This window comes from Pantoea sp. 22096 (assembly GCF_052045955.1).
In the GTDB taxonomy this organism is placed as follows: domain Bacteria; phylum Pseudomonadota; class Gammaproteobacteria; order Enterobacterales; family Enterobacteriaceae; genus Pantoea; species Pantoea alfalfae.
Map to the genome: position 1 here is coordinate 57672 of NZ_JBQEPW010000007.1, position 57671 is coordinate 115342.

50 protein-coding genes (2 of these 50 cut by a window edge) are annotated in these 57671 nt (G+C 50.3%); 22 read left to right on the forward strand and 28 right to left on the reverse strand.

Features of this window, described 5'->3' with window-relative positions; all coding sequences use genetic code 11:
* The 3 genes from ACTJKZ_RS18660 to ACTJKZ_RS18670 form a co-directional block, all read right to left on the reverse strand.
* Window positions 1-650, reverse strand: partial view of an aminoimidazole riboside kinase gene (locus tag ACTJKZ_RS18660; RefSeq protein ID WP_253418524.1) — the 5' portion only. Its footprint begins 277 nt before the window's first position; only the first 650 of its 927 coding nucleotides appear in the window; the start codon lies at window positions 648-650; its stop codon lies off the left edge, out of view.
* A 220-nt stretch (window positions 651-870) separates the two neighbouring features.
* Window positions 871-1842, reverse strand: coding sequence for a ParB/RepB/Spo0J family partition protein (locus tag ACTJKZ_RS18665; protein ID WP_253418521.1), 972 nt, complete (start codon window positions 1840-1842; stop codon window positions 871-873).
* Window positions 1839-3041, reverse strand: coding sequence for an AAA family ATPase (locus ACTJKZ_RS18670; protein WP_161736566.1), 1203 nt, complete (start codon window positions 3039-3041; stop codon window positions 1839-1841). The genes ACTJKZ_RS18665 and ACTJKZ_RS18670 overlap by 4 nt, the downstream gene beginning before the upstream one ends.
* Before the next feature lie 1991 nt (window positions 3042-5032).
* Here ACTJKZ_RS18670 and ACTJKZ_RS18675 point away from each other — a divergent pair.
* Entirely contained in the window at window positions 5033-6106 is a 1074-nt protein-coding gene (locus ACTJKZ_RS18675) for a RepB family plasmid replication initiator protein (protein WP_222925685.1), read from the forward strand.
* Between the two features lie 1437 nt (window positions 6107-7543).
* Here the strand turns inward: ACTJKZ_RS18675 and ACTJKZ_RS18680 are convergent.
* The 3 genes from ACTJKZ_RS18680 to ACTJKZ_RS18690 all read right to left on the reverse strand — a co-directional run bounded on the left by ACTJKZ_RS18680 (window position 7544) and on the right by ACTJKZ_RS18690 (window position 11571).
* Window positions 7544-8731 carry a diguanylate phosphodiesterase gene (locus ACTJKZ_RS18680; RefSeq protein WP_161736650.1) on the reverse strand — a complete coding sequence of 396 codons (1188 nt, stop codon included), beginning with the start codon at window positions 8729-8731 and terminating at the stop codon, window positions 7544-7546.
* Window positions 8732-9049: 318 nt separating this feature from the next.
* Window positions 9050-10834: a putative bifunctional diguanylate cyclase/phosphodiesterase gene (locus ACTJKZ_RS18685; RefSeq protein WP_161736649.1), complete on the reverse strand. Its 1785-nt coding sequence runs from the start codon at window positions 10832-10834 to the stop codon at window positions 9050-9052.
* 512 nt (window positions 10835-11346) lie between these two features.
* Window positions 11347-11571 carry a DUF3606 domain-containing protein gene (locus tag ACTJKZ_RS18690; protein ID WP_013356498.1) on the reverse strand — a complete coding sequence of 75 codons (225 nt, stop codon included), beginning with the start codon at window positions 11569-11571 and terminating at the stop codon, window positions 11347-11349.
* 371 nt (window positions 11572-11942) lie between these two features.
* Between ACTJKZ_RS18690 and ACTJKZ_RS18695 the strand changes: the two genes are divergently transcribed.
* A complete protein-coding gene (locus ACTJKZ_RS18695; protein ID WP_161736648.1) occupies window positions 11943-12182 on the forward strand; it encodes a transcriptional regulator in 240 nt (79 codons plus the stop codon).
* A gap of 173 nt (window positions 12183-12355) precedes the next feature.
* Complete coding sequence (locus ACTJKZ_RS18700; protein WP_222925687.1) at window positions 12356-12844, forward strand: Hsp20 family protein; 489 nt, start codon at window positions 12356-12358, stop codon at window positions 12842-12844.
* Window positions 12845-12918: 74 nt separating this feature from the next.
* Here the strand turns inward: ACTJKZ_RS18700 and ACTJKZ_RS18705 are convergent, their stop codons facing one another.
* The 3 genes from ACTJKZ_RS18705 to ACTJKZ_RS18715 form a co-directional block, all read right to left on the reverse strand.
* Window positions 12919-13683, reverse strand: a complete 765-nt coding sequence (locus ACTJKZ_RS18705) for a MerR family transcriptional regulator (RefSeq protein WP_440829925.1) — start codon at window positions 13681-13683, stop codon at window positions 12919-12921.
* Window positions 13684-13883: 200 nt separating this feature from the next.
* Entirely contained in the window at window positions 13884-14093 is a 210-nt protein-coding gene (locus ACTJKZ_RS18710) for a CsbD family protein (RefSeq protein ID WP_010256969.1), read from the reverse strand.
* A gap of 172 nt (window positions 14094-14265) precedes the next feature.
* Window positions 14266-15480, reverse strand: coding sequence for a diguanylate phosphodiesterase (locus tag ACTJKZ_RS18715; RefSeq protein WP_285088893.1), 1215 nt, complete (start codon window positions 15478-15480; stop codon window positions 14266-14268).
* A gap of 944 nt (window positions 15481-16424) precedes the next feature.
* Between ACTJKZ_RS18715 and ACTJKZ_RS18720 the strand changes: the two genes are divergently transcribed.
* Complete coding sequence (locus tag ACTJKZ_RS18720) at window positions 16425-16658, forward strand: DNA polymerase V subunit (RefSeq protein WP_161736644.1); 234 nt, start codon at window positions 16425-16427, stop codon at window positions 16656-16658.
* Window positions 16659-16738: 80 nt separating this feature from the next.
* Here ACTJKZ_RS18720 and ACTJKZ_RS18725 read toward each other — a convergent pair whose 3' ends face one another.
* Window positions 16739-17068, reverse strand: a complete 330-nt coding sequence (locus ACTJKZ_RS18725) for a hypothetical protein (RefSeq protein ID WP_260059729.1) — start codon at window positions 17066-17068, stop codon at window positions 16739-16741.
* A 620-nt stretch (window positions 17069-17688) separates the two neighbouring features.
* Here ACTJKZ_RS18725 and ACTJKZ_RS18730 point away from each other — a divergent pair.
* On the forward strand, window positions 17689-19347 hold the full coding sequence (locus ACTJKZ_RS18730; RefSeq protein ID WP_161736642.1) for a methyl-accepting chemotaxis protein: 1659 nt from the start codon (window positions 17689-17691) through the stop codon (window positions 19345-19347).
* A 614-nt stretch (window positions 19348-19961) separates the two neighbouring features.
* Entirely contained in the window at window positions 19962-21887 is a 1926-nt protein-coding gene (locus ACTJKZ_RS18735; RefSeq protein WP_253418509.1) for a methyl-accepting chemotaxis protein, read from the forward strand.
* A gap of 51 nt (window positions 21888-21938) precedes the next feature.
* Here the strand turns inward: ACTJKZ_RS18735 and ACTJKZ_RS18740 are convergent, their stop codons facing one another.
* From ACTJKZ_RS18740 to ACTJKZ_RS18755, 4 genes are all read right to left on the reverse strand, one after another.
* Complete coding sequence (locus tag ACTJKZ_RS18740; RefSeq protein WP_161736677.1) at window positions 21939-22739, reverse strand: MBL fold metallo-hydrolase; 801 nt, start codon at window positions 22737-22739, stop codon at window positions 21939-21941.
* A gap of 77 nt (window positions 22740-22816) precedes the next feature.
* Complete coding sequence (locus tag ACTJKZ_RS18745) at window positions 22817-23932, reverse strand: metallophosphoesterase (protein ID WP_285088897.1); 1116 nt, start codon at window positions 23930-23932, stop codon at window positions 22817-22819.
* 219 nt (window positions 23933-24151) lie between these two features.
* Window positions 24152-26479, reverse strand: a complete 2328-nt coding sequence (locus ACTJKZ_RS18750; RefSeq protein WP_285088899.1) for an FdhF/YdeP family oxidoreductase — start codon at window positions 26477-26479, stop codon at window positions 24152-24154.
* 526 nt (window positions 26480-27005) lie between these two features.
* A complete protein-coding gene (locus ACTJKZ_RS18755; protein WP_285088901.1) occupies window positions 27006-27344 on the reverse strand; it encodes a cupin domain-containing protein in 339 nt (112 codons plus the stop codon).
* A gap of 202 nt (window positions 27345-27546) precedes the next feature.
* Here ACTJKZ_RS18755 and ACTJKZ_RS18760 point away from each other — a divergent pair, with 202 nt between their 5' ends.
* Window positions 27547-28275 (forward strand): 2-phosphosulfolactate phosphatase, encoded by a 729-nt coding sequence (locus ACTJKZ_RS18760; RefSeq protein ID WP_285088903.1) that lies wholly within the window; start codon window positions 27547-27549, stop codon window positions 28273-28275.
* Window positions 28276-28328: 53 nt separating this feature from the next.
* Here the strand turns inward: ACTJKZ_RS18760 and yajD are convergent, their stop codons facing one another.
* Both yajD and ACTJKZ_RS18770 read right to left on the reverse strand, forming a co-directional pair.
* Window positions 28329-28676, reverse strand: a complete 348-nt coding sequence (gene yajD / locus ACTJKZ_RS18765) for an HNH nuclease YajD (RefSeq protein WP_013356513.1) — start codon at window positions 28674-28676, stop codon at window positions 28329-28331.
* A gap of 232 nt (window positions 28677-28908) precedes the next feature.
* A complete protein-coding gene (locus ACTJKZ_RS18770) occupies window positions 28909-29076 on the reverse strand; it encodes a hypothetical protein (protein ID WP_190285975.1) in 168 nt (55 codons plus the stop codon).
* Between the two features lie 284 nt (window positions 29077-29360).
* Between ACTJKZ_RS18770 and ACTJKZ_RS18775 the strand changes: the two genes are divergently transcribed.
* Window positions 29361-32465 (forward strand): efflux RND transporter permease subunit, encoded by a 3105-nt coding sequence (locus ACTJKZ_RS18775; protein ID WP_161736672.1) that lies wholly within the window; start codon window positions 29361-29363, stop codon window positions 32463-32465.
* Window positions 32466-32687: 222 nt separating this feature from the next.
* Here the strand turns inward: ACTJKZ_RS18775 and ACTJKZ_RS18780 are convergent, their stop codons facing one another.
* Window positions 32688-32864 (reverse strand): general stress protein, encoded by a 177-nt coding sequence (locus tag ACTJKZ_RS18780; RefSeq protein ID WP_009093122.1) that lies wholly within the window; start codon window positions 32862-32864, stop codon window positions 32688-32690.
* 201 nt (window positions 32865-33065) lie between these two features.
* Between ACTJKZ_RS18780 and ACTJKZ_RS18785 the strand changes: the two genes are divergently transcribed.
* Window positions 33066-33359, forward strand: coding sequence for a hypothetical protein (locus tag ACTJKZ_RS18785; protein ID WP_161736671.1), 294 nt, complete (start codon window positions 33066-33068; stop codon window positions 33357-33359).
* Window positions 33360-33483: 124 nt separating this feature from the next.
* On the opposite strand, the gene ACTJKZ_RS18790 is transcribed toward ACTJKZ_RS18785, so the two are convergent.
* On the reverse strand, window positions 33484-33723 hold the full coding sequence (locus ACTJKZ_RS18790; protein ID WP_161736679.1) for a type II toxin-antitoxin system RelB/DinJ family antitoxin: 240 nt from the start codon (window positions 33721-33723) through the stop codon (window positions 33484-33486).
* Between the two features lie 358 nt (window positions 33724-34081).
* On the opposite strand from ACTJKZ_RS18790, the gene ACTJKZ_RS18795 reads away from it, so the two are divergent.
* From ACTJKZ_RS18795 to ACTJKZ_RS18810, 4 genes are all read left to right on the forward strand, one after another.
* Complete coding sequence (locus ACTJKZ_RS18795; RefSeq protein ID WP_222925694.1) at window positions 34082-36055, forward strand: methyl-accepting chemotaxis protein; 1974 nt, start codon at window positions 34082-34084, stop codon at window positions 36053-36055.
* 104 nt (window positions 36056-36159) lie between these two features.
* Complete coding sequence (gene ahr / locus ACTJKZ_RS18800; RefSeq protein ID WP_107320469.1) at window positions 36160-37176, forward strand: NADPH-dependent aldehyde reductase Ahr; 1017 nt, start codon at window positions 36160-36162, stop codon at window positions 37174-37176.
* Window positions 37177-37450: 274 nt separating this feature from the next.
* Window positions 37451-38230: an MBL fold metallo-hydrolase gene (locus ACTJKZ_RS18805; RefSeq protein ID WP_161736734.1), complete on the forward strand. Its 780-nt coding sequence runs from the start codon at window positions 37451-37453 to the stop codon at window positions 38228-38230.
* Between the two features lie 75 nt (window positions 38231-38305).
* Window positions 38306-39298 (forward strand): GlxA family transcriptional regulator, encoded by a 993-nt coding sequence (locus ACTJKZ_RS18810; RefSeq protein WP_440829926.1) that lies wholly within the window; start codon window positions 38306-38308, stop codon window positions 39296-39298.
* 90 nt (window positions 39299-39388) lie between these two features.
* Here ACTJKZ_RS18810 and ACTJKZ_RS18815 read toward each other — a convergent pair whose 3' ends face one another.
* Window positions 39389-39790, reverse strand: a complete 402-nt coding sequence (locus ACTJKZ_RS18815; RefSeq protein ID WP_161736736.1) for an H-NS family histone-like protein — start codon at window positions 39788-39790, stop codon at window positions 39389-39391.
* Window positions 39791-40064: 274 nt separating this feature from the next.
* Between ACTJKZ_RS18815 and ACTJKZ_RS18820 the strand changes: the two genes are divergently transcribed.
* Both ACTJKZ_RS18820 and ACTJKZ_RS18825 read left to right on the forward strand, forming a co-directional pair.
* Window positions 40065-41636, forward strand: coding sequence for a sensor domain-containing diguanylate cyclase (locus ACTJKZ_RS18820; RefSeq protein WP_161736737.1), 1572 nt, complete (start codon window positions 40065-40067; stop codon window positions 41634-41636).
* 55 nt (window positions 41637-41691) lie between these two features.
* Window positions 41692-42144: a VOC family protein gene (locus ACTJKZ_RS18825; RefSeq protein ID WP_262390935.1), complete on the forward strand. Its 453-nt coding sequence runs from the start codon at window positions 41692-41694 to the stop codon at window positions 42142-42144.
* Window positions 42145-42368: 224 nt separating this feature from the next.
* Here ACTJKZ_RS18825 and ACTJKZ_RS18830 read toward each other — a convergent pair whose 3' ends face one another.
* Window positions 42369-42770 carry an H-NS family histone-like protein gene (locus ACTJKZ_RS18830; RefSeq protein WP_098049800.1) on the reverse strand — a complete coding sequence of 134 codons (402 nt, stop codon included), beginning with the start codon at window positions 42768-42770 and terminating at the stop codon, window positions 42369-42371.
* A gap of 1208 nt (window positions 42771-43978) precedes the next feature.
* Between ACTJKZ_RS18830 and ACTJKZ_RS18835 the strand changes: the two genes are divergently transcribed.
* Window positions 43979-44164, forward strand: a complete 186-nt coding sequence (locus tag ACTJKZ_RS18835) for a DUF2256 domain-containing protein (RefSeq protein WP_135911148.1) — start codon at window positions 43979-43981, stop codon at window positions 44162-44164.
* A 44-nt stretch (window positions 44165-44208) separates the two neighbouring features.
* Here the strand turns inward: ACTJKZ_RS18835 and ACTJKZ_RS18840 are convergent, their stop codons facing one another.
* The 3 genes from ACTJKZ_RS18840 to ACTJKZ_RS18850 all read right to left on the reverse strand — a co-directional run bounded on the left by ACTJKZ_RS18840 (window position 44209) and on the right by ACTJKZ_RS18850 (window position 45465).
* On the reverse strand, window positions 44209-44514 hold the full coding sequence (locus ACTJKZ_RS18840) for a hypothetical protein (protein ID WP_371876259.1): 306 nt from the start codon (window positions 44512-44514) through the stop codon (window positions 44209-44211).
* 109 nt (window positions 44515-44623) lie between these two features.
* Window positions 44624-45166 (reverse strand): YfaZ family outer membrane protein, encoded by a 543-nt coding sequence (locus tag ACTJKZ_RS18845; RefSeq protein WP_222925698.1) that lies wholly within the window; start codon window positions 45164-45166, stop codon window positions 44624-44626.
* Window positions 45167-45228: 62 nt separating this feature from the next.
* Window positions 45229-45465, reverse strand: coding sequence for a YgdI/YgdR family lipoprotein (locus tag ACTJKZ_RS18850; protein ID WP_161736740.1), 237 nt, complete (start codon window positions 45463-45465; stop codon window positions 45229-45231).
* Between the two features lie 384 nt (window positions 45466-45849).
* On the opposite strand from ACTJKZ_RS18850, the gene ACTJKZ_RS18855 reads away from it, so the two are divergent.
* Both ACTJKZ_RS18855 and ACTJKZ_RS18860 read left to right on the forward strand, forming a co-directional pair.
* Complete coding sequence (locus ACTJKZ_RS18855; RefSeq protein ID WP_253418486.1) at window positions 45850-46269, forward strand: DUF1090 family protein; 420 nt, start codon at window positions 45850-45852, stop codon at window positions 46267-46269.
* A 657-nt stretch (window positions 46270-46926) separates the two neighbouring features.
* The gene (locus ACTJKZ_RS18860; RefSeq protein ID WP_222925699.1) at window positions 46927-47307 is read left to right on the forward strand and encodes a YgiW/YdeI family stress tolerance OB fold protein; all 381 of its coding nucleotides are present in this window, start codon (window positions 46927-46929) and stop codon (window positions 47305-47307) included.
* 713 nt (window positions 47308-48020) lie between these two features.
* On the opposite strand, the gene ACTJKZ_RS18865 is transcribed toward ACTJKZ_RS18860, so the two are convergent.
* Window positions 48021-48302 carry a hypothetical protein gene (locus tag ACTJKZ_RS18865; RefSeq protein WP_440829927.1) on the reverse strand — a complete coding sequence of 94 codons (282 nt, stop codon included), beginning with the start codon at window positions 48300-48302 and terminating at the stop codon, window positions 48021-48023.
* 670 nt (window positions 48303-48972) lie between these two features.
* Entirely contained in the window at window positions 48973-49446 is a 474-nt protein-coding gene (locus tag ACTJKZ_RS18870; protein WP_222925700.1) for a WbuC family cupin fold metalloprotein, read from the reverse strand.
* Window positions 49447-49769: 323 nt separating this feature from the next.
* Between ACTJKZ_RS18870 and ACTJKZ_RS18875 the strand changes: the two genes are divergently transcribed.
* Window positions 49770-49994, forward strand: coding sequence for a FeoA domain-containing protein (locus tag ACTJKZ_RS18875; protein WP_222925701.1), 225 nt, complete (start codon window positions 49770-49772; stop codon window positions 49992-49994).
* Entirely contained in the window at window positions 49994-52321 is a 2328-nt protein-coding gene (gene feoB / locus ACTJKZ_RS18880) for a Fe(2+) transporter permease subunit FeoB (protein WP_161736461.1), read from the forward strand. The genes ACTJKZ_RS18875 and feoB overlap by 1 nt, the downstream gene beginning before the upstream one ends.
* Window positions 52322-52435: 114 nt before the next feature.
* Here the strand turns inward: feoB and ACTJKZ_RS18885 are convergent, their stop codons facing one another.
* Window positions 52436-53467: an alpha/beta hydrolase gene (locus ACTJKZ_RS18885; protein WP_161736460.1), complete on the reverse strand. Its 1032-nt coding sequence runs from the start codon at window positions 53465-53467 to the stop codon at window positions 52436-52438.
* 321 nt (window positions 53468-53788) lie between these two features.
* Here ACTJKZ_RS18885 and ACTJKZ_RS18890 point away from each other — a divergent pair, with 321 nt between their 5' ends.
* Window positions 53789-54169, forward strand: a complete 381-nt coding sequence (locus tag ACTJKZ_RS18890) for a hypothetical protein (RefSeq protein ID WP_222925703.1) — start codon at window positions 53789-53791, stop codon at window positions 54167-54169.
* A gap of 464 nt (window positions 54170-54633) precedes the next feature.
* Here ACTJKZ_RS18890 and ACTJKZ_RS18895 read toward each other — a convergent pair whose 3' ends face one another.
* Window positions 54634-55674 (reverse strand): tyrosine-type recombinase/integrase, encoded by a 1041-nt coding sequence (locus ACTJKZ_RS18895; protein ID WP_222925704.1) that lies wholly within the window; start codon window positions 55672-55674, stop codon window positions 54634-54636.
* Window positions 55675-56610: 936 nt separating this feature from the next.
* Here ACTJKZ_RS18895 and ACTJKZ_RS18900 point away from each other — a divergent pair.
* Entirely contained in the window at window positions 56611-57081 is a 471-nt protein-coding gene (locus tag ACTJKZ_RS18900) for an SgcJ/EcaC family oxidoreductase (protein ID WP_161736457.1), read from the forward strand.
* 304 nt (window positions 57082-57385) lie between these two features.
* On the opposite strand, the gene ACTJKZ_RS18905 is transcribed toward ACTJKZ_RS18900, so the two are convergent.
* Window positions 57386-57671: the end of a monooxygenase gene (locus ACTJKZ_RS18905; RefSeq protein WP_253418475.1), read on the reverse strand. Its footprint extends 926 nt past the window's final position; 286 of the gene's 1212 nt are visible here — the last part of the coding sequence; the start codon falls outside the window, past its right edge — the gene reads right to left on this strand; its stop codon occupies window positions 57386-57388.

Below are 57671 nucleotides of genomic sequence, written 5' to 3' on the forward strand. Positions count from 1 at the left end.
AGTAACAAGCGAATGCTGAATTTTGCGGCCAGCTGCGGCATGCTGACAGCCGCTTCCTGACCCGGGCTGAGAAAATCGAGTTCTTCGTCGGAGAGTTTCACCACGTCTGTATGATTGAGGGCCTCGTTCACCACCGTATGCAGCAGCGCCGGGTCGGGCCAGAGATCTTCCCGCAGATTTAAATCGAAACTGACATGGCCGCCTGCCGCCCGAATCTGTTTCATAGCGGTCAGCGTCGCGGTGCGTGAAGGTTCCGCCGCTAAGGCAATTGAACAGCAATGCAGCCACTCCCCTCGATTAAATTCGGGCAGATCGGACGTTTCAAGAAACAGGTCGGCACTGGGCCGCACCATAAAGGTAAAGGTGCGCTCGCCCTGCTCATCCAGACCGACCACCACGGTTGACGTGCGATGCTGTGAATCAGCGATCATATAGCGGGTATCAACATTCTCCTCATTTAGCGTCTGCCGCATAAACTCACCAAAAGGATCGGCACCCACCCGTCCGATAAAACCGCTGTTTCCCTGCAGTCGGGCAATGCCAACGGCAACATTGGCAGGTGCTCCGCCAGGACATTGCATCAGGCGCCCCGGTATTTCGGGTAGCAAATCGACCACGGCATCCCCGAGGCACCATACGCGAACAGACATAAAAAACTCCTATGATTAAACCTGAAAGCTAAACCGTTTTAGCTATAGCGCTAAATGGCGTAAGGTTCAAGCATTAACATGCTGAAGTGATATGTGATTAACATAAGACGTTTATGGTAGAGAGCCGAACAGGCACATGCCCGATAATTACGGGCAGAGGTCAGGTATAAAAAAAACCGGCACAGCGGCCGGTTTGATTGTCAGTGATGTGTGATGAAGATTATTTAAGCGTAGAGAGTATCTGTCTGATCGACGCATCAATCTGTTCAGCAATCTCTTTTGGCAAACGACTGAATTCATACTGCACGGTGCGCTTCTCATCGTTGGTTTTACGACGCGCATAGGTATTGGCTGTAGTAAACGTTGCCAGCTTTTCCGTCACCATTTTGCTGACCGGTGCAGGTTTTTTTAACTGACGACGGGCGCTTTTGAAACCATTCAGGATTGCGCTCTTCTTCTCATCTGAATTAGCGTTTTGCAGTGAATCATCTGCCTCCAGCTTTTGCTGGATTTCGCTGGCCAGTCCGGCGGCATCCATCGCTTCCGCTTTCGCCTCCTCCCAGACATCAAGCAGTAACTGATAATCCTGAAGGGTCAGCTCAGAAACGACCGGGAAGAGTTCGATAAACTCAGCGGGCACGGATGCGGCCTGAAATGCACGTGAGACCTTAGCGTTTGAGATGCCTTCCGCTTTAGCAATTTCTGATTTGCTCATGCCACTTTCGTTCATAAGCATAAAGCGCAGACCTAATTCACGCAGGTTATGCTCTTTAGCCGTCTGAATATCAGCAGCCAGCTGACGCGCATCGCTGAGGCTCAGTTCATCTGCAGTAACCAGCACTTCCAGACTGGCCCCGGAAAGAATGCAGGCAGCACGACGGCGCGAACCATCCATAATCTCAATCCGGTCGCCGTTTACGCGACCAATGGCCGGGAAAAACTGCTGCAGTGTAATCGTACGGGTGATTTCCTGCAGCGATTCCGGCGTCAGCGTGCTCTGATCACGTCCGTTGATCTTCGGGTCAACACTGGTTCGGGTTTCTATATCATCATGCAGGACCAGCTGGCGCACAAAAGTTGCCTTCGCACCTGACTTCAGCGTAAAGGTGCGCGACTGGCTGCTGCTGTCGATCATGTTCGCAATAGCAGAATCGCCGAACTTGCGGCCAATGCGCTGTATAGGTTTGCTCACAGGGTACTCCTGATATATTCGATGCGATCAAACACAGCCCTTGAGAACTGCTCAGCTTCATATTTGGCTTTACGCAGGGCGTCTGCACTGCCGGGATAGGAAGCGGGATTAGCACTGATTACCGTGTCAAAGGATTCGCCACAACGCTCGAATCCATCAAGACGAGGTAAGCCACAGTCCAGCATCGATTTAGTAAACACCTCACGTGCATAACTTTGCGACGTCAGGTGGTCATGCTTGGATGTCATCTTAGACATAAAGCCGATATTAGCTTTGAGCCGCGGTTCGATACCTTCGGACTCGATACGCTCCAGCATTTCTGGCAGGCGCGTCAGATACTTCATGGTGGAATGGAAATCGACCTGTGCCGGTGGCGTCGGTGTCAACAGCACATCGCTGGCCGCGATGGCATTCAGCATAAAGGAATCAAGATGAGGACCGGTATCAAGGAAGATAAAATCATAGTCACCTGCCAGACGATCGATCACATTACGGCGAAGGACCTCTGAAGGCGCAACACCGGGCAGATGTTCAGCAACCAGCTCTTCCCAGTCGCTGGCAACGAAGCCATCATCGATTGAGGCCGGAATAACGTCAACGCCGGGCATAACGGTAGGCTTAATAAACTGCTCACGAAGCTGATCTGCATCCAGATCGTTGAGCATAGCCTGCGCTGCTGTTTCCAGTACGGAACCGACACTGTTGGTATGGCTCAGGAACATCGTGCTCGATGCCTGTGGATCCAGATCGATAACCAGTATACGCAGGTCATTGTGCAGCATAGAAGGATGGGCGCGCATACCGTGAGCCAGCGTCACGGTGCTGACGGTTTTAGAGACGCCGCCTTTAAGACTGACAACAAACACGACAAAGGGGCCAGCATGCCGATCGCGATATTTAGGCACTTTACGATGCTGATAAATGTCGACGACGTTCTGAATGGTCAGGGCATATTGCGATGTACTGCCGGTTTGCTTTTTACCAAACTGGTATCCTGCTGCTTCCATATCACTAATCGCTGCGACGACAGCGTGCTTACTCAGCAGTGGCATATTTGCTACAGCATTGCGAGAGAAAGTCTGGTAAAACCCTGTCTGGTTAAATTCCTGACGCTGCTGCTCAATGTGGTCACTAAGTCCATGTAACATGGAGTTGGCACGTGTTGCCATCTCCAGCACTCCACCATAATCACGCTTCATAAGCCCCTCTGCGTTAATGTTTTTTGCATACTACACAAAAAGCGAATATCTGCCAATTTTTTAGGAAAATGCCAAAAACCTGGATTTTTTGTCTCAGGTAGTGGAATGATGATCTGAGATTTATGGTTGGCTGTAAAAGAGGTTTGCTTAAGCTCTATGACTTTTGTTCATTCAGTTTGAGTATGTTGAACAGACATCAGAGTTAAGTTTGATAATGGATGGCGGATGTCAGCACTCGATATCTGTTTTTTGGTAAGGCAGAAATGATCGGCCAGCAACGCTGACCCATATTACAGACGCTCCACATGGTGTTTTCATCATGAAAATATCAGATATCTCTATTAAAATCATAAACTTAAATGAATATAAGCTTGGTGAAAATGCGTATTGAAAACGTGTTTTTATCAAGCTTACTATTATTTGTAAATTTGTTTCATCAGACATTACCAGAGCATGGGTTCTGATCAACCATAGTGAATTAAACGTTGATGAAATTGATAAGTAGCCATACTGTCAGTAAACCCTTGTTAGCCCTGCCAGTAGTTCATACCTTTACATTACTCGATTACGATTTGTTTAGAGTCTGCATGAGTGTTTTCCAGCCTGGTTCAGCAGCATTTTTCATTACATCTGATAGAGATTCTTTTGTTATTTCTGACTAATTATTTTTCTCATAAAAAAGCGGTCTTTCAATCAATCGGTTTAGTCGCGTTATGAATTACTACCATGACATATTGATACCTTTGAACGGAGCAGGGGATTGAGAGCGTCACGCGAGATAATAATAAGCAATAAAACCTCGCATAAGCAGCAAAAAGAAATCTGCATAATTTAATCTTTTAAATCATTTGCGCACCAGTAGGCCCATCCACTTTCTTTCCCCCTCCTTATCAAGGATTACTTGCTTTCAGATAATAATGTGATTATGCATAACGAGTTCCTTTATGAGCCGTGTTGATTATGCCGGGTAAAAGAGTACCTTATTTCAAACTAATTTATGGCTACTTTAATGCAGTAAGGAGAGAGCTCATCGGACATAATAAAACGATGTTTAAGCCTCAGAAAAGCTGAATCTGGCGTTATACTGCTGGTGTTTTCACAGTGAAAATTTAAAAAAATATCTTTACTATCAGATACATAAGTAATTTAATTCATGGTGAAAATTGCGCTCCCCTCCCGGATTATTATCTGAATAGCGCCAAATTATTACCTCAGGGCTAAAAACCTTTACACCTACAAGGTTATCAGCGGATGTCTGGTTTCATGTTTTGTCTTGCCAGTAACCGGTTGCGTTAACAGGTAATAACCTGCTTATAGCGATTCTCTATTTCATATCCGCAACTGAAAATCTGTCTGATGTCAGCCTCGATGATTTCTGAATCAGGTATGTTTTATCCCCGTTATTCACAGGCCAGATCCAATTGGTCGATCCTCAATAGATCAAATTGAGATCCTTAACAGATCCCTGCAGGCTCTGAAGCCACGTAGCACAAGGTCTGAAAGGGTGTTGGTAACCACTGTAGCGAGAAGAATAACCACTGGAGAGAGCACAATAACCACTATAGCGAGTAAACCAACCGCGCTGGCGAGTACGCAATAACCACTGTAGCGAGTAGAGCGTGCTTTATGATGTGTATAAGCCTGGTCGCTGTCATTTTTCTTATCCTGGGTAATAAAACAGTACGTTATCTGAGAAGGCTAAGGTGTTAACTGACGGACCTGCTGGTTTTTTTGGGCAAGTTTTCCACTGAATAGATCCCATAACAGATCCACATTAGATCCCTTTAAAGGTCCTGAAAGATCCCCATGCCGCCTTAGCCCTTGGTATCACTGCGATAAAGAAGGATGGCTAACCACTATAGCGAGTAAAACAACCACTGTATCGAGATAAATAACCACTATGGCAAGTAGATTAACCGCTATAGTGAGTGCTAGTATCCACTGTATTGAGTAACAGCGGCTCTCGCCTGTTCACATCACGGATCTTCCTAATGCCAAGAAAAGAACCAGATATCCTGAACATAGCTGATGCGTTTAGCGAAACAGACAAGCGTACAGGCGAAGTTGTTACTCTGACGCCCAACAGTAATAACACCGTGCAGCCGGTCGCGTTAATGCGACTCGGCTTGTTTGTTCCAACGCTGAAATCCACAGCGCGCAGTCAGAAAAACCAGATGAATGCGATGGATGTGACTCAGGATCTGAAACAGTTATCCCTGGTCAGATCGGAAGGGTATGACAACATCAAGATTTTGGGTGCCCGACTGGATATGGATAATGATTTTAAGACCTGGGTTGGGATCATTCGCGCATTCGCCACGCATGAGTGTCTGGGAGACACGGTAACGCTCTCGTTCGTAGAATTTGCAAAACTCTGCGGCATACCTTCTGCGCGCCTCTCATCGAAGCTCAGGAGCCGTCTGGACGCTTCGCTGACGCGGATTGCGTCTAACACCCTGACTTTTACCAGCAAGGGCGGAGAGAACTACACAACGCATCTGGTGCAGTCCGCCAAATACAGCGTTAAAAAGGACACGGTGACCTTACAGGCCGATCCTAAGATCTTTGAGCTTTATCAGTTCGACAGAAAGGTTCTGCTGCAGCTTAAGGCTATTAATGAGCTGGCACGCAAAGAGTCCGCTCAGGCACTTTATACGTTTATTGAAAGCCTTCCGCCCAAACCTGCGCCAATATCTATGGCGCGCCTGCGTGCACGGCTCAACCTTACGTCGCGCGTGATCACCCAGAATGCGACGGTCAGAAAGGCGATGGAGCAGCTAAAAGAGATTGGTTATCTCGACTATACCGAGACCCGCCGCGGCTCTTCTGTGTACTTCTGGGTCCATTATCGTCATCCCAAGCTGCGCCCTGCCGAACTGCCGCTCAGTAAGGCAGGCTTAATCGATGATGAGATGGACGAGTTTGACGATCTGGACAGCGACTCCACTATGATTGATGTCAATCTGCCCGAACCGGTGAGTGAGGATGATAGCAGTGAGCTTGTCATGGTATCGCGTGAGGAAAAAGAGTTACTTAATAAAATCAGGAAACAGAAAAACCGTTAGTTACCTGTTCACCACACCGCTCATGGCTGATGGATCCTGCTAACCACTATAGCGAGTAAGATTACTCGCTATAGTGGTTAATCTTTTCCCGACGGAGCATCTACATCCTGAATCGCCTGCCTGAAAAACATCCTGCTATTTGCTCTGGTTTTCCATTGCGCCTCTCTGATCAGGAGGGTGCATTAAGCTTCGCAAAAGATCGACTTCCTGCAGTAGTTAGCCAGTTCGTCCCGCGGTATCTCTGCAAACGTTGCGTTAACGCTTTAGCGTGTCAGCACTCGCTATAGTGGTTAGTCTGGTCTGGTTAACAGCATACGGATTTACCTCCCGACGCCATATGTCGTGTTTCGCTGGCGATATTCAGCTCTTTGGCCTTACTCGCTACAGTGGTTATGGCCATTCTGAAATGACCATCTCATCTTTGTTTACCTCATTCTGCCCATAAGATTTACACGCTATAGTGGTTTTCTGATGATTTATTGGCTAATACTTTCAGATAATGATCAGATGACAGACCTGGCTGTTACAACATTCTCGCTACAGTGGTTATTTTTTGGGATAGAAGGGAGGAGATCACTCGCTATAGTGGTTAGCGGTATCGTTTTATACTGTTTGTTACTAATATTCAGTAATGTAAAGTGAGTGCTTACTATCATTATATGTCTCTCACCGTATCATGAGGATAAAAAACCAGCGCGACAGGAGAGATCAGGCAGGCACTCGCTACAGTGGTTGCGTTACAGGATGAGCAGAATGGTTTCGCTAACAAAACAAAGTTATTTTACTGAATAACAGCATAGAGCAGGGCAGGGCTATGATTCTGTTCCTGCTACATGCACATCTTCACACGACCTTTTTACTCGCTATAGTGGTTACCCCGCAGGTGAATCGTGCGAGGTGCCCTGCTAAGCACGGATATTTTCAGGCTCCTCTGTCTGAATGACTTACTCGATATAGTGGTTATCCTCTTAGGAGAGAGGTGAGCAGGCACTCGCTACAGTGGTTATCTTTGCGCTTATTCTCTGCGCGAGTTAGTTATCGTTATGATTCGGATGATTATTGCGCAACTTACTGGCTACAGTGGTTAACAGTAACGCTTCTGGCGCACGTTTACTCGCTATAGTGGATATTTGTCACATTCCCTGGCCGGATAGCGCAGTTCGGTCTCCGATTTACTTCCTATAGTGGTTAACCTGTCAGAGTTACTCGCTATAGTGGTTATCCGGAAATGCATGCCGGATACGCGTCATCAGCTCATTCAAAAGTGTCAGTATCGCGTTCAGAATGATTGCAAAAGAAGTGCTGAATGCGTGGATAAATACGGGGACGCAGGGGATGCCTGTCAATGACACCTGTTCCTGAGAGCTGGCAGGGCCATAAATGAAGAAAGCGGCCGCTCGCTGGCGCACCGCTTTAGGATTATTAGGACTGCGTACGTTACATGGCCTCGCGATATTCCGGCCAGGCGACAGCTTGCGCCTCATATCGGCCCGCAGCGGCGAACAGCGTACCCTGGAAATTGATTACACCTGCTGCTTCCAGCCACATCCACTCTTCTGCCTGTACGATCCCTGCCGCGATGACGGTGATCTCCAGCGCTGAGCAGCACTTGATGATCGCCAGCACAACCGCCTGCTTTGGCCCACTGCGATGAACGTCGCGGGTAATACCGGCATCAATACGGATACGGTCGGGCTGAATATGAGTCAGCAATGATAATCCTGCGGAGCCGTCTCCAAAATTGTCGATAGACAGGCTGATCCCGAACGCTTTCAGTGCGCGTACGGCTTCAGAGAACGCGTCCAGTTGTGAAATCACGCCGGTTTCACTCACACCAATAACGACCTGCTCCGGTACCAGCCCCGCCTGCTGAATTGCTGCCACAATGTGCTCGACGGCGTCGGGTATGACAACCAGCGTCATTGGCAGCAGACTCACGTAGAGCGTCATACCATCGGGACAAACCAGACCAGCCTGGGAAAAGGTTTTCTTCACGGTTTCCAGGTCGTCAACATAAAGCCTGTCGCCGGAAATTTCATCGGTAAGCGCCGGACGAAGGGTAACAGCTTCAATGGCGGTCACCTGACGCGCCAGCGGATCGACCACCGGACGGAAGCTCACGCCTTCTGTCTCCGGGCGGGAGTCCGGCACATGAGTGTGCTCTGAAATAAACTCCCAGTAACCTGGCGGAAGAACCTCGTAGTAGTTTTCTTTCTCACGTGACTCTACAAAAGTACGCAGGAATTGCAGTGCCCGATCATCATAGGTCAGGCGATATTTAGACGTACCTTTGTCCAGCACCGCCTGTAGCAGTGATGAGCGATCGTGTTCGCGCAGGTCAAACAGCGACATGCCCGCATTACCAAAACGTCGGGAAGGCGCATAGTCACGCATCAGTTCGACGACATTATGATGCCGCCGATCGGCACAGATTCGCTGATAAACTGCCTGAATGCCCGCTTCAGGACCTTCGAGTAACTGGAAGAAATGGGTGCCGTTGAATAACAGGATACCGGTTACATCGTGCGTGCTGTTGATTTTGCTGGCGTTATCGACCATCTCCGGAAGGGTTCTGACCGGAAAGTCATCTGAAATATGGCTGCGATAGATTATGGTAGTTAGCATGTGCAGCTCCGTTTTACGTAATTGTTGCGGACACGCTAACACTGATCAAAAAATGTTTCATCTATACTTGATTGCTGTCGCACGGACTGCAACAGAGCAGGTGGCACTAAGCGAAACGGCAAATCGGCAGATCTGCATTCAGTTAACGTAACCGTAATGACGCTGCTGGATCTGTGCCGATGAAATCATGTCATTGCATCATAAATAAGGCAGCCATCGGGGCGGCCTTGTGGTTCTCGCGGAAACGTAATCATCGGCTCAGCAGTGACATAAGCGTAATGTTCAACACAGGCATCGATGATTTTTTAGCGCGCAGGTTTAATGGCACTCACCACGCAGTTTCCAGTGAAGCCAGTGATCCAGCGCTTCTTCGTTTAATGGCTTCGAATAGAAATAGCCCTGGGCCTGATCGCAGCCATATTCTGTCAGGGATGTCACGGCGTCAGGACACTCAACGCCCTCTGCCACCACCGTATAGTCCAGCTCTTTGAGCATGGCGATGATGCTACGGGCAATAATGCGTGAAGCCGTATCTGAAGAGAGCTCACTGATCAGAGAGCGATCCAGCTTGATAACATCCAGCGGCATACGACGCAGATAGCTGATATTGCTGTAGCCTGTGCCAAAATCATCGAGTGAAATCGTGAATCCCCGTTCTCTGAGCATCTCCAGTCCGCGAAGAGCGGTGGGGCTTTCAAGGATGCGCTCTGTCTCCAGACATTCGATGCCCAGCAGCGAGGTCGGAAGCTTAGACTTCAGCATTTTGCTTTCCAGCGCGGAAGCAAATCCCTCGCATGCAAAATCGCGCACGCTGACGTTTATGGTTAATGGCAATTGAATACAGTTATTACGCAGTCGTCTGAGACGTTCAACGGCCTGGTCGATAATCCAGGCGGTCAGCACCGAGAGCAGATCGGTCTGCTCGGCCAGCGGAATAAAGGCAGCCGGTGAAAGTTCCCCTCTGCTGGGATGTCGCCAGCGGATGAGCGCTTCCAGGCCCACCGGTTTACCACTCTGCAGGCAAATTTTAGGCTGATAGACCATATAGAGCCCGATGTTATCGCGCAGAGCTGTTTTCAGATCGGTCATCAGCAGGAAATCTTCTGAGCGCTGTGTCTCCGCCTCAATATCAAAACGCTGAGAAGGCAGCCCGCGCCCGACCGCTTCATTCAGCGCGCTCACCGCGCGGCGCAACACTTCCGACGCTGACATGCTGCCGGCAACAAAGCCGGCCTCACCGGTATGAGGCGTCAGTGCAACTGACAGCCCCTCATCCATGTCTGCACTGATACCCTCCAGGCGATCGGCGACCCAGGCTGCACTTAGCCGGCTATCGGCACGAGTCAAGATGGCAAACCGCCCTGTGGCCACAGTGTAGATCATTTCACCTACCGCCGGACGCAGGCGCAGCGGCAGCAGGGTAGCCATATCCTTCAGCAGGCTTTCAACCGGATTCATTCCCATGGTGCGGGCCAGTTCATAAGCACGTGACATGTCGATGCAATCAATCAGCACCAGACGGCGTGGCGTGGTGTCGCCGGCCACAGCCAGATATTGCAAATCACGTATCAGGCGCTGGCGATTAGGCAATCCGGTCACCGGATCGCAAAAACCAGCCGAATGCCAGGCTTCAAGAAAGGACATGACCAGTGTGGAGAGCAGCGTTAATGTCGTCACCTGCTCAACGGCAAATGCATGCGGCTCGGTGTCGGTAACACAGAGCGTGCCCAGAATAATGCCGTCGCGGGTTTTCAGGGGCACACCGGCATAAAAACGAATAAAAGGTGAGCCAGTGATCAGCGGATGCGTGACAAAGCGCGCATCGTGATAGGTATCCGGCACGATCACTGCGCTGTCGCTGTCTACCACATGACGGCAGAGTGAATCCCCACGCGTCGAGCGTTGCAGATCAAAGTTATGTGACGCGCGTACGGTCTGGAATTCGTCATCCAGCACCGAGATAAAGCTTCCCGGGATACCCAGGGCCTGACTGGCTAACCGGACAAATTTTCGCAGAACGTCATCGCGACTTTCGTCAGGGTTGCGCAGTGCCTGCAAAGCACGACTTCGGCGCTCATTGTCGCCGTCTAGATTCTTGAGCATGTGTGTGTAACCTCCGCACCGGCTGATTACGGAGCGAAAAAAGAAAACTGTCCGGAGCGAAATCTGATTCGGGCGGCAGGAAATATAGCGTATTTTTTATTGTCAGCCTGATAATAAGGGAGTATGCGGCGGGTGTCTCTTAATATTTTCTTTAACGCATAAAGGGAATATTAACGATTCGAAAATTTAATCGAAGCGGTGTCTGATTATTTACCTTTTATATTTTCAGCCAGCCACTTCAGCACGTTTAAGCTTCATTTACGGGCAGAAAATCAACAAGCATTCAGGATGGTTAATATTATTTCTAAGTCGGTTTTCATGGAAAACAGCCCAGATGACGGAGGCAGGATCGTTATGCACAGGCTACTCTGCGGGATAACCTCTTCAAACACAACGTAAAAGCCGGGAAGGAACCCAGACCGGCAGAGGTGACCTGTCAGCGTGCTCCCGGCTGATGCAGGCCAATCCACCGTAATGCCGGCGTTAACACAGCGTTTCTGACAGCAATCAGCTTAACGTTTGATGCCATTCAGAGATTGAGCCGGGCGACGTGGGGGTGGGTTCTGTTCCAGCCAGTCACGAACCTGTTCGGTTCGTGCGCCGCTTTCACGAATCGCGCGTGTCAGTCTTTCCTGGGTTGTCCTCAGCTCCTGAGTCCAGTAGGTGATTTGCCACTGTTCACGAATTTCCACATGCGACAGATCGTCGGGTGAGCGACGCTGGATGGGATTTTTCATTCATTATCCTCCTCTGGTTTCAATGATGCAGCCTGAACAGGGACCTCAGGCTAAACATCCATCCTGATGAAGAAAGGGGCATTGAGGTAGCGGATTAATCCCTGAATGCTCCTTAAGTCAAATAACAGGATAATTCCTGGCGGAAGAAATAAAGCATTCTAAGGAAATAGGAAAAGCGCTGTCAGGACGAAATATGCCGTTTCGCTTACAGAAAAATTTCGCTTAATTGTTGATTCTGAAATTTGACATTTAAGCAAAATAGTCAATTATTCTCTGGTCTTTTCGCTCTGAGCGCTTTCGGGTCGCTTCGCTTTAATTGCTGGCGAAGCGCTGTGCTTTAGCGGTTTTTATCATGTTTAAGGAGTCTTTGTTTGGTTAATCGTCCCCCCAAGCCGCCTGTGGTTGTCCAGAGTAATGTGCGTGAACTTCGTCTTGCCGCTGGCCTCTCACAGCAGAGCGCCGCTGAGCGTTTTGACCTGAGCCTGAGAGTCTGGCAAACCAAAGAAGCTGCAGGTAATCCGACGCTACTTAGCCAGGGCGAATATGAACTACTGTTGTTACTGGCGGGTTGTCATCCCCATTTTGTTCTTGCGCCTCAGAGCAAAAAGTAACGGCTCAGTTAATATCCTTAAATTTGTTTCTGTGATAACAGGCCGTACCGTCACGTAAAAAAATTCTATTTAGCCACTTGAAAGCTGACAACCGATCCCTATTTTAACGGTGATCGGAAATATGATACCGGTCAGATGAACTTTTGGATGAACCTGTTCAGGAGATTATCACCATGTCAGTGCAACAGTTTTCTGTTTTCCCTTCGCTGGCTGATTCTGTCTTTTCAGACCGTTTTAGCCGTATCGATAAATTGTTCAGCCAGCTGACTGGCGACAATCCGGTGACGTCAGTTCCCGCTTATGATCTGCAGCGGGTTGAGGATAACCGTTACGCGCTGACCGTCAGCGTACCCGGCTGGAAAGAGCATGAGCTGGAAATAGAACTGCGTGGCGGACGGCTTTCCGTAGCAGGTCACCGGAATGATGCATCAGAGGAATCGTCTGGCGAGACCCGGCAGGAGAACAGCAGCTGGATCCATCGCGGCATTTCCCGGCATGATTTCCAGATGAGCTTTACTATTCCGGAGCACATGAAGGTGACCGGCGCCAGTCTGGCGGACGGTTTACTCAGCATTGATTTGATCCAGGAGATACCGGAGAGCGAGAAACCGCGCCGCATCCCGATTGCAATCGGCGGACCACGAACGCTGGAACATCAGTAATGTGAACAGGGCGGAAGCGGCTCAGGCTGTTTCCGCCTTTTTTTAACTGCCGGCAGGGCAGAAGATCAACGGCGTCAGGCGCTGGCAGACATCGGGCAAACGGATGAGTGCACGCCAGTATTTGTTCCGGTCAGCATAATGGGCGCACCCGCCTCAAGACGGGAGTGAAATGCCGCCTTCATCGATACACTGATACCATCGCCACACCACATCAGATGATGCTCAAAACGGCGATGCGCCACGGCGGGAACACCGCGTGTGGCCGCGGCGACTTCAACCCGAAAGCCCTGTCCGTTGAGCCGTATCGCTTCCATCCAGATCTCGGTTTCATCCGTCACGCTGACCGCTTCAAGAAACAGCGGTATGGTGTTGCGTCGCCGTGCGGCCAGCGACAGGCTCTCCCACTGGCGGATTACGGCAGTATGAAAGCGCTGCTGACGCTGGGCTGCTCCTTTACTGAGGTCAGAACGCAGCCAGAGGTTGAGCGGCCGCAGATAGCGGTTAACATAATCATCGCCACAGTAGTCGGTATTCATCATCTGTAGTTCACGTTCAACATCTGCGTCCGGATTGTTCGCCAGCAGGTGCAACATATCCTCTTCCCGGCAGGCCCAGCCGCCAGGCAGCGTGACGTTGGGACAGTTAAGGGCAGCATGGATATCAAACAGCGTATGGCCTCCTGATGTCATTTCACGAACGCAGAGGGCGCGCGTAAGCTGCTGATCTGAGTAGCCAGCAGGGCCAGGCGGTGTGAGCAGCCCGGCACGGCGCCAGCGACGCAGAGTTTCAGGAAGAACACCGACGAGACCACATACGGTGTCGGTAGAGTGCTGAGGCATAGTTGATATCCGTGAAGCGTAACGCCCCCCGATCGGGGAAGATGGCCGCAGTATGCACGCCAGAAATAAATAAAGAAACAATCATTTCCATAATCTATGCCCGCGACTGGTGCGGAGATGGCGTGGAGTAAACGCACATACGGAGAAGAGCGCTGATGGGCAGGTGCCGGGCGCAGAGACGCCCGGCGATGAAGAACGCTTTACCAGTGGTACTTGTTGGAATCTTCCCACTCTTTCACTTCTTTTTCGGCACGGTCTTTCTCGTAGCCGTAGCGTTCCTGAATTTTACCGACCAGCTGATCGCGCTTCCCTTCTACAACGGTCATATCATCATCCGTAAGATCACCCCATTTTTCCTTGACCTTACCTTTGAACTGCTTCCAGTTACCGCCAATGCGATCTTCGTTCATGGTGAATCTCCCAATTCCGGTTGTTATCCAGGGACCTGATGAATATCTGTCTTGCCAGAAGGCTGTCAGATGAATTAAGCATGGCACAGCTTTTGCTTTTTGCAGCGAAGCGGTGTGAGCCGCTTCAAACTATGAGCAAAAGCGCAGGCAGGGGAATATTTTGCCGGTAAAATTACGGACGTCGTGCAGGCCAGCTCACGGCAGGCAGGGCATTAAGGGCAGGGCGGGCAAACAGAAAGCCCTGGTAATAGCGGACCCCGGCACCTTCCAGCCAGAGCCACTCTTCCATTTTCTCGACGCCTTCCGCAATGACCGTGATTTCCAGCGCATGGCAGCATTTAAGGATGGCCAGCACAATCGCCTGACGCGGGCCGCTGCGGTGAATATCGGTAATGAGCTTGCGATCGATCTTAACTTTGTCGGGCTGGAAATCGGCCAGCAGCGACAGGCCTGCGAAACCGGCACCAAAATCATCAAGGGCCAGGCTGATTCCGGCTGCTTTCAGCTGCCGTACAGCAAACTGAAAGGCATCGAAGCGGGAGATGACCTCATCTTCAGTCACCTCAACCACCACCTGCTCAGGGCGCAATCCCTGTTGCCTGATCTGCTGAATGAGATGGTCAACCGCATCGTCGATCACGACCAGCGACATGGGAAGCAGGTTGACGGAAAGGGTCTGCTCCCGCAAGCCGAGATGTCTGGCCAGCTGAAACGCGTAGGTTTTGGAATGGAGATCCGCCTGGTAACGCTCGCCTTCCGGCAGCTGTAAAAAGTAGTCTGCGGGTGATGCGCCCTGAAGACCGCGTATCAGGGCTTCGCAGGAGACAATCCGGCGATTCGCTACGTCTACGATAGGCTGAAGCGCAAATTCACAGCGCTGATCCGCTGCAGGCTGCAGAGGTGGCTGGGCACTGATGGCAAGGGGCGTAGTCAGTGTCCACTCGCTGGCAGGGGCAATCCCGATAAACGTCTCTTTGTCCCTACCCTCGACAAAAGAACGCAGGAACTTCACTACCCGGTCATGTCTGATTCGCTCATCAGTCAGGGTGACCCGTTTAAGCAGGGCTTCCACGACGGTATGTTTCTGATAGTCACGTAAATCAAATAAGGCCATGCCGGCATGACCAAAGCGACGCGCAGGGGCGTAATCTCGCATCAGTTCAATCAGATTAAAATGCCGATCATCCTGGCTGATACGCTGGAAAACCGTATGGACGTTCTCAACGCTCCCTTCAAGCACCTGAAAAAAGTGCAGCCCGTCATAGAGCAGTATCCCGGTGACTTCAGCTTCAGCGTTTTTGATACTGGCGCGCTCCACCAGCGCTTTGAGCTTCTCTGGCGAGACCAAACCCGCAAGCTGGCTACGGTAAATCAGGGTGGAGAGCATAAGCAGCCTCATATGGCAGGAAGTTACTGATTAACCATATCACAGAAATATTGAGTGTTAAGGGCATAACTGCGGCCAATATATCGTTCTGCTTGCGGCATCAAACCGGGCATAGGGCAGGGCAGCACATCAGGAATTAAGCGTACGCATGTCCGATGGTGTTTCAATAATAAACCGGCGAATAAGCAGAGATAAAAGAATAGCCCCCGCAAAAGCGGGGGCGAAGAGCGGACATAGCATATTATTATCACGCAACGACATCCCTGGTGAGGCGCCGGTCATTCGGTTTGTGCCTGATTATTGCGCGCTTTATGTTCTCCTTACCATGCTGAACTGGCGGAATTATTAAGCGGGTAAAATCAGTTTCTCTGATATGTCAGAAAATTGTCCTGATATTCAATCAACTGGTTTAGGCTTTTGATAACATCAGGGCAACCATTAAATTACCAGATTACAAATTCTCCTTTTTCCAGTCACAGTCTTGACGTCTTCTGCAGGTTTAACCGGTACGCGTAAACATTACCGTTCTGCAGATTTACTCCGTCTCGACATCGGCGGTATCGGAAAAAGTGCCCCCTTTCGAAGGGGGCAAGGGTAGGAGTCAGATCACTCTGAAACAGAAGTGGATTTCGTTGCAGAGCCATTTAAAGATAGGGCAAAACCGCTGTTATTTCCGCTGCGGTTACTATTTTTTTAGTTAGATATCAAATAATTAAAATGCTTACAATGTAAAATAATGAGTATGATCAATCATTTAATCAGGTATGAAAACGATTACTAAGATTAGGATTAAAGTCCTGATCTGCCTGCGGTTACTGCTACAAATGGCCATAATTCAGGCATCGTGCACCAATGTGAGAGCAAACTTGACCGCCTGACGGATTAATTATACTGTTTATGCATACAGCATTATTTCAAACAGAAGCCATTGTGGAGTCAATGTGATGTCACAGGATGATGAGATTTGGTATGCATTCAGAGAGGCGATTAGACAGGATGATGCCGGTCAGTTTACCGTCAGCACCCAGGATTTTGTGGCGGAGCTGCAACAGCGCAACGCACCTCATACACTGCGAGCCGCAAATACCTGGATAGAGATGCATATCACGACCTTCAGTGATATCTCTGTTGAGCCTGGAGAGTGCCGGCTGTTTCAGATGCCTGCGGCGCACGATTAATACGCGCCGCAGAACTGAAAATAACACGATAGTGCAGGCATCTCAGCCACTCTGCTCTGGCAGATGCTGACTGAATAGCTTCAGAGCCTGGACGAATGACGACGCCTATCCGGCCGATCCTGGAAGTTAGGATTTGCAGGATAGCTCTTGTCGCAGGCCATACGTGCCAGGTTGAGCGCAACTTTACGTTTTTTAAGCTTTAACTTTGGCAGCCACTCTTTGAACTGTGCCGTCAGCGACGCTGCCTGCTGTTCAGTTGCGACGCGACAGATAAACAGCTTGCTCTTCGTCTGGCGGCTGACATCAATGGCGTAGATTTCAAAGCCAGCACTGCACTCTTCATATTCAACATCCGTAAACTGCATGTGTGGCCAAAGACCGGTTCTGGTTTCAAATGTGGCTAAATCCATGAGAACTACCTTTTTTATTGTAAGCGTTATTGCTGCGCGACAGGCTTAAGCCTGGTCGGGCCAGTGAGCATAGACCAGAATCAGCATTCCGCCAGTGAATTCCCTGATTTAATCTGGCCCTGACACAAATGGTTAAAAACTCAGAGTAGTACCCCCAGCGTATATCCCGCCATGTTTACACGTATCAGTTAATCTGATGTCACGCCCACACTTCGAATTTTCGTCCCCGGTAACGCCTGCTATTCGCAACACTGATGTTGCAGGATCTGTAGCCCTCTGCCATGGTGTTAACGTGCCTCTCAACAACCATTATCGTCAGCGATCCTGTTGAATTAGCAGGCTAATCATCAGATTCCAACGGACAGCATCTGAAGCCTGATCCTGATCATCGGATTGTGTAAGCAGGCTGGCAAAACTTTACGTTGGGATACGTTGTTAAAGGGGAAAGATGAAATGGATTATTAACTGAGAACGTCGGGAGATAGTTCACTCTGTTACAGATGCAAGGAAAAATAAAAAAATATATCCTCCACGATTGATTAAAGCCCCGCAGACCAAAGCCGATAAAAATAATCCAGTTCAAACCAGGATCACACTTATTTTCTCTCCAGGGGACGTTTATGACTATTACGCAGCGTCTGGTATTGATTTTCTCACTGCTTGCAATGTCACTGATTGCGTTGGTGATTATTTCCTTATCAGTGATTTCGGGCTTTCAATCCCGTTTTGAATATGTACAGATGAACGCGATACCCAGCATTCGTGACCTTAACAAATCGATTAGTGTCACCAATCAGTTAGGGATCGCTCTCTATCGATACCAGAGCATTACCGATGCGACCAAATTTCCTGCGGCAGAGGAACGTATTGAAAATCTGCTTCAGCAGGTTAAGTCATTGAATGATTATTATATGGCTAACGACATCTCAAACGATGAAGATAAAGCCATGACCGAGCAGGCTTATAAAAATCTGGATGATGTACGCAGCGCATTGCCAGCTTTTCTTGCCGCGTCACGCGCTCAGAATGATGCTGTTACGCTTCCGTTACTGCAAAGTGATAATGGAGTAGGTGCTGCAGCCCGTAAAATGGAAGCAGATTTTACCCGCCAGATTCAGCTGAATATTGATATTGGCGAACAGCTCAGGGTTGAGAACAAGCGCATTTATACACAGACGCTGTGGATGATGTCTGGCGGTTCGCTGCTGCTTGTTCTGCTGCTGGCCGGTTTCTCCGCTAAGGTGATCCTCGGCATTAAAAGGAGCCTGTCAGGCATCGTCAACACCATGACGCAGGTGAGCCATACGCTTGACCTGACCCATACCGCTGAAGTCAGCCGTAAAGATGAGATCGGCAAAACGGCGATGGCGTTTAACCAGTTGCTGTCACGCGTTTCCGGCACGCTGCTTTCGGTCAGTCACGCCGCACAGTCGGTCAGTGCCGGATCCACGCAAATTGCTGCAGGTAACGAAGATCTTTCCGCGCGTACTGAAGAGCAGGCGGCATCTCTTGAGCAGACAGCAGCCAGCATGGCGACCCTGAGCGAAACGGTTCGTCAGAACTCAGAAGGCGCGCATCAGGCCAGCAGCCTGGCGAATAACGCCAATCACATGTCGATCCAGAATGGCACGTCAGTGAAGCAGATGCTCAACACCATGGATGAAATCCGCGCCAGCTCCGCCAAAATTTCTGAAATCACCGGGCTGATTGAAGGCATCGCCTTCCAGACCAATATCCTGGCACTGAATGCGGCAGTCGAAGCAGCACGTGCAGGTGAACATGGTCGCGGCTTTGCTGTGGTCGCGTCTGAAGTGCGTAATCTGGCGCAGCGCTCCTCGTCTGCCGCACGTGAAATCAAAGACCTTATCTCAACGTCGGTTTCACAGGTTGAACACGGTTTAGAGCAGGCCAGCGGCGTGGGATCAAACAGTGAAAATGTCCGTCAGGCGATTCAGCAGGTAGCCGATCTGGTCAACGAAATTGCCGCGGCGACGTCTGAGCAGAGCAAGGGCATTGAGCAGGTTCATCAGGCGATTGGCCAGATGGATGAGGTGACGCAACAGAACGCCTCGCTGGTAGAAGAGGCTTCATCCGCCTCTAAATCCCTGCAGGAGCAGGCAGAGACGCTGTCAGGGCTGGTGGCGACCTTTACGCTGGAGAGTAACCAGCGTGTGGCGTCGTCGCAACAGCCCGCTGGTGTACGTCGTCCGGGATTGCCGGCGAAGCAGCCTGAGCGCCACACTATCGACCTGACTCAGGCGAACTGGGAAAGTTTCTGATAGCTGAGCAGTAAAATGATAGCCTCCATACTGTGGGGGCTTTTTTATATCCTTAATTAGCTAAATGAAACAGTGCTAAGCAAAATAAACTTTTAATGAAATCGATTTCATTATTAAAATAACCTGCTGAGATTAACTCTTTCGAGTGAGGTGAGACTATATCGATATTCATGGGGGAAGGTCTCGCCAGGGTTAATAGGATAATGAAAGTTAATTCGATACAGTGCGGATGACTGTTATCGGCGACAATAACATTAACTTGAGTTTCTTTATTTTCATAACGTTGATGCTGAAGTCAGGCTTACGACTAAAAAGGCAGGTATGTGTATTGTTATTTTATGTTATTGATATTTATAGCTATTTATAGATTTGGCTTAGGTGAATGTTGCAGTAAATATCGTCATTTTATTCACTGTAAAGTAACGTATCACAATCTATACTCCTTTCTGTTGCGATATACATTTCTGATATTTTATACGAAACTCCTTCCTTTATAGCAATATTGTGCTGAATGAGGCGCCTCTGGCTATGCAAAAGAAAGGGTAAAAATAATATTACACGAGCAATTTTGTGCACTACTCACCAGCACGCCTCACACATCAGAGCGGAAAAGAATGAAAAAAATACTCGACCGGATTAATTTGCCAGCAAAATTCCTGTTACTGGGCACCTTTGCACTGGTGTTGTTTATTTTACCTACCTTTCTGTTTATTCAGACAGGTAATCAGCTTATCGATACCAAGAATGTAGAGCTATCTGGCATACCGGTTGAGAAAAAAGTCCTGAAACTCCTTAACCTGTTACAGCGTCATCGTGCAGAGAGCGCTATCGCCATCTCCCTTAACAAGCCTGATAACGCACCACGTCTGGCGCTGGTCTCGCAAATCAATACGTTATCCGGAACGATTGCTGACGATCTGCGCAAGGATGACGAGCAGGCACAACCGCTGAAATCGCTGCAGCGGGTTAATCAGGAGTGGGGTCAGCTGCAGGATGATATCAACGCTGGCAAACTCACGCTGGCAACCAGCCTGACGCGTCACGCCCATCTGATTCAGGTCTTACTGGACACCAATCAGGATGTGCTGGATTTTTATCAGCTTTCGCTGGATGCAGATTTAAATACCTACCAGCTGATCGTCAGCATCTATAGTCGCCTGCCGCTGCTGACTGAAACTCTGGGTCAGATCCGAGCCAATGGTACGTCGCTGATTGCCAGTGGAAATATTTCTGAGGCCGATCGCAGTCGTCTGGCATTCCAGCTTGATAATGGCAGAACCGCGCTGGCACAGTTCAGCAAAAATATGGACAAGGTATTCTTCATTGAGCCGGATCTGAAAACCACGTTCTCTGGTCTGGCAGAGGATGCGAATCAGCAGGCACAAGGCGCACTGCAACTGGCTGATAGTATATTTGTGAGCGGGCACGCCAGTGTGGCGCCGGTTGAATATGTACGGGTGTTTACTCAGGCGATTAACCGCTATGCGGAGCTGGGCGAGCAAACCAGTATCCGCCTGCAACAGCTGATGGAAGTACAGATTGATAAAAGGCGTCAGGCGCAGTATCTGCTGCTGGCAGGTCTGCTGGCCGTCGCTCTGCTGGCCATTTTGGTGGCGGTGATGATCACCCGCTCGGTGACCCGTCCGGTCAAAGAAGCGGTCGAAGTGGCCAGTCGCGTCGCGGCAGGCGATCTGACAGCACAGCTGACGATTTCCGGTAGTAATGAAATGGCTGAACTGCTGAATGCGTTAATGCGGATGCAGCAGCGTCTTGCCCAGCTGGTTTCGGATATCAAAGGTAACGCCGCCACCATTGCTAACTCTTCGGAAGAGATTGCCCGTGGCAATGGCGACCTTTCGTCTCGCACCGAACAGCAGGCGGCTTCATTGGCTGAAACAGCGGCCAGCATGGAACAGCTGGCATCAATTATTCAGCAGAATGCGGATAACACCCGCTTTGCCTCTGATCGCGCAGAATCAGCGACGCAGGCGGCACTGTTAAGCGGCGCGGCGATGGATTCCGTGATGCAGACCATGCACAAAATCCGCGGCAGTTCGGGTCAGATTGAAGAGATCACCTCTGTGATCGACAGCATTGCCTTCCAGACCAATATTCTGGCACTGAACGCCGCGGTTGAAGCGGCGCGCGCCGGCGAGCAGGGCAAAGGTTTTGCGGTTGTCGCATCCGAAGTGCGTGCGCTGGCACAACGCTCCGCCAGTGCAGCAAAAGAGATCAAGAGCCTGATTGAGCAGTCGGTCGGTCATGCGCAGGAAGGGATTGCGATGGCGCAGAACGCAGGCGACAAAGTGAAGCAGAGCGTCAGTGCTATTGAACAGACCTCTCAGCTGATGCGTGATATCTCTTCTTCATCTGAGGAGCAGAGCAGTGGTATTTCGCAGGTCAATATTGCAGTGAACCAGATGGATCAGGTGACGCAGCAGAACGCCGTGCTGGTAGAAGAATCGGCCTCTTCTGCTGATGAGCTTGCCGCACGCGCAGGCCAGTTGCGTACTATGGTTGCGGTGTTCCAGACGGCATAATAGTGTTAAAGCAGCCGCCACCTGTGGGCGGCTGTTTTTTCTCAACGCCTGCTACGCCTGATGATCCCGCAGACAGGCCAGATAGGTCTCTCCCGATCGAATCACTTTCTCTTTCGCCTGCTCACGAATATCCTGACCTTCAAACGCGCCATAAAGCTCCCCGAATGTCACGTCATCAAGCCGATGCAGGATGTCGCCTACTGTGGCGGCTGACAGTGGCAGCATATTCGGGTAGCTCCACATAAATGACACGCCATGCGCACCCGGCGTGACCTGCATGATATCCCCCGCCAGCATTACGCCCCCGCCCTCATCCCAGTGCAGCACGCTGCCACCAGGAAAGTGGCCGCCCAGCCGTAACAGTGTCACCGATGGCATCAGCGCCAGGGATTCACCCTCCCAGAACCGGATATGCGGGCTATCCCGGACAATCCATTGCCGATCGCGGGCGTGCAGATGCAGGGGCGCGTTAAACGCCTCTGCCCACTCCTGCATGGTGGTGTAATAGTGCGGATGTGAAATCGCGATAGCATCAATGCCGCCCAGCGCCGTGATCAGCGTAAAAGTGGCGTCATCGAGGTTAGCAATACAGTCCCAGAGCACGTTGCCGTGTGGCGTACGCAGCAGAAAGGCACGCTGATTAATGGCAAATTCAGGCACGGTTTTAAGGCTTAACAGCGCATCGCTGTGGGCCGTCCACTTATTCGCGTGGCTGGCGCGCAGCGCGTCAAACGCGATCCAGCCCTGACCCGTGGCAGGAACGTACTGACGTTCATCCTCGCAGATTTTGCAATGCTGATGAGAAGACTGGGGCGGATAAGCGGTGCCGCAGGCGGTACATAACATCGTCATGGTGATCTCCTTTGTCTCACTCAAGCTTATGCACACTTGCAAAAACCGCACTTTCCTGACGCAGTTTCGTCACACGATCACCGCTGGCGGCGTAAAGTAATCCGCGTCAGTTCCGATGGACGGCCCAGCCTGACCGCCATGCCGGGCCAGAGTGCCGTGCCGTTGTTCACATAGAGCTGCATTCCGCCAACCTGATAAAGCCCGGACACAAATCCGGCATTGGGTTTAGCAAACAGCCGGTCCAGTCCGATAATCAGACCGCCATGCGTATGTCCTGAAAGCTGCACATCCACGCCCTGCGCCGCGTTCTGGCGGGCATTGCGCGGCTGATGATCCAGCAGGATCACCGGTGCGCTTTCAGGTGCCTGTGCCAGCGCGCGGGCCAGATCGGGGCCGGTCGCATTTCTGCCGGGTGCGGAGGCGTCTGGCAGGCCGGCAATTACCAGCTTTGCGGTTCCGCGCTGAATAACGGTGTGGCTGTTGAGCAGCGGCTGCAGCCCTAGTGAGGCAAGATATGCTGTCCAGATTGCCTGATGGAAGAAATATTCGTGGTTCCCGGTAATCGCCCATACGCCGTCAGGGGCGGTCAGCGCGCGCAGTGGTGCGACGTCATGACGCCTGTGTTCCAGGCTGCCATCGATCACATCGCCCGTTATCACAATCAGATCGGCGTTAAGAGACATCGCTCGCTGAACCATCGCGGCGGTCCAGGCCGCATTAAACAACCGGGTGATATGCAGGTCGGTCAGCTGCAGCAGCTGATAGCCCTCGAACTCAGCCGGAAGATTGGGCAGGACCAGCGTCACTTCTTTGACCGGCGGCACCCGAATCGCCTGCTGCACTCCAACAGCAGCCAGCACCATCGCCAGCACCGCAGCCAGATAGCGAACACCAGGCACCAGCTCCAGCGGATGCCGCAACAGCAGCGCGATCAGCATGACTGCATCCATCAGCATCTGCAGCAGCGCCAGCAGCAGCACGGTGCTGTACGCCCAGTTAAACAGGATGATGATAATGCGGGGCATTTCTGCCGAGAAAATGCCGCCTGACGTAAAGCGGCTTACCAGCAGATATTGTGAGGCCAGCAGCACCAGTGCTGAGAGCAGGACCTTGATGGCCAGTGGCAGGGATAAGGGAATGATCACGCGCGCAATAACATACCAGCTGGGTAAGCTGAAAATCAGGTGAAACATGGCAGTCTTCCGGTAGGGCGCTAAACGTCAGCGCAGGCAAATATGAGACAATCGTTTATAGAACTGTTTTTCGCACATCAGTGTATACGATGCTGCCGTTCGGGTTACTTCGCGCGGGGTGCTTTACCGGTGATAAAAGAAGCTGAGGGCCGAAAATGTAAAAACAGCGTGACCGGAACACTGGCCACGCTGACAACATTCACTGTCTGGCAGGTCAGACTAGCGAAGCATACCTGAGGTGGTGTGCGTCTCGTCGGTTACCCGCGTCATAGCGATCGGAATACTTTTATAGGCGGGAATGCCGCTTTTCGTATCGTGGCTGTCGAGCGGAACCATCACATTGGCTTCCGGGTAGTAAGCGCCGACTGAACCTGGTGCCATATCAATAATCACGATGGTCAGGTTTTTCATCTGACGCGAGGTGGGATTACCCTCCGGATCCAGTGCCATAAGATCGACACGGTCACCCACCCGCAGTCCTCGTTTCTCTGCCTCTTCGGCATTGATAAACAGCACATCGCGGCGGCCTGTCACGCCCCGATAGCGGTCATTTAGTCCGTACAGCGTGGTGTTGTACTGGTCGTGACTGCGCAGGGTGGTGAGGACCAGATCATGGCATTTCAGCGAGCGGGGATCTTCGTTAATGCCCTGCATCACTTTAAACTGCGCACGACCGGAAGGCGTGAGCCAGACCCGTTCTGATGCGGCGTTATGGAGCCTGAAACCTCCCGGATGCTTAATCCGCTCGTTAAAGTTTTCGAACGCCGGGAACACCGCTTCAATGGCATCACGGATGCGGCTGTAATCGGCGACCATGGCTGACCAGTCAACCACGCTGTCTGGCAGGGTTGCCTTAGCCAGTGAGGCGACCAGCGCGGGTTCAGATTTAAGATGAGGTGAAGCCGGGTTCAGCGAACCGCGCGAGGCATGTACCATCGACATGGAATCTTCAACGGTTACGCTCTGCGCGCCGGTAGCCTGAACATCGGTCTCAGTCCGGCCCAGCACCGGCAGCAGATAGTTGTGCCTGCCGAGTAACAGGTGTGAGCGGTTGAGTTTGGTGGCCATATGCACGACCAGATCTAAATTACGCATGGCCGGGAACGTCACCTGGGGATCGGAGATTGCTTCTGCCAGGTTACCCCCCAGACAGAGCAGCGCTTTAGCTTTGCCATCGCGCATGGCCTTAATCGCCTCCACCGCGCCGTGACCATGCTTTTGCGGCGGCCTGAAACCAAACACCTTCTCAATACCATCCAGTAGCGACTGCGGCGGAATCTCAGTGATGCCTACAGTGCGGTCGCCCTGCACATTGGAGTGTCCACGTAACGGACAGATACCTGCGCCCGGCTTACCGATATTGCCGCGCATCAGCAGCAGGTTGGCGATTTGCTGCACGTTCTGGGTGCCATACTGGTGCTGGGTAATCCCCATGCCATAACAGATGATGGTCCGTTCGGCGCTGGCATACAGCCGGGCGATATGCTGGATCTCCTCGCGCGCCATGCCAGAGACTTTCAGGATATGCTCCCAGTCGGTGCTCTCCAGGTCGGCCTTGAGGGCATCAAAACCTTCTGTGTGCTCCCTGATAAATGCGTCATCAATGACGCCGGGTTTGCCCTGGCTCAATGCCTCCTCGTGCATAGTGAGCAGGATCTTCATCACGCCTTTGAGCATTGCCGCGTCGCCGCCAACCCGCACTTTGTAATAGGTCGACGCCAGCTCAGTAGAGCTCATTGACAGCATTTCAATCGGACTTTGCGGCGAGGTAAAGCGTTCCAGCCCGCGCTCACGCAGTGGGTTTATCGCCACGATAGTGGCCCCGCGTTTAGAGACTTCACGCAGCGTGCCGAGCATGCGCGGATGGTTGGTGCCAGGGTTATGACCGATACAGAGCACCAGATCGCAGTGGTCAAAATCCTCCAGCTCTACCGTACCTTTACCAACGCCAATCGACTCTGGTAGCCCGACGCTGGTCGGTTCGTGGCACATGTTTGAACAGTCCGGGAAGTTGTTGGTGCCATATTCGCGGGCGAACAGCTGCCACAGGAACGCCGCTTCATTGGAGGCGCGGCCCGACGTATAGAACTCCACGCTATCGGGATCGTCATAGCTGCGCAGATGCTCACCAATCTCCTGGAACGCCGTTTCCCACTCAATGGGCTGATAGGTGTCGGTAGTGCCGTCGTACTTCATGGGATGGGTCAGCCGTCCTTCTCCCTCCAGATGCAGTGCGCTGCGCTCCCACAATTCAGTCACGGTATGCGCAGCAAAAAACTCTGGCGTGGTGCGCTTGCTGGTGGCTTCCCACGAGACGGCTTTCGCCCCGTTTTCGCAGAATTCAAAAGATGAGGCGTGTTGCGGGTCTGGCCAGGCACAGCCCGGACAGTCAAAGCCCTGCGGCTGGTTGACTTTAAACAGGGCAATCACATCCTGCTTTACTGACATCTGGCCGCGGATAGCATCGGCAACCGCCTTTAGTGCGCCCCAACCACCGGCAGCACCCCCATAAGGGGCGATGCCATTTGTGCGATTTTGCTCTTTCATAATGCTCCACATTGTCTCTATTGTTATCGGCTAAGCCTGGTACATAAAAAGGAACAGCAACGTGGATTGTGGCTATTATTCAGCAAAATTTTTTCTCAAAATGTTTCGGCAGGGATCCTGCACTCTGTTTTTCTGGTATGAAATAAGAGGGAGGGTCAGGTGATAATAAACGAGACGGTACTGCGTTATCATCAGGGTAATTTATCAGAGACTGAAAGATTACTATGACTGGTAATAAAACGATGGCAGGTAAATGGTTGTTATAGAAGGCTGATAATCTGATAGCGAGCCTGAAGTATTTAATTTCTTAGGGGGAAAGTCATTACGGTTAATATTTCTACCTGTACACTAAAGCGGAAAAAATATTCACAACGGCAGTGTTGGTGTAACGGGAACCGGGCACAGGAAAATATAACAGATCGTTATTACCGCACAAATTAACAACCCGCTCTGGTATTTAAAGTATCGTTCTGCAGGTATCTGTTCACATCATGAGACAGCACCGTTGCCGGGCGTTGTTGGCCGATCAGGAGAAGTCTGTACGATCGCCTCGTGTTGTCGGATGAGAAATCACAATAAACTCCACTGGCGCATCGCTGTTATTTCTGGCCTGGTGTTTAGCGTGTGGCGGAATTTCGATTCCCTGTTGCGCACTGATATCATGCACTTCGCCCTCCAGCTCCATCGACAGTACGCCCTGAAGAACAAAGAAAAACTGCCGGGATGAAGCATGATAGTGTCTTTTCTCACGGGTGGCGGGCGGCATTTTTTCATGAATGACTAACATATCTTTGCGGTTTATCAGATACCAGCCATCGCACCCGTCTCCCCAGACATAATGTTCTGCATTCTCTTTTGAAATCATCGTCCTGCGCCCTGATTGTTGTTGTAAGGATTCAAACCCCGGCTAACTATACAAGGCCAGGTTGTTGACGCTCAAATTTTAGTGTTGGTAATAACCTCAATGGATTTTTGGCTGTGGTGGTAACCTAATCGATCATGACCCGCCAATGGCGTGTCATAGATTGAGCGGTGCACGCCTGACAGGCTGTAACGGAGGATGAGATATGCACTGGTTTAATCAGGACAGATTTGATGTTCGCCTTGAGTGGGGGACAGCAGCAGTCCGTTACGCGGCAAAGAATGTGGAGTGTATCGTGATCGTCGATGTGATGTCTTTCTCCACCTGTGTCAGCATAGCGGTCGATAATGGCGCACAGGTTTATCCTTACCCCTGGAAGGATGCATCTGCCATCGGTTTTGCAAACAACATCGGCGCACGGCTCGCCAGCTTCGACAGGTTATCTGACAGGGACGGTTTTAGTCTCTCGCCTGCGTCGATCAGGAAAATAGCAGAGGGCGAGAAACTGGTACTGCCGTCTCCCAATGGATCAGCGATTTCATTCCTGGCCCGGGATGTGGATACGGACGTCACCGTATTCAGCGGTTGCTTCAGGAACCTCTCGCAGACTGCAATGGCCTGCCGGGACTTTAAACGCATTCTGGTTATCCCCTGTGGGGAGCGCTGGCCCGATGGCACGCTTCGGCCGGCCACAGAGGACTATGCTGCAGCCGGTGGCATTATTGCGGCAATCGGGCATGACCGTTGCTCCCCGGAAGCAGCAGGTGCGGTTGCCGCCTGGCAGCAGTTGAATCTATTATCTCTTCGCGAATGCGCTTCAGCGCTGGAACTTCAACAGCGCGGATTTCAGGAGGATGTCGATCTCTGTCTGGATCTGGATAGCGCGCAGTGGGCCTGTCAGTTGCAGGGTGATTTTTATGCGGCAGGTTCATAACGAGGCTGAGCCTGTCAGCGCATTGTTGTCCTGACAGGCTCAAAATTAAGTGGTTACTTCTTCTTATTCAGCATCGACTTCAGATCGGCAAAGGGATTGTAGGTCGCCTCACCAACATCTTTTTGTGCATCCTCGCCTGCGACAACGCGGGTGCCATACTGGTCAGCTTCGGTGTACTTCGAGTGCTCATGGTCGTGACAATAGAGACACAACAACTCCCAGTTGCTGCCATCTTCCGGATTATTGGTGTGGTCATGATCAATATGGTGAACCGTCAGCTCGCGCAGATTTGAATAAACAAATTCGCGTGAGCAGCGCCCACACACCCACGGATAGATTTTAAGTGCTTTCTCACGGTAGCCGCTTTCCAGCCGCGAATAGTTTTTAGGGATCAGAGCCATGGCATTGATTACCTGTTTTGCAGAGGTGTTCACGATAGTGCAGACACTATATCCCACAACGGAACCAGAGGAAAAATCATCCTGTTACGCGGGAAGGCGGGCTGACAAGCTCAAAGCGATAACCGGCAGCTACCCGCTACTAAAAACTTAACCTGTTGCCAGCGCTAGCCCTGCCTATCAACAGGATAACGCCAGAAACATGAAGATTTACCGCTTTGCTTAAAATCCCGCGCTAAATGTAATGCCGGATGCCATAAACTGCCCAGAAAATCGCGTTGGCTCCCAGATAAATCCAGCACCCCCAGTAGGCAATGGGTTCGCGTCGGGTACGGAGTTTGGGCAGAAAGATCAGTAAATAGAGTGCAGAGGCGATAAGCGAAACGAAGTAGAAAAATTTCATTGTTCTCTCCTGATTGATATCCTTTTTTCAGGATAGTCAGGGATGACTATTTTGCTCAGTTCATCATCAGATTCGTTCCACACCGATGTTTTTAGCAATCACACCGGATATGACCCGATCAGGCCGCTACAAAATAAACTGGCGGCACCGCGTCGCGATCAGCCCGGTTGAGGAAAAGATCATGTCAGGATGTTTAACCGGATGTGACAACCTATAATCAACGCAGTTTGTTGACCTGCAGGAATGCAGGTTTTACTCCCGCCCCACAGGATGAGATCCCGCTGATGTTTTCTCGCTTTTTTATTTATCGTCCCGTGTTCGCATGGGTTGTTGCCATTTTAATTATGCTGCTTGGTGCGCTTTCCATCACCCTGTTGCCGGTTGAACAATATCCTGATGTTGCACCGCCCTCGGTAAATATCAGTGCGACTTACACCGGTGCCTCTGCGGAGACGCTGGAGAACAGCGTCACTCAGGTGATTGAGCAGCAGCTGACCGGGCTGGATAATCTGCTCTATTTTACCTCCAGCAGCAGCTCGCAGGGGAATGTGTCGGTCACCGTCACTTTCAGTCAGGGCACCGATCCGGATACCGCGCAGGTGCAGGTGCAGAACAAGGTGCAGCAGGCGCTCTCGCGTCTGCCCAGCGAGGTGCAGCAGCTTGGCGTTACCGTGACCAAATCACAGTCGAACTTCCTGCTGGTGATGGGGCTGTATGATACGACAGGTAAAAGCAACAGCACCGATATCGGCGACTGGCTGGTCAGTAATATGCAGGAGCCGCTGGCCAGGACTGAAGGCGTCGGTGACATCCAGGTGTTTGGCGGCCAGTATGCGATGCGCATCTGGCTCGATCCCTTCAAGCTAAACTCTTATGCGTTGCAGCCCTCCGACGTGTCGGCAGCAATACGCTCGCAGAACATTCAGGTTTCAGCCGGTAAAATCGGCGGCCTTCCATCACCTGACAATCAACAACTCACGGCCACGGTCAGAGCGCAGTCACGGCTGCAGACGCCGGAACAATTTCGCAACATCATTGTTAAAAGTGATAAAAGCGGCGCCATCGTGCGGGTAGGGGATGTGGCGCGGGTAGAGCTGGGCGGCGAATCTTATGACATGACCACCCGACTCAACGGGCATCCTGCGGCGGGTGTCGGCGTAATGCTGGCACCGGGTGCGAATGCGCTGGCCACGGCGACGCTGGTCAAAAACAAAGTTGAAGAGTATCGCCACTCGATGCCGCAGGGCTACGAAGTGGCCTATGCGCTCGACAGCACCGACTTCATCAAAATCTCCGTTGAGGATGTGGTGATCACCCTGATTGAAGCCATCGCGCTGGTGGTGGTGGTGATGTACCTGTTCCTGCAAAACATCCGCGCGACGCTGATCCCGGCGCTGGCGGTGCCGGTCGTGCTGCTCGGCACCTTTGGTGTACTGGCGCTGTGCGGCTATACCATCAATACCCTGACGCTGTTTGCGATGGTACTGGCTATCGGGCTACTGGTGGATGATGCGATCGTGGTTGTGGAAAACGTTGAGCGCATTATGCATGACGAAGGTTTGCCGGCGCGTGAGGCAACGGAAAAGTCGATGAAGGAGATCTCCGGTGCGCTGGTGGCTATCGCGCTGGTGCTTTCCGCTGTCTTTCTGCCTATGGCCTTTTTTGCCGGATCAACCGGCGTGATCTATCGGCAGTTCTCCGTCACTATCATAGCCGCCATGACCTTCTCTGTGGTGGTGGCGCTAACCCTGACGCCTGCGCTGTGTGGCATGCTGCTGCGGCCAACAGCACCCCATCGCAAAGGCTTCTTTGGCGGGTTTAACCGCTTTTATGCTGCCACCGAGCGTCAGTATCGTCATAAAGTGGTGAAAACGTTGCGTCGTCCGCTAATCATGGTGTCACTCTACGCCGCAATGGGCGTGGTGCTGTTTGTGATGTTCACCCGACTGCCAGGCAGCTTCCTGCCGACCGAAGATCAGGGCAGCATTATGCTTCAGGCGACGTTGCCTGCGGGCGCAACCGCCAGCCGCACAGAGGCCGTTAATCAGCAGATTGTTGACTGGTTCCTGACGGAAGAGAAACAGAACATTGATGTGGTCTTCACCATCAACGGCTTTAACTTCAGCGGTGCGGCGCAGAATGCCGGTATGGCGTTTATCAAACTTAAAAACTGGGACCAGCGACCCGGCAGTGAGAACTCTGCCGAAGCGATTGCCGGACGCGCCACCTATGCGCTTGCGTCGATTCGGGATGCGCAGATCTTTGCACTGACACCGCCGTCGGTGCCGGGGCTGGGACAGAATAATGGCTTCACCTATGAGCTGCTGGCCAGCGGTGGCACCACGCGTGAGCAACTGGGTAACCTCCGCGATCAGCTGTTGCAGAGCGCCGCGCAAAGCCCGGAACTGATCGGCGTGCGGGCGAATATCCTGCCACAGACTCCGCAGCTGCAGATTGATATCGATACCAGTAAAGCGGTGGCGCTGGGACTTCAGCTGGATGATGTGACCGACACGCTGACCAGCGCCTGGGGCGGAGCTTACATCAATGACTTTATTGATCGTGGCCGGGTGAAACGCGTTTATCTGCAGGGCGATGGTCAGTATCGCTCCGCGCCGTCGGATCTGGATAAGTGGTACATCCGTAACAGTGAAGGCAGCATGACGCCGTTCTCAGCGTTTGCTTCGACCCGCTGGACCATGGGACCGGAAAGTCTTAACCGCTACAACGGCTCTGCCTCGTATGAAATTCAGGGTCAGAACGCCGAAGGGTTCAGCTCCGGTGATGCCATGAACACCATTGAGCGGCTGGCCAATGAACTACCGGCAGGCACGACGGGCGCGTGGAGCGGACTCTCGCTGCAGGAGAAGCAGGCGGGCGGGCAGTCGACCACGCTTTATGCGATCTCGATTCTGGTGGTTTTCCTCTGCCTGGCTGCGCTGTATGAAAGCTGGTCGGTGCCATTCTCCGTACTGTTAGCGGTGCCACTCGGTGTATTGGGTACGGTGCTTGCCGTGGCGCTGCGCGGATTAAGCAACGATATCTACTTCCAGGTGGCGTTGCTGACTACGGTCGGGCTGACTTCCAAGAACGCGATATTGATTATCGAATTTGCCGAGGATGCAGTGCGTCGGGGCAGTTCGCTGAGTGCTGCAGCGTTACTGGCGGCACGCACCCGTCTGCGACCGATTATGATGACCTCACTGGCCTTTATCGCCGGGGTGATACCGCTGGCGTTGGCGACCGGTGCCGGTGCTAACAGCCGCATCGCCATCGGCACCGGTATCATTGGCGGCACGCTGGCAGGTACCGTGCTGGCATTATTCTTCGTTCCGCTATTCTTTGTGCTGGTGAAGCACTATCTGACCCGGCATCGTGACGCAAAATAATGCTCTCAGCTCGTCTGTCCGACAGGACTGGCGGGCTGAAATCACGGCTCCTCCGGTAAAACGTGCCGTCAGATCCGCTATCCGGGTCGCGCATACCAGAGAGGTGAAAAAGCGTAAAAGTATTTTATGGCAGAGACAGATGAGGGGCGAAAATCGTCGTGGGTTCACTCAGGAGAGATGCCACTCCATGGCGTAAAACGTCCTAAAGCGCTTTATTCAGAATTACTTAGAAGGACGGCGACTAATCTTGCCTCCTTTCCGACCGGCTTCCCTGGCTTTCTCATGATCATTTTTGAAATTGCCCCCACTGACTTTGCCTCCTGCACTGCCAGCTTCACTCGCACGTTCCGGATCGTTGGCAAAATTACCGGCACCACCTCTGTATTTCTGTTGTGTCATAGGAAGACCTCATATCAATGTTCCATTAGATAAAAAGGACTAGCTAGTCACACCAGGAAGCATAGTCGCCCGCTTCGTTTATGCAAATGCACAGCGTCAAGGCCTTGATAAGGCAGAGATTAAATTTCTTCTGCCGGTTAGCCACAGCAGGGCAATGACTGATGAGCTACGCTTAAAGGCCTGACGAAAAAGGAGAATGCTATGAGCGACGCGACATTAATCGACACGCTTGAGTTTGGTTCTGACGAGCAGAAGCAGAAATATGAAATCTACGGCGATGATGCACAGACGCCCACTTTTGCTGTGATCTCACGACAGCAGGGCGATAGCTGGCAGAAACTGGAGGAGAAAATCACTTTTGCTGCGCAGGATGAACAGCAGGAAGCGATGGGATCAATGGGCTACGGCTCCGGCGATACGCTGCCCGATCTACGCGATTTGACTGCCGAAGCGCGGGAGCGTTGCGAACGGCACTGGCAGGAGCAGAGTGCATAATGAGCAGAGAGCTGCTCATTTTTAGCAGTGAAGGCGTCCGATTAAGAGAGACGCCAGGAGGCCGCAGAATAAACCTCTGAGTGCTCTCTTTTTCCGACAGCCACCACATAACCGACCCAGCGCATTAACGATCATCCAGTGTGACCCGTACAGGCTCAGGGTTCCTCAGGCGTTCTTTAACGCTGTCTGCTAACGTTGCATCTTCGTCACTGAGTAACGTCTGCTTAAAGGGAAGACGTTCATTATCTGCGATATATTCAGCCATGAGGCGCAGCGCATCAGATGGCGTTACACCCATTTTTTCGGGCGCAGCATAGGATGGTGTTTTCAGATCATCATCGATTCGAATGTTAATTGTGCCCAGGGTCAGCCCTTTTGTATTTACATTTGACATTACAATTAGCGTATTGGTGAGTCTGCATCGCAAACAGCAGACATCAGTTACCAGCACAGCTTTACATCTGCCCGCCAGACTCTCGTCCTGTATTATTTTATGCTACGAAAATGTAACAAACTCATCCATTAAACCAACTGCAGCAATCGTTAAAGGTTTTCCCGCTGGTGGCGATAACTCAATGGCGTTGAGCGCGCCAGTCAATGATGAATCCGGCACTCAGCGACGAGTTCTGAACGCGAACGGACCTGCATTTAGCCCTCCTTTTATACACATCAGACAATGCGAATTAAGCGCAAGTTACTCACATAAAAGCGAAAATAATAATATGTCGATCATTAAGACGATCAAAAGACGCCTGCCTGTTGCCCGTCTTAGGCGTAGCAGCCAGCCAGCGAATGGCACCTGGGATTGTCGTGCGTTGCCAGATTCACTCTCTTCCATTGGTTTAAGCTCGCGCGCGGGCGGGATCCTGATGACGTTTGTTCCACCAGAAGCCGATTTTCAGCGGGTCAGTCAGGCCTGGCAGCGCTTTAACACCCCCGATCTGACGGTGCTGACGCTCTCTTCCAACGGTGCGCTGAGCAGCAGTCGATCACAAAGTACCTACTGTGAGGGGAATGGCCCGGAAGGAAGCTATCTCTGGCTGCCCGACACGCTGATCGCCAGTCATGAGACACACATTGTCGACCTGCATGTCGCCGACACACAGACCGCCAGCCAGCGTATCACCGCCATCCAGCAGGAGCTGGCACGGTTGCAGGTGCGGATGCCGCTTTCGGCGGATCGTACTTTCGCCATGATTTACTGCGATGGATTGTCAGCGTCAGAAGGCTTTCTGATGCAGGCCTGGTACAACTGTGGGCGTTTTCCCTGCCTGGCGATTGGTGGTTCAGCGGGCGGCAAAATCACCTTTGATGGCACCTGGATTGGTGCGGGTGGGAGGGTACTGCAGGGCAAGGCTGTCATCGTGTTCTGCCAGATGGCAGCAGGAAAATCCTTTGCGCCGTTTAAAAGCCAGAACTTCACGCCACGCGAGCAGAGCTGGCTGATTGCTGAAGCCGATCCGATTGCGCGCACCGTCACTTCTGTATTTAACCGTCAGGGTCAGCAGCAGCCGTTTGTCGCGTCGCTGTGTGAACATCTCAACTGCACCGAAGCGCAGTTGACCGAGCGGCTAAAGGGGTTAACTTTCGGCGTTAAAGTCGGTGGGGAGTACTTCATTCGCTCGATCGCCAAAATTGAATCGGGTGGCGTGCACTTTTTCTGTGACCTTGAGTTTGGCGATCGGCTGTTCCTGATGGAAGAAAAAGACTTTAAACAGGCGACACAGCAGGAGTGGCAGGCTTTTACTGCCCGGCATGGCAAACCGGCCGCAATACTCATGAACGACTGTATCCTGCGTCGTGTAGGTAATGCTGACAAACTGCACAATGCCCACTTCTTCAAAGGGATTGCCGCGGCCGGCTTTTCCAGCTTTGGTGAAATCCTGGGCGTGCCAATCAATCAGACGCTTTCGGCGCTGGTGTTTTTCAATCATGACGTCAAAGCGATGAGCCAGTTTCCGGTGGAGTATGCCGGTTACGCTGCCCATTACGCGCAGCGCGCGTTGCGCCGCTGGGAAGCGCTGAACAGCATTCAGACACGGGTGCTGGATCGGGTGATCAACTATCAGCAGGCGCTGACGCCGCTGATGGAGGCGCTACCGGTACTGGAAACGGCGACTCACAGCCAGGGCGAAACGCTGAGTCTGGCAGAAAGCAGTATCCGTAACATCAGCAACATCGCCACTGAGAGTCAGCAGGCGCAGGGCCGGCTGGATGAAGGGCTTGACGATCTGGAAAAAATATCGAATGGCATCAATGAGATTACGCATGGCATCAGCAATATAGCTTTCCAGACCAACATTCTGGCGCTGAATGCCGCTGTCGAAGCAGCACGTGCAGGCGAGGCTGGCCGCGGCTTCGCCGTAGTAGCAGGCGAAGTTCGTCGTCTGGCACATTCGTCGAAAGAGCAGGCTGAAGCCACGGCGAGTAACATCGGCGAGGCGGTTACCACCATCTCACGGATCCGGCTGGTGGCCAATGACTCGGCACAGACGGCGGCACAGATGGCTGAGCGCAGCATCAGCGCGGCCGATACGCTGGCAGCCATGAATCAGCAGACCCGACATGAGCGCGCCGACATTGCGAAGCATCTCGGCAGCCTGCGTGAACTGACGCAGGGAATGGACGCGATGCAGGAAGCGGTCGCGCAGCTCAAAGTGTTACAAACGCTTTCCGGGGCGCAGGTTAAAGGCTGATTTATCAACATAAAAGACAAAAAAGTGCGGTGTAAGCGTAACGGCCAGGCAAGGCAGGCTTTCAGTTGTTACACTTGTCGGTGATTAACCACGCAGAGGTACTAATGAAAATCAAAAGTTATGCAGCCATGCAGGCTGGCCAGGCCCTTGAACTCTATGAGTACGATGCCGCCGAACTGGCAGCCGAAGAAGTCGAAGTCCAGGTGGAATATTGTGGCGTCTGCCACTCAGATCTGTCGATGATCGATAACGAATGGGGCATCTCTCAGTTCCCGGTGATTGCAGGACATGAAGTGATTGGCCGGGTTTCAGCCCTGGGCGAAGCGGCTAAAAGCAAAGGTCTCTCAATCGGCCAGCGTGTAGGAATTGGCTGGACAGCCAAAAGCTGTCAGCACTGCGATGCCTGTATCAACGGCGAGCAGGTTAACTGTCAGCAGGGCAGCATCCCGACCATCATGAACAAGGGTGGTTTTGCCGAGAAGCTGCGCGCCGACTGGCAATGGGTTATCCCGCTGCCGGAAAAACTGGATGCGGCCAGCGCCGGTCCGCTGCTGTGCGGCGGTATTACCGTATTTAAACCCCTGCTGATGAGCAACATCACTGCGACCAGCCGTGTTGGCGTGATTGGTATTGGCGGTCTGGGCCATATCGCGATTAAACTCCTGCACGCGATGGGTGCCGAAGTCGTGGCCTTCAGCTCAACGCCGGATAAGAAGCAGTCGATTCTGGATATGGGTGCGGATGAAGTGGTTAACAGCCGTGATCCTGAAGCCCTGAAGAAGCAGGCGGGTCGTTTTGATCTGATCCTGAGCACCGTGGCAGTCGACCTGGACTGGAAACCTTATTTCGCCGCGCTGGCACCTCAGGGTAAATTCCACACTGTGGGTGCCGTAATGAAGCCGATTGAAGTCAGTGCTTTTGATCTGATCCTGGGCGACAAAGCGGTAACCGGTTCATCAACCGGCTCACCAGGCCAGCTGCGCTCGCTGTTGCGACTCGCATCGCGTGCGGATATTGCGCCACAGGTTGAATTCTTCCCGATGTCAGACATCAATAAAGCGCTGGATCACGTCCGCGCCGGTAAAGCCAATTACCGCGTGGTTCTTAAAGCCGATTTCTGATGCGAATCTGAAATGAATATGCCGCAGCCTGCTGCGGCATTTTTTTTGTCCTCATGTTGTCAGCCCTGCTCCTGATAATTTGTTTCACAATCAGGTCATGCCCTTTCTTCCATCAAGCTCGGACTCCCGTCAGCGATACATTCAAAACTGGCCCGAATCCATCGAACACTGTCCTGTGAGCCTGTCACGGGCAGGTCAGAGCATGCGGTAAAGTGAACTTATCGCAGCCTGTAAGCCTGGCTGATATCAAAACAGACCGTTTATGGAGCACACAATGAAGCTGACCCAGATTCGTAATGCCACACTGCTGCTGGAGTATGCAGGCAATAAATTCATGATCGATCCGATGCTGGCTGATAAAGAAGCGTGGCCAGGCTTTACCGGTAACGCCCGTCCCCATCTACGCAATCCCATGGTTGAGCTGCCTCTCCCGGTTGAGGCGCTGCTGGAGGTAGATGCAGTGATTGTCACCCACACACATATGGACCATTGGGACGAGGCTGCGCAGCAGCTTATACCGAAGACGATGGTGATCTATAGCCAGAATGAAAGTGATGCAGCGCTGATTCGTTCGCAGGGTTTTGCACACGTTCGGGTGCTGCAGGATGAAAATTCGTTTGTCGACGGCCTGACAATCCACAAAACAGAGGGTCAGCATGGCAGCAATGCGTTGTACGCCGACAAAACAATGGGCGATATTCTGGGTGATGCCTGTGGTCTGGTGTTTACCCATCCGTCAGAAAAAACGCTCTACATTGCCGGGGATACCGTCTGGGTTAAGCCTTATGTCAGAACGCTGCAACGTTTTCAGCCGCAGGTCGTGGTAATCAATGCCGGCAATGCGACTAACGATCTCTATGGCCCGATTATCATGGGAAAAGAGGATACGCTGCGTACGCTCAATATTCTGCCTGAAGCGACACTGGTAACTTCGCACATGGAAGCGATCAACCATTGTCTGCTGACACGCGCTGAACTGCGAGCTTACACCCAGGAACAGGATATTGCTGACCAGGTAGTGATCCCGGAAGATGGTGAAACGATGATGTTCTGAGCATCGTGGCATTAAACCGGCCCAGTTGCGCGGTTCATTCTTAATCATACATTTTCACACAATAAGGGGGGGAAGATGGCTGCTCTGAGAGTTGCTGTGCTGGCAACAGCCGGTTTTAGTCCATTTCATTTTTCAGTTCCCTGCATTCTGTTCGGCTCTGCTCTGCCGCAGCACGATCTGTTTCATATTGATATCTGTGCAGAAAAATCAGGCCCGGTGATCTCAGAGATGGGGCTGTCAATCATGGTGGCGCATGGGCTAACCCTGCTTGATCAGGCAGATATCGTTATCGTGCCATACTGGCACAATCCGGACGAAAAACCGTCACAGGCGCTGCTTGATAAGCTGGTCGCTACCTGGCAGCGTGGCGCGGAGGTCGTCGGACTTTGTCTGGGGACTTACGTACTGGCTTATGCAGGCCTGCTTGATCAGCATCGGGCTGCTACCCACTGGGAATTTGAGCGTGACTTCAGCGAACGCTTTCCGCAGGTTCTGCTCGACAGCAATGCCCTTTATACCCGGGACGATCGTCTTATCACCTCTGCCGGCACTGCGGCGGGTATCGACTGCTGTCTGGACATCATCCGTCAGCACTATGGCAGCGCCGTAGCGAATCGGGTGGCCAGACGTATGGTGGTGCCGCCTTACCGTGAAGGCGGACAGGCGCAATTTATTGAGCGGCCGGTTCCGGCGTCCACGCGAGACGGTAAGATCAATGCACTGCTGGCATCCCTGCGAGAGAATCTGCATCTGCCGCAGGATCTGGACTCACTCGCGCACACACTCAGCATGAGCCGGCGAACGCTGACGCGCCATTTTCATAAGGCGACGGGGATGTCACTGGGCGATTGGCTGACGGCTGAGCGTCTGCAGCGTAGCCAGCAGTTACTGGAAACCACCGGCATCAGCATTGAATGTGTAGCAGCAAAGGCAGGCTTTGATTCACCTGTCTCATTCCGGCAGCGTTTCAAATCCCGGTTTGGCGTCTCTCCCAGCGAGTGGCGCCGGGCGTTTCGTGGTCCACAGAAGAGGGTGAACGACGAGAAAGTGGCAAAAGATAACGCATGATCAAGTCGGGATGGCTATCGGCATTCCGGGATTTTAATGCCGGAATAGTGTCACACAGTAGCGGTCACTATTCCGGCAGAAATGTTGCGATTAAAGCAGGAAATCATCCAGCGACTGACCATTTTCAATCGCCGCTTTAATGACGGAGGGCGTTCGACCCTGACCGGTCCAGTAACGGACCAGGCCATTTTCATCGGTGTAACGGTATTTGGCCGGACGTTTCGCGCGTTTCTTTGTACCGGTTGCGGAAGGCGATGCGCTATTTACCAGCTCCGCTGGGTTAATGCCTTCTTCCAGCAACAGCTCCTGGTAAAACGCCAGTTTCTCCGCTTTTTCACGGGCTTCTGCTGCCCGCGCGTTTTCCTCATCACGACGCTCATTTACTACGGTCTCTAATTTCTGGCGCAACTCTTCGAGCATATCCAGAGCCATATTGCGCGCCTCTGCACGAAGCGTGCGGATATTATTCAGGCTGCTCAGGTTCTTATTCATAAATTTCCTCAAATATCCAGGCTAATCAATAAAGTGCAAATTATTCAGCCAGCAAGGGTAACATTTACGTGCCTGCGAATTGAAGCTTAAATGTGGATTTATTCGCTAGTAATGCTGCACTATGAACACTGATTGAGCCAGTTAAGGTGAGGATTTAAGCGAATTCTGCTGTTTTAATGCAGATTGTCATTATCGAAGCGGGATTGCGGGATTTGCATTTTTGCTTTTGATTAACTGTGCTTAAATCAGTCAACCGGGTTTATTAAGGACAGGCATGAAGTTTCGCCGTAAAAACGATGGTCCTGCGCCAGAAATTTCACCGCTGCTGAGAAGCATAATGCTTTCAGGTGTATTACTCACTGTGGCGGTAATTGGATTAAATGTGTGGACGCTGCGGGAAGACTGGAATGAAACCGTCCGTAAAGCTGAGGATACGGCCGTGAATCTCTCACTTTCGCAGGCGCGGCAGGCTGACGATACGTTTCTGCAAACCGAACTTTCATTGCGCGAAGTACAACGTGAGCTTGAAAAGCAGCTCGCCACCACCGGTGCAGAGGGTAAGGCATTGAGTCAGACGATGCATCTCTTGCAGAGCCATCTGCCGCAACTTCACGGTCTGTTCTACTATGATGAGCGCGGCCGGTGGATAGCGACCTCGATGAGCAGGATACCGCCAGGTGTTGATAATTCCGATCGTGAGTATTTCGATTATCATCGTGCCAGCCCGCGCAATAACCTGCATATCGGCCCGGTCATTCGCAGCCGCACCACGCACGAACTGGTAATTCCGGTTACCCTGCGGGTCAACGATGCTTACAACGGTTTTAAGGGTGTATTGCTCGCCACCGTTAAAGTGGACTACTTTCGCCGTTTCTACAGCTACTACGAACTCAGTGATGGCGATGTGCTGGTGCTGATGCTGGCAGACAGTACGGTGCTTTACGCCCGGCCGATGCCCGATAGCTACATCGGCAAAAATCTTTCAGTGAGTCCGCTGTTCCTGAAGATCCTGGCCAATTCGGATAAAGGAAGCGGTCAATGGACGGCTGCGCTTGATGGTAAAAAGCGCATCTTCGGTTTTGTCCGCTCACAGCGATATCCGCTGGTGGTAGCCGCGGGCTACGATAAGCGTGCCCTCTTTAACTACTGGCTTAAGAGCTGGGTACAGGATCTGATTCTGAGTCTGGCTCTGCTACTTGTTATTCTTTTACTGGGTGCGTTTGTGCTGCGTCAGGTGCGCCATACGCTGCGTTATCAGCGTGAGCTGACACGATTACGCGATGAACTGACAGCAGCGAATCGCTCCCTGGAAAATCAGGCACAGAGTGACGGGCTGACAGGGGTTGCTAACCGTCGCCATTTCGACCACATGCTGACAGAAAGCCTGCTGAATGCGGAGCTGAGTGGCATGCCCGTGTCACTGATTCTGTTTGATATCGACTATTTTAAACGTTACAACGACACTTACGGTCATGTAGCCGGTGACGACTGTCTGAAAAAAGTGGCCACCGTTCTGAAACACGCCGCCCGGCGCAAAAACGAACTCACAGCCCGCTATGGCGGCGAAGAGTTTGCCATCATTTTGTCTGAACAACCGCTGTCCGCTGCGCTGGACCTGGCGGAGTCCATCATCGCAGCCGTCAATCTGCTCACTATTCCGCATATGACCACTGAGCTGCCGCAAAAGCACATTACCCTGAGTGCAGGCTGTGCCATGTATCTGGCTACTGATTCACAGCAGGGGAAACAGGCGCTGATAGAGCGTGCGGATGAGGCCTTGTATCGTGCGAAACGGGCAGGGCGCAACCGGGTGATGTGTGAAAAGCGCCCGGCTCAGCACGCGTGATCAAATTCTGAACTGCACCTGTGGCACGGTAATCGCTCAACCTCAACAGGGAGCGATCATGTCAGACGATACCGGTTTCACTCATCTTGCTTTACAGGTATGTGATTTAGAAAAAAGCGTAGATTTTTATCATCGTTATGCCGGGATGCAGGTAATACATCAGCGAGCACCGGGTATTGCGGAAGCGCAAAAAGTCGCATGGCTGTCTGACCTGACCCGACCTTTTGCTCTGGTACTGGTGCAATCTGATAACAGTAACGATACGCCACTGGGGCCTTTTGGTCATATTGGCGTAGCCTGCGGCAGTCGCGAAGAGATAGATGAAAAAGTGGCAATTGCGCGGCGCGAAGGTGTATTGCGACGCGATGCGCAGCAATCTGAAATACCCGTTGGTTACTGGGCATTTTTTGCCGATCCTGATGGTAATACGCTTGAACTTTCATTTGGTCAGCAGATCGGGTTGGCAATCATCAGGGCCCGTAAGTCCCCGTCGGTTGTGAATAGATAAAACGGCTCAGGTAAGTGAATAAAGCCTTTTATCTGCAACGCGATTACGCAGAGCATTTCGGTTATTACATTCAGGATAGTGTCTGTGCATGATTGTGTATGAAGGAGGATTCGCAGCGCATGAAAGGCAGGAAAAGTAGGTGTTGTTGATTGATATGTTTCTGTCTGTTGATGATAAAAAACCGCCTGGGTAATGCCAGGCGGTTATCATCCAGGCATTCTGAATTAGATCAGAAAATCGTCCAGCGATTTACCTGCATCGATGGCTGATTTAATAGCCGATGGGGTACGGCCCTGACCTGTCCACTGCTTAACGTCACCATTCTCGTCGGTATACTGATATTTAGCCGGACGAGGCGCACGTTTTTTCTTCTCAGCAGGCGCAGTGGGCATACCATTTAACAGTTCGTTAGGATCGATACCTTCCTGCAACAATAATTCACGATATTTTGCCAGTTTCTCAGCTTTTTCACGATTAGCCGCTTCAGAAGCCTGAGCTTCTTCACGTCGCTCACTGACCACAACAGACAGTTTTTCCAGCATTTCTTCCAGGGCAGCAAGGTCAAGCTCGCGAGCATTTGCGCGGAGGGTACGGATATTATTCAAGCTGTTGAGAGTGTCACTCATCAAAGTCACCATAGTCATGTTCAGATAATAAAAATACAGAGCGGGTTCACGCTGATGCTTTTCGTCAGACCTGCTTTTTTAAAATGCTTGCCTTCGAAGAATCATAATACAGAACCAATAGTTCAACTTTAACATATTAATCTGTTTCTGAGAGAGTTGAAACTCTATTGAACGCATGCTCGTTAAACAAAAGTAAATTTACGCCATTTTTTTACTTACTTCACTCAAAATGGCTAAAACCCGTATCATCTGAGAAGCAGAGTAATTTAGCGGGGCTATGGATTAATCGTGCTGATTTTTCTGTAGTGGCAGCGGAGTCGCTTCGCTATTCGCATGCTCGTCCTGATAAAGAGGATAACGTTAGCTGCAAAGCTCACACGAAGTTACCGTACAGGGCAATGCTGCTGTGCATAATTTCGCTGTAAAGATCCCGCTATAAATTATTTCACTCGTTTATTTACTGAAAAGCTGATTCAGCCTCACACTGGTAAGTTCATGATAATAATTTAATTTTCCTATGAATTTCTCTGTTTTCAGAAACGTAACATAACGCATAACAGCGCTGCAAAATTGTCTGCCGGTTGGTTTAAATATGCGTGAAATGTGCTGTGCACTCAAACTGCTGGGTAGCGGTTGAGCAGAATCATTGCCTGTCCCTTACCATTAAACTGATTATTTACGGTAATAATTACCCTTTGTTCATTCAGAGTCTGCAACTAATAACCTCATGGCATACTGTGGATTCAGGCCTGTGTGCCATTTTATCCAGGATTATTGCTTAAGACGCATTAAACTCAGCGCCTGGTTGAACAACTTCGACCAGGATTGATAAGTGGTTTGACAACGTGTTCTCGTCTCAAGTCCACCACGTAACGTATAGCAGAACAGAGTAATAATCGGCCCGGTGAGTGCGTGTATGAACGACGCTGTACTGTTGCCTGGTGTAATTAACCCTGTGGATTCTCATTTAAGCAGGGTTCATTCTTAGGTTACAGAGAGTAACGCAAGTTTAAATAGTTGCTAATGATAAGTTCGCACTATCAATCCGTTCTGGGGCTGAGCGGGTAAGGTCAGGCATCAGCATCATCTGATCTGAACGCGGTATACATGTTGCTAATGCAAACATGGGGAGGAATAACCTCAGTAAGCTACACTGAACAACACATGCGTTAACGTCAGCGCGATGATTACTTCTGCAGAGGTCTGAAGTGTTTAAGGGCAATAAAAAATCATTACCGGTTCGTTACTGTAAAACGTGTAACAAACCGATGTCATGGCGTAAAAAGTGGGAGAAGTGCTGGAATGAGGTTTTGTATTGCTCAGAGCGTTGCCGGCGTCAGCGTTCTGCGCAGCATAAAGATGATGCAGAAATAAACGCTGAGCGGAACAAGTAAAACTCAAAGGAACAGGCCAGGTTTTGACCTGGCCTCACAGACCTCTATTGCTGAACCTCAATCTGTTGCCAGCCTTTTTTAAACATGCAATCTTTCACCAGTATCTCGCGCTGACTTTCATTGGCGTCACTGGTGGAGTAGTCGGTATCAGTCGTCTTATCTTTACTGTCTTTCGAGGTGTATTTACCACTGACGATATTATCAGGCGGTAAATCCCGCAGCGCCTGAGCCTGACAGGCTGTTTCTGCGATGGTTTCCTGCTGCTCAGATGCATCGGGTTTGACCCATTTATATTGCACACATCCGGTCAGACAAAGAGTGAACAACATCAGCATCAAAGGTTTCATCATCTGTTCCTCAGCGACACCCGCCAGCCTTGAGGCGAGTTATTCAGTAAGGAAGCCAGTCTGGTCAACTGAACGTGCTTCCTCACCTGCAAAAATAAATTTTCAGCCGACATTAAAATGTCAGACCGCCACCAATGTACGGTCCATCGATCAGCGTATGACCTGGACGTCCATCTTTGCCATCGACACCCGCGTAGCGGTAGCCCACTTTTAAGACCAGTGGGCCTAAAGGTGACCAGCTGACGCCAGCGTTTGCTTCCACAAAATTCTTAACGCTGTTGGTCAGCTGTTCCGGCGCGGAATACCCCTCACCATAAATCGCAAAATCGGCAGGCAGATTGATTTTCACACCGCCGCCGACAGGAAATGCGACGCCGTTATCCCCTTTTTTGCCACCGATGTAGGTAGCTTTAACGCCAGCGGTCAGCATCACCGGACCCATTTCCAGGTTATAGCCGGTACCCGCCTGACCAATCTGCACACCATCTGCCGTATTTTTGATCCACTGGCTGTCCAGATAGAGTCCGCCGGAAGAACGGCCAATTTCAGCATCCAGCGCAGAGGTGTTTTTACCTTGTTCAGCATTCAGGCCAATGGCCATTGCAGATGAAGAAACACACAGCAGCAAACCAAGGCTAATTAGGGAAATTTTCATTGCTCATTTTTTCCACATCAGGAGTTTTCAGGGAATCAATCAATATCGTTGTTTAAAGCGATTTACTTTTGCACCATTTCTTTAACGTCATGCTGCTGCAACTGATGCATGTTTCCGTCCGCATCTTTATAGGAGAGCATGCCCGTTTCTTTATCTCTGACGGGTTTACCATGGGTGGTTATCATGTGGCCGTCATTGGTGGAGATGACATAATTGCCTGAGCAGGCGGAAATGGACATAACTGAAACCATCATCACGAAAGCGAAGGCAAATTTTCTGCCATAATTGAAAGATGTCATTTTACTTTCCACTCGTTGTTCTTTAAGAAGATGCGGCATTATTAGCTGTGTTTGTTAAACGACATGATAACAATCAAAGAGTACCGACCCGAATGCTCAAAAAAATGATCTGGATCATTTCCATAGTTTGCTCAGAAGAGGATTAATTATTGCACATTGTTTAAAAACTAAGGTGTTTAAATAAACGCATTGCACTTTTCTGGTTCCCAAAAGTGATATGCATGAAGAATCCTATCAAGTGCTAACCAATAATTTAACAATAGCGCCTTAATGACATGATGATTTAATGTTTCAAATTTTATGTTGTGGCTATTTTCCTTTTCGCTATATTGAACCGGCAATATCATTCTGATTAGTGTAATTTAACAAGGATTTAATATAGCTATGAAAAAAACAATTATCGCTTTTGTTCTGGTTGCTTCACCATTAACCGTGTTCGCTGCAACTGATTCCTGCAAAGATCAACTCGCAGATATTTCAGCTAAAAGCGAAATCGCTAAAATACATGGAAATAGTGCAGAAATTGCACGGCTCAATATTGCGCGTAACAAAATTGAAACCTATTGTACTGATGAGCGTCAGGCAACGCGTGCCTCTCATGATGTCAGTAAACGTGAGATGAAAGTCAAAAAAGCGGAACTTGAACTTCAGGAAGCACAGCAGGAACTGGCTGAGGCCAGAGTCGATGGACGTAGTGATAAAATCAGAAAAAAAATGACAAAGGTAGAAGAGAAGAAGCTGAAGCTTGAATCTGCAAAAATGGATTTAAAAGAAGCTGAGGCAGATGCTCAGAGACTGAACTGATATCCCACTATTTTCAGGCTCACTATGTGAGCCTGAAAACGTTTTGATGATCTCTGCCTCTTTCGTTATTAGTCACAACACCGTTTTTATAAGTGTCGCAATGCTATAAAAGACAGTTAGCTGTTTGTTCAGATGAGCAGTCAGTACCTGTCGCCACTCCCTATCTCCGTGGCACCAGAAAATCCCTCCCTGCAATCGGGGCGTGTATAATCAGCGTTACAGGTTTAAGTTAACTAGCTGAAATAAGACATAAAAAAAACCACTCAATCGAGTGGTTATAAACATTACAAAATACTTCATGAGCAAAGCTGCGATACAGAATAATTTAATACCGGGATATATCTATGCCAGAAAATGATAACTATCAACCTGCAGGCGAGCTAAGTAATTTGTGCGGAAATAGGTAGATATTAATTATCAGTATTGCCATATTGAAAACAGTGTTAAAGAGGTTATTTCCAACAAGAGGGTTTTAATTTATTGTTATACTTTGTTGATTGTTAACATAGATTCAACTTTGATTATTTTTTTAATGGTTTTATGGTGCGAGCGCCTTACTGATGACATTTTCAAAACACGTGCAGACAATAAAACTTCTTAAGATCCCGTTAAGATCTGGGATGTAAATTACCCTGGAAATTTAACGGAGATAAAAATATGAAAAAGATTATGTTGGCGGTGTTATTAGCAGGAATGAGTCTGGGTGTTTCTGCGCAGGAAGGATTTATTAATCCGGCAGGGCAGGGGTCTTCACAGGGCGGCTTTAAAGGCCCGACACCGGGTGTCGCTTCAGTGGCACAGGCTAAAACACTACGTGACGACGCATGGGTCGTTCTTGAAGGCAATATCATCCGACAGGTTGGTCATGAACTTTATGAATTTAAAGATGCCACTGGAACGATTTACGTCGATATCGACGACAAGCGCTGGATGGGACAATCATTGTCACCCGCTGACAAAGTCCGCATAGAAGGCGAAGTCGATAAAGACTGGAACAGCGTTGAAATTGATGTGAAAACGGTCCGTGTTCTGAAGTAACCTGTATTTACCACTGATATGGCAGTGACCTGAAGCCGGGCCACTGTCATTTTTATATGCACGTTCCCGGTTGGGTATTCCAGAGTAAGCAATAAATATTCACGAAGCCTGTCCGGCAGGATAGCGATGACAAAAACGTCAAGGTTTAACATCGGATGAGACGGTGCATTCACAACTTATAAAAATGGTACTGAATCAGTCCTGAAGCAGATATAGATTAGTTACAACACACTTGTTTGCGGATATCTGAACAGGCGATCTTCCTATGAAATGTGCATGTTTTTGGCCAAATCTAAGCGAGCCGTTCTGAAAATCCGAGTGCTCATTGACAAGCCGTCGGGCACGGCCCGAAGGGCCGTAATTGTTCTTTATAGTAAACCTGAATGATGTAACTAAAATTCTTCGTTATCTTCTTTTCGGAATTTCAAAATGGGGGACCATAGCGCCTGGATGAAATGAGAGGCAGATACTTTACACCCGGATTCGCTCAGGCAGGTACTATTGTACACAATGTCGTTATGATATGTTTGTCATACCTGAACTCTGAAGCCGCTCTGTAAACTGAGACATGTTTTACATGACAACCAGCTGGTCTGATAGTCCCTCACAGGTGAGTATTAAAGATAAAAAAGGTTTCTGAATCAGGATAGTTTCAGAAACCTTTTATCGATCACCGTTACGTCCGGCGAAGTAACCGTGTTAGCTGCTTCACATCAGCCGATCTGGAAAGCCATAAAGAGACCGTTGTTGAACCATGTTACTTTTTCACCCGCGCCATTAAGCATCCAACCAGCCTCACCAATGGATGAGTTATTCCAGTCTTTATTCTCTGTTGCACTGGCAAACCCCAGAGCATTGATACTTTTAGCGGCACGGTCATAGTTAAAGTAGCCCTGCGAATTCAGACCCGCATCATTCCACAAGCCAAGAAGTTTCGAGTGACCGATGTCAGCGCCACTTACGGTGATCACTTCTGAGATATACAATTCACGCATTTTAACATCCTTTTATGTCTGTATAATTTAACTGGTAACGCAGGGGAATTTTAGCAAGAAAGTACTGAGATTGTAGCTGACCTGAATGTCAATTATCATTATCAAAAGAAATTTAAAATAAATCGTAAATGGACTTTTTTTGATTGATTTGATAAGAGAAAGCATGCCTTTATGCAAGACCCGTCAGAATTGACATGTAATAATTTTATTTTTTCATCTTATGAAAACAAGATTTTTTGCGTACACAATTGCTGATTTAGTAAAATAAACTATATTGCGCGTCGTGATTTTTCCATTATTGCTTTACCTAAGCAACGAAACCAGTGATTATTTTTCCATAAGAATCATAACGTTTAGCGATTCACGTGCCTCCAGACGAGCCTGGAGGCTAATCTTTTTATAATGAATCTATATTTCACTTATTTAATTCGGATGGTTTTGATGTAATAGCAGAATTTTTTCATGTCAGTATTAACAGAACTCCAAAAATATTAATCCTTTTTTACGACAGAAATTCTGCGTATTTAAAAAATTTTTACTGATTAAAACAGTGTATGCCGCCACACGAAAGTTTGAGCAAAAAGACATCATGAAAGATATTCAGTCAGGCCAGGATAAAGGGGCAGAACAGCATCGCTCGCGATACCGTCTACTCCGCGTAAAACAATAATTATCGGATAAAAGAATCCCCTACTTGTGCCTGAGCATACCATTCCATTAACTCCCCAGCACCCGGCTCATTTTCGGCGGGTGCCCATGGTGCTGAGTCTTGTTCAGTCACAGGCTGGTAACCTCCGTGTTTAACCTCAAAAATAACGCCACCTTTATCCATCGATAACACCGCATGCCAGGTGCCGGCTTCCGTTTCCATGACCTTGCCCCCCTCTCCTAACATCACCCGTTGGGTCACATACCCATTTTCATCAAAATGTAATACCTGAAACCGCCCACAGAGCGAGGTCAGCAATTCAAAAGTATGCGGATGTCGGTGAGGGCGGACATAAGTGCCCGGCTCCATCGCGATGGCCAGCCGCTGCACCGGATCGCTCAATTCAGGGTGTAAATTACGATTGGCTCGTAAGCGAGGGGATTTCGCAGCCTCTTCGCTGAGATGCCGGAGGTCAGTAACAGTAATTTGTTTCATATAAGCCTTCTGGATTTTGGACAACTTACGACAATCAGGTTGCCGTAAGGCTTTTGCCATTCTCAACGGATGAATAACCTCTGCATTCGCGGAGCAGATTGTTGTCGGGATTATAGATGCTGCTCAAAGCTATAAAACTGACGATGAGAGTTCTCACAAACATCGCCTGTATCGCGTGATACCAGGTTACAGAAAGATGTTCTCTGTTTCCTAAACGAAAGCCATTCAGAGCACTTTTCCACTGTCTGCCTGAAGCCAGATCAAAAACCGAAACGCTTATCATTTATAGAATGAGTGTCTCTTACTCAAAGGCAGAGCGTGGTATGGCAATTAACATGGGCAGTACCTACCGAATTCTTGGTTATAAGCCATCAGTAAATTTCGCCTGGCGCCAGAAATTACTGACAATGGGCATGCTTCCAGGTGCTGTTATCGAAATCATTCGAGTAGCGCCAATGGGCGATCCGGTTCATATTCGTACCCGCCGTGTCAGCCTGGCGGTGCGACAGCGTGATCTGGCCGACATCATTCTGGAGGAAATCGCCTGATGAAAAAGATCACCATCGGATTGATAGGCAATCCCAACACCGGCAAAACCACACTGTTTAATCAGCTGACCGGTGCCCGCCAGCGGGTCGGTAACTGGGCGGGTGTCACGGTTGAACGTAAAGAGGGACAGTTCTTTACTGCACAGTCTGACGTCCGGCTCATCGATCTGCCCGGCACTCGCTCGCTGACTACGCTATCCGCTGAAAGCTCGATTGATGAGAGCATCGCCTGTCAGTATCTTTATCAGGATCATGCCGATGTAGTGATCAACGTCGTCGATGCTTCCAGTCTGGAAAGTAACCTGTTCCTGACCTTTCAACTGCTTGAGCTTGGCGTACCCTGTATTGTCGCTCTGAACATGCAGGATATTGCCGCAAGCCAGAACATCACTATTGATGCCGCAGCGTTGTCAGCCCGCCTGGGATGTCCGGTTGTTTCACTGACTTCAACCAAAGGCGACGGTATCGCTCAGCTAAAAACACTGATTGACCAGCCACATATTTATCGCGCTCCAGAGAAGGTGCCATATCCGGCCGCGATTGAAACCGCGATTGAGCAGCTCAGCCTGCAGATGTCCGGGTCTCTGACCCCGCAGAAAAGGTACTGGCTGGCATTGCAGTTGCTTGAAGGCGATATCAACAGCCAGAAACTTTGCCCGGAACTACTTCCAACCTTGCCTGAGATTATGGCGCGAGCGGGTGGCGATACGGGCGTGCAGATAGCCGATTATCGCTATCGTGCCATTAATGCGGTTTGTACGGCCGTCAGTAACATTCATCAGGCTATCCCGGCCAGTCTTACCCGCAGGATTGATAACATTGTGCTGGACCGCTGGCTGGGCATTCCGATATTCCTGGCCGTGATGTATGTGATGTTTGTTCTCTCGATTAATATCGGCGCGGCATTGCAGCCGCTGTTCGACGGCAGTTCGGTGGCGATATTCATTCATGGCGCACAATGGCTGGGATATGTCTGCCACTTCCCGGTTTGGCTGACGGTTTTTCTGGCGCAGGGGCTGGGTGCCGGTATCAATACCGTGCTGCCAATCATTCCACAGATTGGCCTGATGTTTCTGTTCCTCTCTTTCCTTGAGGATTCAGGCTATATGGCGCGCGCCGCCTTTGTGATGGATCGGCTGATGCAGTCACTGGGCCTGCCGGGAAAATCCTTTGTGCCACTGATTGTCGGCTTTGGTTGTAATGTGCCGGCGGTGATGGGTACAAGAACGCTCGACACGCCGCGTGAGCGTCTGCTTACGGTACTGATTGCGCCTTTTATGTCCTGCGGCGCGCGGCTGGCAATCTTTGCGGTGTTCGCCGCAGCATTCTTTGATGCTCACAGTTCCAGCCTGGTATTTTCACTCTATCTGCTGGGCATTGTAGTGGCGATTGCGACCGGACTGGTGCTCAAGCATACCCTGCTGGGTGGCGAAGCTTCACCGTTTATCATGGAATTGCCGGTCTATCACCGGCCTCATCTTAAAAGCCTGCTGCTGCAGACCTGGCAACGGCTGAAAATGTTTGTGGTGCGTGCCGGTCAGGTCATTATCCTGGTGAGTATGCTGATTGGTGTGCTGAGCAGCTTTGCATTCAACGGCCAGCTGGTTGATGACATAAACCACTCTGCGCTGGCGGCGACCAGCAAAGCAATCACGCCCGTGCTTTTGCCAATCGGGGTGACGCAGGATAACTGGCAGGCGACAGTGGGGCTGGTGAGCGGCATTATGGCAAAAGAGGTCGTGGTCGGTACGCTCAACAGTCTTTACACCACGGAGGCGATTCAGCGCAGCGTGTTTGACCCGCAGGCTTTTAACCTGGCAGATGAACTAAAAGAGGCGCTGACGGAAACCTGGGCGGGCCTGACCGCTGCATTCAGAATTGATGCACTGGCGCATCCCCTCGATGCCAGTAAAGGCGATGGTGAGATGGCATCCGGTTCTATGAGTGTGATGGCTACCAAATTTGGCAACGGCTTTGCCGCTTACAGCTACTTAATCTTTGTTCTGCTCTACGTTCCCTGCGTCTCAGTCATGGGCGCGATCGCCCGCGAGGCCGGGAAAAAATGGATGATGTTCTCATTCTGCTGGGGGCTTAACATCGCCTATACCATAGCGACATTCTTTTATCAGACCGTCACGTTTAACGAGCATCCTGTATTCAGTGCAGTCTGCCTGATAAGCGTTCTGTTGCTGAATGGAATCATCCTGCTGACACTGCGTAAAGCGGGAAACAGGGTGCTGGCAATACCGGTTATGCCTGATGAGGAAAAGATGGGGTGTCGCGGCTGCCATGGAAATTGTGATAAACAGAAAAGCTACGCGCAGTGATCGCAAAACCAGACTGGTACGCTGAGGGACCATCAAGACCATTACATACAGGCGCGTGAAAGGACTGTGCTCCTTGCCTGTGCAGGTTGACAGGCAAGGAGACATCACCCTGAGTCAGAGGCTGGCATCAGGATCTGCTGCTGACTGGCTCTTTGATTTGACTGGCTCACCCAGCACCTGCCGGAACCAGTGAGTCACTCTGGTAATAACCTCAGGCTGATACCAGCGGTAATCACCATGTTCAGCCCCTTCGATCAACACGTAATCAGCACGATTACCCGCTTTTTTAAGGGCGTTATAAAGATTTGCACTTTGTTCAGGAGAGACCAGCGTATCGCTGCTGCCATGCATAATTAAAAATGGCGGTTTAACGCCTTTCAGGTGACCCACTGGACTCGCATAAAGCGCTTTCTCAGGCTCATCGGTCACTGATGCCCCGGCGAATTCGCGGAACGCCGCACCATTAATCAGCAGCGCTTCGGTGACGGCAGGGGATTGATGCACTTTTTGTATCGCATCCGGAAAGCCTTCTCCGATGCTACGCAAATCAGAAATGCCATACAGCGTGGCCACAGCCTGTACATCTGAAGACTGGTCAGTGAAATCGCCTTTATCAAACGATTTATCCCCATTGGTGGTTCCCATCATCTGGGCGAGCCATCCCCCCGCCGAATCACCCAGAACCCCTATACGCGCCGGATCGATACCATACTCAGAGGCATGCTGGCGCAGAAATCGGACTGCCGCCTTAGCATCAACAACCGGCGCCGGAAAAATATCAGGAATAGTGCGATATTCAGCTGCGGCGACCACAAAACCCGCCTCTGCCAAGGCCAGCCGCATTGCAATAAACTTGTCACGTTCCGCTGACAGGAAACCCCCGCCGGGAAAATAGATAATCGCTGGTTTCAGATCATTGGTTCGTGGCACCAGCAGTGACATGTGCAATTGCCTGACAGAACGCACGCTTTTCACCTGGTGGTAAACCAGATCTCCAATATTGTCGATCTGGTCCTGACGGGTGTTAACCTGGAGAATCTCAGCACCCTGAGCATGACCTGGAAGCTGATCCTGACCGGATGCGATGGCTGTAGTAGCGACTGAAAGCATAACGACTCCCGACATTAAGAGGTGCCAGTTTCTCATATTTTTTGTCCTGTAATCATTTAAATGTTAATGGGATGCTTTGTGTAAGTGTCAGAATAAAGATTCTGGCTTATCAGACATTAGAAACAATGTGAATAAATTATTATTAACAGACTAAACCTGCGTTAATTTTAACGTCAGGCATCATTGATGATAAGGATAAGACAACCACAAAACGGATTAATTTCAGTAATTAAGCAATATTTCCAGGTTAATAATGTCATCGCATTTTTAGTATCGGCCATCCTTATCATTTCACCTATCATTCCCGCGCTGAAAAGATAAGACGGATTTTATTAAAGATACTAAATGGAGGTGTAAATGAAACTTACGTTTATGACATTGTTGTCTCTTTTCTCCTGTTGTGTAGCCGCGGAAACGGTTGGATACCGGGCTGAAATCGTCTATTTTAAAGCCGTTCCAGCAAAAGAAAAAGAAGCTAACGTGCACTATGAAGATGGCTATCTTATTGTTAAATATGGCTATATTTTAAAATCAGGTGATTATGCGACCATAAAGGACCAGCCTGTCGACCAGCTGATTAATTACAGCGGAAAAATTATCACACCCGGGTTCGTGGATACGCATGTTCATTATCCTCAAATCACCATGATCAGTGAATATGGTAAACAGCTTATTGGCTGGCTCAATACCTATACCTTTCCAACCGAAATAAAATTCCGCAATCATCACTATGCGTAACAACAGGCATCTGAATTTCTTGATCAGCTTGTCAACAATGGCACCACCACGGCACTGGTGTTTGCAACCAGTTCGCCAGCCTCCGTTGATGCATTTTTTGAGCCGGCAATAAAATGAAGTGATTGATAGCGTGAAGTCACGTCTTCAGGTGCAGAAAAGGCCGAGGGGCAGCGGCCTTTTCAATAATAATCAGCAGAAGACATCATGGCCGGTATAAACCGCTAACCGCCAGTACAAGGGTCATCACTGACCGCAATAATCCACGCATTATTGACTAAAAGGTCTGATTTTTTGACAGAGTCACAGCAAGTTGTAAGGGAGTAAAAAGAAATCAATCATATCAGCGGGATGAACGCGTCGGAGGACCGGCACCCTCTCATTCAGTACCGGCTTACACACAGGCTGTCCACTTTTTCTGTGGATAACTTGAGCCCGAATCATGGGCGTTCCGCTTTTTTATCGTTCTATGAGTCAGCAACATCCGGGGCCGCGTGCTGTTCCATAAATTCCACCATCGCACCTTTATGCGCATCCACATGACGGATATAACGCATCAGTGTCTCCGGTTTTTTCCAGGTGCCTTCCTGCATGATCCGGGCGATAGGATAGCCTTTATCAGCCATATCCTGAGCTGCGCCCACCCTGGCGCTGTGGCCACTCCATCCGGTATAACGATTTTTGTTAGCCTTCACTGCGCCGCCTTTTCCAGCAGTATGCCATGCACGGTCAAAGATCTGTTCCAGTGCCCGGGTGCTTATCGGCTTTGCTGAAATCATTGCCCGGCCAGATCGGTGTACAGCAGTAAACAGAAAGGCATCAGGCTGGCCGGATAGCCCGGCTGCATCGATCCACTCTTCCAGACGCTGAGTTGAACGGGCACTGAGCGCCTTGATCAATCCGCCGGTCTGCACAATCGTTTTTGTCCACGCCACATCCAGAATGATACGACCATCACCGGCACGCATCACATCACGCACCCGCAACCGTGACAGTTCACTGATACGCAGTAGCGTTGCATAGGCGACATGCAAAAAAGCCAAATCACGAAGTGCCTGAAGGTTATCAGAACCTGACCACTGTTTATCCAGTTCCATCAGGTCGGACAGCCTGAAAGGCACCGCCTGGCCAGCGCGCTCACCCTCCATCACGGCCACACGATTTATCTTCTTCATCGTACGATAAACCAGTGGCGAGAGATTGGGCACCGGCAACCCGGCGTTACGGTGTAACATCGAGATTAACGCAGCGTGTGAAGTGATCGTCGAGGAGGCCCGGCCGCTTTCAGCCAGAAAAGAGAGATAGTCGCGCAAATCCTCTGCACTCATTGGCAGGAAAGTACGCTGATTATCTTCTGACCACTGATTGCAGATTCGCATGACGCTAAGCAGCTGTCGCCAGGTATTGGGGGAAAATGCCTCTTTGTCCTGAACGAACTGCCTGAGCCGTTCGGTGATATCACTATTCCGGGTCACCGTCAGATGGGTTAACGGCACTATCTCGCTCATTTTTGCTCACTTATCAGTCAGAAAACGCGATGATCGCGCTACGTGAATTCTGAGAATTCATCAGGGGGATAACCGGTCAGAATTTACGTAGCGTTGCCATTTTGCAGGGTGATCTTTGCTGCTCTATATCATAACCCGACGACTTTCCTGTGTCATGACTTCGTATAAGAACAATTATACGAAGCCAGGTTAAGGTGCCGGATTCAGCCCGGTTTTGACCTGATTGACAGACGCTCAAATGGGTAGGGCAGTGAGACGTCCGGAACAACAGCCCACCCTGGGTTGATGAAGAAGCGGTTATTTCTGGCAAGGCATAAAATGAATAATTGAAGGAAAGTCTGAATAATGATTCAGTGAAATGGTGAAATAGTGACCTGATAAATACAATTTGATTAAAGTCAGCACTTCCAGTGCGCGGAGTATGGCGAAAAGGAAAGAACGTGAAGTGAAATTAACAGACCATTGAAGGTTGAAACTTTTATTATGTAAGCAGCCAGTTTAATTTAAAGATAATTGAAGGACCCTAAATGAAAATACTGTCTACCAGATCCGTTTTAGAACGCTTTGCTTACTGAATTTCTGGAATGGAATCTCCACATGCTAACCCGGCTATCATCCTATGAACAGTTCTTATTCACGTTATCCGGGAGCATATCTGCATCCTGAATCAGAATAAAAAACTAAATACTGACTTCGCAAAGATTTAAATATCAACTATTGGCGATCATACGTTATCCTCCAGCCTGAATAAAAAGCAACGTTGATGCTTTATGTCAGATAATTTATCGGATGAGACTGATAATTAACTTATTATCGAAAATTAATTTCTGGCAAGGTAACGGGCATTTCTTCCTGATGCGTTATTAAATTTTTCATGACTGCGTCTGAGTTAAGTCACAGAACGCTGTCATCACCAGGATAAAAAGAGGATATCTCATGAAAAAAACGTTATTGTCACTGTGCCTATTTGGCCTGTCCTGCGCACCGGCTATCACGCTGGCTCAACAGCCTGTGACCTGTGTTAAAGCATCTGAACAGGATGTTGCCAGCCTGTTTGATACCTGGAATAATACGCTGGCAACCGGCGATGCCACTAAAGTCTCTGAATTATATGTCAGCGATGCCGTGCTGCTGCCAACTATTTCAAACCATGTGCGCCTGACAGACCAGGAACGCATTGATTACTTTAAAGACTTCCTGAAAAAAGGCCCGAGCGGTAAAATTGATTCCCGCACCATCCGAATCGGCTGTAATAAAGCGATTGATGCCGGCGTTTATACTTTTACCTTCAAAGATAATTCGCACGTCACAGCACGTTATACTTTCACCTATGTCTGGGATGGCAAGGGCTGGAAGATCTCCACTCACCACTCTTCAGCTATGCCAGAGCCAGTAAGCCAGCCTTAACAACCGGTGTGGCAGGATGAAAACCAGCTTCACAATGCGAAGCTGGTTTTATTAATTCCGCCATTTCAGAATTTTAGATAACTGCCGATTTTTCCTGGCAAAAAATTATTTCATGGTGTAATCCCTTAAAAAAATTTCACACCTGAATTCTTGTGATTACCTTATAAGGCTCATTGGTACTAAAACACGTAACCCCATTATCATGGTTCGGTTAACATTAATAAATGTTATCGCCAGACGGCGCTCGACTGCATTATCAGCCTGAACACCGCCGCTGCGTCATATTCATCTATCATCAATATGCTTAATCACCGTTGCCGATCTGCCAGATAAATGTCGGATCGTTGCCATTTACCTCCCAGTCACCCACGTTGCGGATTTTGTAGATCACCGGGTTGTGTGATGACACTGTGCGGGCGTTGCGCCAGTGCCGATCCAGCGCCTTGCTGACGCGGGTATCGGACGCGCCCAGCGCATTGAAGAACTCCGTGGCAGCTCGCGTCACTAGCTCCACCGCGACTACCTGCGCCCGGGCGGACTCCACCTCTGCCTGAACGTTCGCCGCGTGAAGCTCCGCTTCATTCGCACCG

What these genes read in the sequence shown, in the direction of transcription:
- ACTJKZ_RS18850 (WP_161736740.1), bottom strand. Translation starts at nt 45,465, where the DNA reads ATGACATCTTTCAATTATGGCAGAAAATTTGCCTTCGCTTTCGTGATG.
- ACTJKZ_RS18710 (WP_010256969.1), bottom strand. Translation starts at nt 14,093, where the DNA reads ATGAACGAAGATCGCATTGGCGGTAACTGGAAGCAGTTCAAAGGTAAG.
- ACTJKZ_RS18750 (WP_285088899.1), bottom strand. Translation starts at nt 26,479, where the DNA reads ATGAAAGAGCAAAATCGCACAAATGGCATCGCCCCTTATGGGGGTGCT.
- ACTJKZ_RS18900 (WP_161736457.1), top strand. Translation starts at nt 56,611, where the DNA reads ATGAAAAAAACGTTATTGTCACTGTGCCTATTTGGCCTGTCCTGCGCA.
- ACTJKZ_RS18680 (WP_161736650.1), bottom strand. Translation starts at nt 8,731, where the DNA reads ATGCTAACTACCATAATCTATCGCAGCCATATTTCAGATGACTTTCCG.
- ACTJKZ_RS18805 (WP_161736734.1), top strand. Translation starts at nt 37,451, where the DNA reads ATGAAGCTGACCCAGATTCGTAATGCCACACTGCTGCTGGAGTATGCA.
- ACTJKZ_RS18895 (WP_222925704.1), bottom strand. Translation starts at nt 55,674, where the DNA reads ATGAGCGAGATAGTGCCGTTAACCCATCTGACGGTGACCCGGAATAGT.
- ACTJKZ_RS18815 (WP_161736736.1), bottom strand. Translation starts at nt 39,790, where the DNA reads ATGAATAAGAACCTGAGCAGCCTGAATAATATCCGCACGCTTCGTGCA.
- ACTJKZ_RS18745 (WP_285088897.1), bottom strand. Translation starts at nt 23,932, where the DNA reads ATGTTTCACCTGATTTTCAGCTTACCCAGCTGGTATGTTATTGCGCGC.
- ACTJKZ_RS18690 (WP_013356498.1), bottom strand. Translation starts at nt 11,571, where the DNA reads ATGAAAAATCCCATCCAGCGTCGCTCACCCGACGATCTGTCGCATGTG.
- ACTJKZ_RS18670 (WP_161736566.1), bottom strand. Translation starts at nt 3,041, where the DNA reads ATGAAGCGTGATTATGGTGGAGTGCTGGAGATGGCAACACGTGCCAAC.
- yajD (WP_013356513.1), bottom strand. Translation starts at nt 28,676, where the DNA reads ATGGCTCTGATCCCTAAAAACTATTCGCGGCTGGAAAGCGGCTACCGT.
- ACTJKZ_RS18810 (WP_440829926.1), top strand. Translation starts at nt 38,306, where the DNA reads ATGGCTGCTCTGAGAGTTGCTGTGCTGGCAACAGCCGGTTTTAGTCCA.
- ACTJKZ_RS18760 (WP_285088903.1), top strand. Translation starts at nt 27,547, where the DNA reads ATGCACTGGTTTAATCAGGACAGATTTGATGTTCGCCTTGAGTGGGGG.
- ACTJKZ_RS18890 (WP_222925703.1), top strand. Translation starts at nt 53,789, where the DNA reads ATGAAACTTACGTTTATGACATTGTTGTCTCTTTTCTCCTGTTGTGTA.
- ACTJKZ_RS18775 (WP_161736672.1), top strand. Translation starts at nt 29,361, where the DNA reads ATGTTTTCTCGCTTTTTTATTTATCGTCCCGTGTTCGCATGGGTTGTT.
- ACTJKZ_RS18700 (WP_222925687.1), top strand. Translation starts at nt 12,356, where the DNA reads ATGTCAGTGCAACAGTTTTCTGTTTTCCCTTCGCTGGCTGATTCTGTC.
- ACTJKZ_RS18770 (WP_190285975.1), bottom strand. Translation starts at nt 29,076, where the DNA reads ATGAAATTTTTCTACTTCGTTTCGCTTATCGCCTCTGCACTCTATTTA.
- ACTJKZ_RS18715 (WP_285088893.1), bottom strand. Translation starts at nt 15,480, where the DNA reads ATGCTCTCCACCCTGATTTACCGTAGCCAGCTTGCGGGTTTGGTCTCG.
- ACTJKZ_RS18685 (WP_161736649.1), bottom strand. Translation starts at nt 10,834, where the DNA reads ATGCTCAAGAATCTAGACGGCGACAATGAGCGCCGAAGTCGTGCTTTG.
- ACTJKZ_RS18820 (WP_161736737.1), top strand. Translation starts at nt 40,065, where the DNA reads ATGAAGTTTCGCCGTAAAAACGATGGTCCTGCGCCAGAAATTTCACCG.
- ACTJKZ_RS18845 (WP_222925698.1), bottom strand. Translation starts at nt 45,166, where the DNA reads ATGAAAATTTCCCTAATTAGCCTTGGTTTGCTGCTGTGTGTTTCTTCA.
- ACTJKZ_RS18755 (WP_285088901.1), bottom strand. Translation starts at nt 27,344, where the DNA reads ATGATTTCAAAAGAGAATGCAGAACATTATGTCTGGGGAGACGGGTGC.
- ACTJKZ_RS18740 (WP_161736677.1), bottom strand. Translation starts at nt 22,739, where the DNA reads ATGACGATGTTATGTACCGCCTGCGGCACCGCTTATCCGCCCCAGTCT.
- ACTJKZ_RS18730 (WP_161736642.1), top strand. Translation starts at nt 17,689, where the DNA reads ATGACTATTACGCAGCGTCTGGTATTGATTTTCTCACTGCTTGCAATG.
- ACTJKZ_RS18795 (WP_222925694.1), top strand. Translation starts at nt 34,082, where the DNA reads ATGTCGATCATTAAGACGATCAAAAGACGCCTGCCTGTTGCCCGTCTT.
- ahr (WP_107320469.1), top strand. Translation starts at nt 36,160, where the DNA reads ATGAAAATCAAAAGTTATGCAGCCATGCAGGCTGGCCAGGCCCTTGAA.
- ACTJKZ_RS18675 (WP_222925685.1), top strand. Translation starts at nt 5,033, where the DNA reads ATGCCAAGAAAAGAACCAGATATCCTGAACATAGCTGATGCGTTTAGC.
- ACTJKZ_RS18725 (WP_260059729.1), bottom strand. Translation starts at nt 17,068, where the DNA reads ATGGATTTAGCCACATTTGAAACCAGAACCGGTCTTTGGCCACACATG.
- ACTJKZ_RS18735 (WP_253418509.1), top strand. Translation starts at nt 19,962, where the DNA reads ATGAAAAAAATACTCGACCGGATTAATTTGCCAGCAAAATTCCTGTTA.
- ACTJKZ_RS18780 (WP_009093122.1), bottom strand. Translation starts at nt 32,864, where the DNA reads ATGACACAACAGAAATACAGAGGTGGTGCCGGTAATTTTGCCAACGAT.
- ACTJKZ_RS18840 (WP_371876259.1), bottom strand. Translation starts at nt 44,514, where the DNA reads ATGATGAAACCTTTGATGCTGATGTTGTTCACTCTTTGTCTGACCGGA.
- ACTJKZ_RS18785 (WP_161736671.1), top strand. Translation starts at nt 33,066, where the DNA reads ATGAGCGACGCGACATTAATCGACACGCTTGAGTTTGGTTCTGACGAG.
- ACTJKZ_RS18885 (WP_161736460.1), bottom strand. Translation starts at nt 53,467, where the DNA reads ATGAGAAACTGGCACCTCTTAATGTCGGGAGTCGTTATGCTTTCAGTC.
- ACTJKZ_RS18860 (WP_222925699.1), top strand. Translation starts at nt 46,927, where the DNA reads ATGAAAAAGATTATGTTGGCGGTGTTATTAGCAGGAATGAGTCTGGGT.
- ACTJKZ_RS18720 (WP_161736644.1), top strand. Translation starts at nt 16,425, where the DNA reads ATGTCACAGGATGATGAGATTTGGTATGCATTCAGAGAGGCGATTAGA.
- ACTJKZ_RS18855 (WP_253418486.1), top strand. Translation starts at nt 45,850, where the DNA reads ATGAAAAAAACAATTATCGCTTTTGTTCTGGTTGCTTCACCATTAACC.
- feoB (WP_161736461.1), top strand. Translation starts at nt 49,994, where the DNA reads ATGAAAAAGATCACCATCGGATTGATAGGCAATCCCAACACCGGCAAA.
- ACTJKZ_RS18870 (WP_222925700.1), bottom strand. Translation starts at nt 49,446, where the DNA reads ATGAAACAAATTACTGTTACTGACCTCCGGCATCTCAGCGAAGAGGCT.
- ACTJKZ_RS18705 (WP_440829925.1), bottom strand. Translation starts at nt 13,683, where the DNA reads ATGCCTCAGCACTCTACCGACACCGTATGTGGTCTCGTCGGTGTTCTT.
- ACTJKZ_RS18865 (WP_440829927.1), bottom strand. Translation starts at nt 48,302, where the DNA reads ATGCGTGAATTGTATATCTCAGAAGTGATCACCGTAAGTGGCGCTGAC.
- ACTJKZ_RS18830 (WP_098049800.1), bottom strand. Translation starts at nt 42,770, where the DNA reads ATGAGTGACACTCTCAACAGCTTGAATAATATCCGTACCCTCCGCGCA.
- ACTJKZ_RS18875 (WP_222925701.1), top strand. Translation starts at nt 49,770, where the DNA reads ATGGCAATTAACATGGGCAGTACCTACCGAATTCTTGGTTATAAGCCA.